Source organism: Methylobacterium crusticola, assembly GCF_003574465.1.
GTDB lineage: Bacteria > Pseudomonadota > Alphaproteobacteria > Rhizobiales > Beijerinckiaceae > Methylobacterium > Methylobacterium crusticola.
Map to the genome: position 1 here is coordinate 1 of NZ_QOWC01000013.1, position 56,197 is coordinate 56,197.

Below are 56,197 nucleotides of genomic sequence, written 5' to 3' on the forward strand. Positions count from 1 at the left end.
CCGGCGCGGGCGCGCCCGACGCCGCGCCGGCGCGCGCGGCGGAGCCGGGGCGGGGGAGCGGGACCCGGCCCGTGGCCGCGCCCGCGAGTCTCGCGGACGACGGCGAGGCGCTGGTCGCCGTGATGTGCGACGAGGAGCGGCTCGCCCGGCCCTGACGCGTCAGTAGGGCGTGCCGGCCCGGCGCTTCTCGCCCAGGGCCTCGGCGTACCAGGTCAGCTCGTCGAGGAAGCGGCCGGCCTGCCGGTCGAGCCAGGGCTGGGCCGGGCGGCCCTCCTCGTCGAGGGTCTCCTCGACCTCGGGGATCGGCAGGAGCGAGGGGATGCTCGGGGTGCCGAGCTCCGCCAGCATGGCGCGGAGCTGCATGGCGGCCCGCACGCCGCCGTAGCGGCCGGCCGAGTAGCAGACGATGGCCGATGGGCGCCAGAAATACTCCTCGAGGAAGTGGTCGAGGGTGTTCGACAGGGCCGGCGGGATGCTGTGGTTGTACTCGGCCGAGACGACCACGAAGGCGTCGGCCCGCCGCAGGAGCCCGGCCAGCTGCTCCAGCACCTCCGGCGCCTCGCCCGGCGGGTACTCCTTGTACATCCGCTCGAGGAGCGGCAGCCCGAGCCCGGCGGGATCGATGAGCGGCGCCTCGTGGCCGCGGGACCGGAGGGCCGCGACGACGTAGCGGGCGGCGCGCAGGCCGCTGCGCCCCTGCCGCACCGAGCCCAGGATGACGGGGATCACGAGCGCCATGGCGAAACCTCCGGCCGCGCGGGGACGCCGCCAGGATAGCCGAGACGGCCGGCCCCGTCAGCCGGAGCCGCCCGGACGGGGAGCCTCCGGCCCCGGCGGAGCGGACCGCGACGGCGCTCACATCATCCCGAGCATCCGCGGCAGCCAGAGCGAGATCGCCGGCACGTAGGTGACCACGACGAGGAAGATCAGCATGGTGAGGAGCCACGGCCAGACCGCGATGGTCAGCTCCGTGATGCCCATCCGGGTGATGCCCGAGGCGACGTAGAGGTTCAGCCCCACGGGCGGGTGGCACATGCCGACCTCCATGTTGACCACGATCAGGATGCCGAAATGCACCGGGTCGATGCCGAGCTTGGCGGCGATGGGGAACAGGATCGGCGCCATGATCAGCACGATGGAGGACGGCTCCATCACGTTGCCGGCGAGGAGGAGCAGCAGGTTGACGATGAGCAGGAACACCACCCAGTTGAGGCCGGCGCCGGTGATCCAGCTCGCCATCGTCTGCGGGATCTGCTCGCTCGTCATCAGGAACGAGAACAGCACCGCGTTGGTGATGATGTAGAGCAGCATCGCGCTCATGTTGGCGGAGTCGAGCAGGACCCGCGGCACGTCGCGCAAGGTCAGGTCCCGGTAGACGAACACCGCGATCACGAAGGCGTAGACGGCGCTCACCGCCGCCGCCTCGGTGGGCGTGAAGGCCCCGGAGTAGATGCCGCCCAGCACCAGCACGATCAGCAGCAGGCCCCAGACCGACTTGCGGAACGCGACCCAGCGCTCGCGCCAGCTCGCCCGGGGCATGCGCGGATAGTCGTTCCTGCGCGCCCGGTACCAGGTGGTGAGGCCGAGGAGCGTCGCCAGCATCAGGCCCGGCACCACGCCGGCGACGAACAGGGTCGAGATCGAGGCCGAGGAGACCCGCTGCCCCTGCGGCCCGAACACCACCGCGCCGCTCGTGGCGACCGAGTACATCACCATCACGATCGAGGGCGGGATCAGGATCCCGAGCGCCCCCGAGGTGGTGATGACGCCGGCGCCGAAGCGCTTGGGGAAGCCCTGCGCCACCATGGCGGGCAGGATGATCGAGCCGATCGCCACCACGGTGGCGGGGCTCGAGCCCGAGATCGCCGCGAACAGCGCGCAGGCCAGCACGCCGGCGAGCCCCAGCCCCCCGTGCCAGTGGCCGACCATGGAGGTGGCGAAGTTGATCATCCGGCGGGCGACGCCGCCATGGGTGAGGAAGTTGCCCGACAGGATGAAGAACGGGATCGCCATGATCTCGAAGTTCTCGATCCCGGTGAACAGCTTCAGGGCCACCGCCTCGATCGGCACGCTCGTCAGGGTGAACAGGAAGGTGAGGACCGACAGGCCGAGGGCGATCGAGATCGGCATGCCGGTGAGCATGAGGGCGATCAGGAGCCCGAAGATGATGGCGGCGTTCACGGCCGCGCTCCGTCGGCGCGCGCCTCGGCCGCGAGGTCGCGGGCCGCCTGGGGCGACTCGACGACGCCCTCGACGTGGCCCGGATCGTGGTGGGGCAGCACCCCGTCGCGCCAGAAGCCCCAGGCCACCTGGAGGAAGCGGAAGCACATCAGGTAGGAGCCGAGGGGGATCGCCAGGTAGACGATCCAGCTCGGGATCTCGAGGTCCGGCGAGGTCTGGTCGGTGTCGACGAGCCCGTAGACGAACCGCGCCCCCATGGTGCCGACGATCCCGGTGAACAGGGCGCCGCAGAGGAGCCCGAACAGCACGACCTTCCGGCGCAGGCCCGGCCGCAGCTGGTTGACCACGACGTCCACGCCGACGTGGATGCCGGTGCGCACGCCGTAGGCCGCGCCGAACTTCGCCATCCAGACGAACATGTAGATGCACAGCTCCTGGGCCCAGGAGAGGTGGATGGCCGCCGTGAGCGGATAGAGCGCCGGGATGCCCGAGGCGTAGCGGTGCACCACCGCGACGAAGATCAGGAGCGTCGCGGCCGCCATCAGGCTCGCGATCAGGATTTCCTCGAGCCGGTCGAGGATGCGGAGGGCAGGCATGGGGCCTCGTCGGAGCGGTGGCGAGGCGCGCGCGTCCCTCTCCCGTGCCGGGAGAGGGCGCGGCCGCCCGCCAGGGAAGCGTCGGCGTCGCGCGGCGACACCCTACTGCGTGGCGCCCTTCGCCTCGCGCTGGAACTCCTCGATCACGTCCTTGCCGACGCGCTTGCTCATCTCGGCCGTGACGGGCTCGAGGGCGGCCTTCCAGGCGGCCTTCTCGTCGGGCGTGAGCTCCAGGAAGGTGATGCGGCCCGACTTCCTCATCTCGTCGAGGGCCTCGGCGTTGTCCCGGCTCGCCGCCTCGTTGGCGAAGGCCGTCGCCTCCCGCATGGCCTTCTCGAGCTCGCCCCGGACCTCCGCCGGCAACCCGTCCCAGAACTTCTTGTTGGTGATCACCGCGTAGCCGATGTAGCCGTGATCCGAGAAGGTCAGGTACTTCTGAACCTCGTGGTGCTTCTGGGTGAACATGTTCGAGGGCGTGTTCTCCGAGCCGTCGACCACGCCGGTCTGCATGCCCTGGTAGACTTCCGAGAAGGCCATGACCTGCGGGATGGCGCCGAGGGCGCGGAACTGCGCCTCCAGCACCTTGGAGGACTGGATGCGCATCTTGAGGCCGCGGAACTCCGCCGGCATCCGCAGCGGCTTGTTGGCGCTCATCACCTTGAAGCCGTTGTCCCAGTAGGCGAGGCCGGTGATGCCCTTCGATTCGAGCTTGGCGAATAGGCGCCGGCCCAGTGCGCCCTCGGTCACCCGGCGCAGGGCCGCCTTGTCGGGCAGGATGTAGGGCAGGTCGAAGACCTCGAATTCCTTCGCGCCGAGCGGGCCGAACTTCGCGAGCGACGGCGCCAGCATCTGCACGGCGCCGAGCTGGAGCGCCTCGACCTCCTCCTTGTCCTTGAAGAGCTGTGAGTTCGGGTAGACCTCGATCTTGACGCGGCCTTTGGTGTACGTCTCGGCCAGCTCCTTGAATTTGTCGGCGCCGCGTCCCTTGGGCGTGTCGGGCGCGACCACGTGGCTGAACTTGATCAGGATCGGCGCCTGGGCGAGGGCTGCGCCGCCGAGGAGCAGGAGCGCGGCGCCCGCGCCGAGCGCGCGCCGGGTGAGTGCCCGGACGGCACGGGGGGGAGGGGTCATGGCGTCTCCTCGTCGTCGTTCTTCGTGTTCTCGCCCGGGACCCTGACAGCCCGGGCCGCGCGGGGCAATGCGACGATCGCTCAAGCCCCCGGGCCGGACTCGCTCTCGGATTCCATGCGGACGCTCCCGGCCGCCGCGGTCCAGCCGCGAACGCCCGCCCCCGCCCGCCGGCCGGCGACCGCGAAGGTCCCGCCGTCGACCATCGGCGCGACGCCGCGGTAGCGGAACCTCGCCGGCGCCCGCCCGAGGAGGCCGGCCGCGAGGTTGAGGAGCAGGCTCGCCTGAAGGGGGCCGTGCACCACGAGGCCCGCGTAGCCCTCGACCCCGGTGGCGTAGGGCCGGTCGTAGTGGAAGCGGTGGCCGTTGAAGGTCATGGCCGAGTAGCGGAAGAGCAGCACCGGGTCGGCCGCGACCTCCCATGCCGCGTCCGGGGCCTCGGCCGGCACCGGCGTGACGGCGCCGGCCGGAGCCCCGGCCCGGCTCGCCTCCCGGTAGACGATGTCCTGCCGCTCGCGGATGGCGACGCCGCGTCCCGTCTCGTAGGCGTGCCGGACCGCGACGAAGCAGAGCGCGCCGGTGCGCCCCTCCTTCACGCTCACGTCCGCGACGGTCTCGTGGCGCAGCACGCGGTCCCCGACCCGCAGGGGCTGGAGAATCTCGACCTCGCCGCCGGCCCACATCCGGCGTGGCAGGGGAACGGGGGGCAGGAAGCCGCCCTTCGCGGCGTGCCCGTCCGGCCCGAGGGTGTCGGCGCCCGGCGTCTCGGGCGCCAGGCACCAGTGCAGCGCCAGGGGCGCCTCGCCCTCCGGCACGGCGGCGAGGTGGGGCGCGAAGGTCGCCCGGTACTCCGCGACGAGGCGCGGCGTGACCGTGTCCTCGACGGTCCGGGTCCGGCCGATCCAGCCGCGCAGGTGCTCGACGTCGATGGCCGCCATGCTGTGCCCTCAGTACGAGCGCGGCAGCCCGAGCACGTGCTCGGACAGGTAGGACAGGATCAGGTTCGTGGAGATCGGCGCCACCTGGTAGAGCCGCGTCTCGCGGAACTTGCGCTCGACGTCGTACTCCTCGGCGAAGCCGAAGCCGCCGTGGGTCTGGATGCAGGCATTGGCCGCCTCGAACGACGCGTCGGCCGCCAGCATCTTGGCCATGTTGGCCTCCGGCCCCGGATTGGCGCCGCCCTCGTAGAGGCGCAGGGCCTCGCGCACCATGAGCTCGGCGGCCCGCATCGCCGCGTAGGCCTTGGCGATCGGGAACTGCACGCCCTGGTTCTGGCCGATGGGCCGGCCGAACACCCGGCGGTCGCGCGCGTAGGCGCTCGCCTTGCCGATGAACCACTTGGCGTCGCCGACGCACTCGGCGGCGATCAGGATCCGCTCGGCGTTCATGCCCGACAGGATGTAGCGGAAGCCCCGGCCCTCCTCGCCGATCAGGTTCTCGGCCGGCACCCGCAGGTCGTCGAAGAACACCTCCGTGGTGGCGTGGTTCATCATGGTGCGGATCGGCCGGACGGTCAGGCCGCGGCCCACCGCCTCCCGCATGTCGACGAGGAGCACCGAGAGCCCGTCGGTGCGCTTCATGCCCTCGGCCTGGGGCGTGGTGCGGGCGAGGAGCAGCATCAGGTCGGAATGCTCGGCCCGGCTCGTCCAGATCTTCTGGCCGTTGACGACGTAGTGGCCGCCGTCCCGGCGCGCCGTGGTCTTGAGAGCGGAGGTGTCCGTGCCGCTCGTCGGCTCGGTGACGCCGAAGGCCTGGAGCCGCAGGGCGCCCTCGGCGATGCCCGGCAGGTAGCGCCGCTTCTGCGCCTCCGAGCCGTGCCGCAGCACCGTGCCCATCGTGTACATCTGGGCGTGGCAGGCGCCGCCGTTGCAACCGGCGCGCTGCACCTCCTCCAGCACCGCCGCGGCGGCCGAGAGCGGCAGGCCGGAGCCGCCGTACTCCTCGGGGATCAGCACCGAGAGGTAGCCCGCCTCCGTGAGCGCCGTCACGAACTCGGTGGGGTAGGCCATCTGCCGGTCGAGGGCGCGCCAGTACTCGCCCGGGAAGCGGGCGCAGAGCCTCTGCACCGCCTCGCGGATCTCCGGGTAGCTCTCGGTCTGGGTGTCGTCGGTCATGGGTCTGCCTTCCTGCGGTGCCGTCCGGCCCGGGCGCGGCGGGGTGCCCCACCGCGCGCCCTTCGTGCCGCCCGCCTCCCGGTCCTCCGCGGGCCGGGCGCGCGGCACTCCGTCAGCCGCCGAACTCGGCGCGGATCGCGGCGTCGTGCTGGCCGATCGCCGGGACCGACCCGAGGGGGCGTGCCGTCCCGTCGATCAGCGCCGGCGGCGCGACGATGCGGGCCGGGCCGTTCGGGGTCTCGACCGTGACCCGTCGCAGGGCCGGATGGGTGACGAGGTCGGCGAGCGCGTTGACGAAGCCGTAGGCGGTGCGGGCGGCGGAGAGGCGCGCCGCCGCCTCGTCGCGGGTCAGGGCCGCGAAGGCCTCGGCCACCCGGGCGTCTACCACGGGGCGGTTGGCCACCCGGACCGTGTTCGACTCGTAGCCGGGCCGGGCGGCGAGGTCCGGCGCCTCCAGGACGCCGGCGCAGAACGCGGCCCACTCGCGCTCGTTCTGGATCGAGATCAGCACCAGGCTGTCGTCGGCGGTGCGGAACGCCCCGTAGGGGCAGATCGACGGGTGGGCGAGCCCGACCCGCTGCGGCGCCCGGCCGGTGCCCTCGAAGTAGAGGAGCGGCACGTTCATCCAGTCGGCCATGCCGTCGAACAGGCTGACCTCGAGCCGGCTGCCCTCGCCGGTGCGCTCGCGGGCGATCAGCGCCTCGAGCACCGCGGCGTGCGCCGCCATCCCGCAGGCGATGTCGCAGACCGAGACGCCGACCCGTCCGGGGCCGGCCGGGTGGCCGGTGATCTCGGCGAGCCCGCTCTCGGCCTGCACCAGGAGGTCGTAGGCCTTCATCTGCGCGTAGGCGTGGCCCGAGCCGTAGCCCGTCACGTCGACGGTGATCAGCCGCGGGTAGCGGGCGCGCAGGTTCGGCGCGCCGAAGCCGGCCCGGGCGGCGGCGCCGGGGGCGAGGTTCTGGATGAACACGTCCGCGTCGGACAGGATCGCGTGCAGCAGGCGGGCGTCGTCCGGATCCTTGATGTCGGCGACGAGGCTCTCCTTGCCGCGGTTGAGCCAGACGAAGTAGCTCGCGAGCCCGTTCACCGCCGCGTCGTAGCCCCGGGCGAAGTCGCCCTCCGGCCGCTCGATCTTGATCACGCGGGCGCCCGCGTCGGCGAGGCGCGAGGAGCAGTAGGGCGCCGCCACCGCCTGCTCGAGGGACAGCACGGTGATGCCGGCAAGCGGGCTCGCCTTCGGCGGCCGCGCCCCCGCGCTCCCGTGCTCGTCGGTCACCGGGCCGCGGCCCGCTTCCTGCACCATCCGGCACCCTCCCGTGCGCGGCCCCTCTTCTCGGGCGCACCCGGGCGCCGGGGGACCTCGGGCCGCCCGGGGGCGGCCGCCCTGCAAACTAGGCGGAACGGTGCGGCCGCGCCACTCCCTACCGCCGGCATCGCCTTGATGTCGCACCCTTTTTCACGTCGGACCGGAGCGTGGCCGGGCGCCCGATGCCGAGCCATGATGGCGGGCGCATGGCCCGGTGTCCAATATATCGTTGAGCCGTCTTCGATATGCGGGGCGTATTGCATATCGGCCCGGCACTCTCGGGAGCGGGCGCGGGCTCCCGCGCAGAAGACGCCTGGACCGAACCCGGGGCCGGTGCTTAACTCACGGCAACCACTAAGGGTGGAGACGTCACGTGGCTGCGCAGCATCGGTGCATCGCGATCGTCGGTCCGTTCCAGAGCGGCAAGACCGCGCTCTTCGAGGCCATCCTCCACCGTACCGGCGCGATCGACCGGGCCGGGCGCGCCGGCGCCGGGAACCGGGTCGGCGACACCTCCGCGGAGGCGAAGGCCCACGGCATGAGCGTCGAGCCCAACGTCGCCGGCACGACCTTCCTGGGCGACGCCTTCACGTTCATCGACTGCCCGGGCTCGATCGAGTTCGCGCACGACCTGCGCGCCGTGCTGCCGGTCTGCGACGCCGCGGTGGTGGTCTGCGAGGCGGACGAGCGCAAGCGCCCGGCCCTCGAGCTCACCCTGCGCGAGCTCGAGGCCGCCGGCATCCCGCGCCTCGTCTTCATCAACAAGGCCGACGCCGCCGCGGGCTCGCTGCGCGACGCGCTGGCCCTGCTCCAGCCCGCCTCCGCGGTGCCGCTGCTCCTGCGCCAGATCCCGATCTGGGAGGGCGAGGCGGCGGTCGGCTTCATCGACCTCGCCCTGGAGCGGGCCTTCATCTGGCGCGAGCAGGCGCCGAGCGAGGTGGTGGCCCTGCCGGCGGGCGAGCTGCCGCGGGAGAAATCCTCGCGCTTCACCATGCTGGAGCGCCTCGCCGACCACGACGACGCCCTGATGGAGGACCTGATCTCGGAGGTCGAGCCGGCCCGGGACCGGGTCTTCGCGGACCTCGCCCGGGAGTTGCGCGAGGGCCAGGTCGTCTCGGTGCTGTTCGGCTCGGCCGAGCACGGCCACGGCGTCACCCGCCTGCTCAAGGCCCTGCGCCACGAGGCGCCCGGCCTCGCCGCGACCCGGGCCCGGCTCGGGATCCCGGACGAGGGAGCGCCGCTCGCGCAGGTGGTCAAGACCCTGCACACGGGCTTCGGCGGCAAGCTGTCGGTGGCGCGGGTGCTGCGGGGCGGTTTTCGCGAGGGCGAGGCGGTCGCCGGCTCCGGGGGCGCCGGCAGCCGCATCGCCGCCATCACGGCCCTCGCGGGCGGTTCCGGCGGCCGGATGCCGGAGGCCCGGAGCGGCGAGGTGGCGGGCTTTGCCAAGCTGGAGCCGATCGCCACCGCCGAGGCGTTCGGCCCGGGCGGCGAGGCTCCCGCCCCGATCCTGACCCTCGCCCGCCCGGAGCCGGTCTACGCGGTGTCGCTGCGCGTGCGCGACCGCAAGGACGACGTCCGGCTGACTGCGGCCCTCGCCAAGGTGGTGGAGGAGGATCCCTCCCTCACCCTGGAGCACCGGGCCGAGCTCGGCGACATGCGCCTGACCGGGCAGGGCGAGATGCACCTGCGGGTGGCGGTGGAGCGCCTGAGCTCGCGCTTCGGCATCGGGGTCGAGACGGAGCGCTCGAAGGTCGCCTACCGGGAGACGCTGCGGGGCCCGGCGAGCGCCCGGGCCCGGCACAAGAAGCAGACCGGCGGGCACGGGCAGTTCGCCGACGTCGCCATCGACGTCCGGCCGCTCCCCCGCGGCGAGGGCTTCCGGTTCGAGGACGAGGTGGTGGGGGGCGCGGTGCCGCGCCAGTACATCTCCTCGGTCGAGGCCGGGGCCCGGGCCTTCACGATCCGGGGGCCCCTCGGCTTCCCGGTGGTCGACCTCGCGGTGACCTTGAAGGACGGCGCGGCGCACGCGGTCGATTCCTCGGACGCCGCCTTCCAGGCGGCGACGCGGCTCGCCATGGACGAGGCGCTGGCGAAGGCCGGGCCGGTGCTGCTCGAGCCGATTCTGGCGGTGTCGGTCGCGGTCCCGAGTGGCGCCACCGCCCGGGCGACCGGCCTCGTCACCGCCCGCCGCGGCCAGATCCTCGGCTTCGACGCCCGGCCGGGCTGGGCGGGCTGGGACCAGATCGACGCGCTGATCCCGGAATCCGAGATGGGTGACCTGATCGTCGAGCTGCGCTCGGTCACGGCCGGGGTCGGCACCTTCACGACCCGCTTCGACCACATGGCGGAGCTGACCGGACGGGCCGCGGACGCGGTCCTGGCCGGGCAGCCGGTGCGGCGGGCTGGGTAGGCGCGATCGCTCGAATGCCGCGCACCCCGGGGAGCGTCCGTTAAGTCCCTGGCGCCTAAGATCGCCCCGGTCTCAGGAGGAGCGGATGCGGACAGTTCTGGTCATCGGTTCGGTCATCCTCGCGCTCGCCGCCAGCGTGGTGCCGAGCGAGGCGCGGGGGCGGCGCGGCGGCATCGGACTCGTGCTCGTCGGGACGGGTGGCGCGCCGCGCCCGACGCCGGCCGCGGCGCAGGGCCAGCCGGATGCCGGGCCGGTGATCCGGACCGCGACCGCCGATCCGGCGAGCCCCGAGCCGATGACGACCGGGACGACGACGCGCGCCAAGCCCCGGGAGGCGCCGCCGGCCGAAGCCTGGTGCGCCCGCGGCCGCGTCTTCGGCACCGGGGCGGGCTTCTGCGCGATCAACTGACGGCGCCGTCGCGGCGGCGGCGCGTGCGGGCCCCGGCCGCGAGCGGCAGGGCGCTCAGGCGGCCCGCGGGGCTGCGAGCCTCAGCACGAGGGCGCGCTTGGCCGGAGCCGGGTCGCCCGGTCGTCACGGCAGCGACAGGCGCCGGACGTTGTCGCGCACGTGCTCCCGGTAGCGGTCGATCACGCGTTCGGGCGAGCCGCCCGCGAGCAGCGTGCCCGTCGCCTCAATCGCCGCGCCGATCTTCTCGTTCACCATGCGCTGGGCTTCCATCTGCCCATCGACGCCGCCCCAGGCGAGCCTGACGAGGCGCAACTCGACGACCTTCTGGGCCTCCAGGGCAAGCATTGCCGTCGCGTACCATGCCTCGAACATCCGCGTCTCCGTTGTGCGTGGTCACGCGCCCGGTCGGTCGGAGCAGGGAATCCGCTCCGCCGCCGGGGCGGTCGACAGATCGAGGCGGGAGGGCGGCCCCGGCGCCGCGCGAGGCGCGCGGCCGGGGCGTCCTCCCGGGCAGCGGCGCGCCCGCGGGCGTCGCGCCCGATCCGGAGATCCCGCGGCGACCCCCGCGGGCGCCCGTCCGGTCGGGACGGGCGTCAGGCCGCCCGGTAGGGCCGCCGCGCGAATCCGGTCATCAGGCTGGCGCGCCGGGTCAGGTCGCTCCAGCAGGAGAAGGCGGCATCGACCGCCCGGGCGATCTCCGCCGCGTGCAGGCTCACGAGGGCGGAGGGCGACCGCGCGCCGACCACGGCCTGCCAGAAGGCGAGCGCGGCCAGGCTCTCGCCCTGCACGAAGATGAGGAGGCGCGCATTCATCTCGATCACCCCCTGCATGGCCGCGAGCGGCAGTTCCTCGGGGGCGGGTGGGGGCGCCGGCTCGGGCCCGGGTGCATCGTCGGCAGCGGCGGGCTCCGGGATCACGGCGGCTTCGGGCGCGGTCGCCGGCGCCTCGGCGCACGCGGGGTCGGCCACGGGCGACGCCGCGGGAGCGACGGGCTCGGACGGGATCTCGGCGGTGTCGAGGGGAGGCGACGCGGGCGGCCCGGCCTCGACGGCCACGGCGGCCTGCGGCGCGAAGTCCTCGGCGTCCGCGACGGGTTCGTCCGCGACGGCCTGCGGCGCCGCGAGGGCCTCCGCTGCCGCGACCGGCTCGGCCGCGCCGTCGTCGTCCGTCCCGGCGCTCGGCGCTGCCGCGCGATCCTCGACCGGCTCGGGCGCGGGCGCGGCGACCGGTGCCACGTCGTCGTCGGTGGCGACCGCGACGGTGTCGTCGTCCCGCGTGGCCGCCATCGGGGCCGCCGGAACGGTGCGGTTCACGGGCTTGCGGGTGCTTCCTCTGCGCCGGGTCGTCATGGGTCGGCCTCCTCGAACGCGTTGCTTCCGGCTCGCGGCGCGGAAGCGATCGGGGCCCCGCGTGCCGGGACGAGAGGCCCCGGGGGCGGAGCATCACCCGCAGGGCGGGGGCACCCCGCCGGGCGTCGGCGCGCCCGTTCCGGGGCGCGAGCCGCCCGGGCCCGGTCGCGGAGCGCCGCGGAATATGCGGGCGCTCCGGCGGGATCAGGCCTTGGTGGCCGTCTCCTGCAGGCTGGCGAACTCCTTCGCCTGGGTCTGCAACGCCGAGATCTGGTTGCGCATGTACTCGCTCTGGAGCTGGAGCGCCTCCTGCACGTCGCGCGAGCGCACGAGCTTCTCGGCGAGGTCGAAGGTCGCCGCGACGTGCTGCTCGGTGTAGTCGAAGCCGCGGGCGACCGCGACGCCGGCCTGCGGGGTGCTGGTCGAGGACTGCACGGTCTCGGCCATCTTGCGCGCGGTGCTCAGGAAGGTGCCGAAGGCCGAGCGGGCGTTCTGCACGCCCTTCTCGGCGAAGTCGCGCATCTCGGTCGGAATCTCGAAGGGCTTCGCGGTGCTCATGGTCGTTCCCTCAGGCATGCGTGTTGTGCGCCGCCAGGGTGTATTGTGCGACGCAGCATGATCATGCTGCGTTGCAGCGCGAAAGTCAACCGATGCGCATTATACAGCCGGATCCAGGCCGTCTCCGCGCCCTGCCGCTACTGCGTGAGCCGGAACTGGGCGATGGAGCTGCCGATGCTCTGGAAGGCGGGCTTGAGGTCGTTGGCGGTGATCACGTTGTAGAAGAACCCGTCCTTGCTGGCGCACGACTTCAGCATGTCGGCGTTCCCGTCGATCACCCGCACCGTGTAGATCGTGATGCCGGCGTTCTTGGCGGCGGTGCAGGCCGACAGCGTCCGGGCGTTGAACGACGACGCGCTGAGGCAGTTCGTGAAGTAGTCGTACCAGGTGCCGGTGCAGACGTTCTGCCAGCGGTTCTCCGTGTTGTCCCCGTCCGTGAGGACGACCATGATCTTGGTGACGCGGTCGTTCGAGAGGTCGACCGCCGTGGCGAGCGGCCCGTAGGGGGTCAGCGCCTCCATGCCCCAGGCCACCCCGATGGTCACGTTGGTGTTGCCGCCGGCCGTCATGCTGTCGATGGCGGTGTTGAGGCTGGCGTAATCGGTGGTGAGCGGGCGGATGCTCGTCAGGGTGGGAGCGCCGTTCGAGGTCGTGTCGCAGGTGTCGGCCGGGTAGGCCGACGCGCCGGAGGGCTCGGGCACGGGAAGCTGCACGTCGTAGGACTGGTCGCGGTCGTCGATGCAGCCCTTCCAGGTGGTCTTGGAGACCGCGTTGACCTTGGTGTAGCTGAGCCATCCCGCCGTCGTGACGGCGGTGCCGAGGTTGACCTGCCGGGCGAACGGCACCAGGGCGACCTTGGCGTCGCTGCGGCTGACCACGGTCTTGTCGAGGTAGGCGAGGAAGTCCTTCGAGGCCTGCTTCAGGGCGGCGAGCTTGCCCGAATCGTTCATCGACCCGGTGTTGTCGAGGACGAGCGCCACCTCGACGGCCTTGCCGCCGGCCGTCGCCTGCGAGCTCCCGCTGACCACGAGGGGATCGGGATGCATGATCCGGCTGAACGAGGTGTCGACGGTGGCGGTCGCCGCGATCGTGACCTGCACGCCGACCCGGGTGGGCGTGAAGCTCGTGACCGTGACGCCGGTCTTCGCAGGGAAGCTCGCGGTGAAGAACGCCTGCGCGCGGTTCTTGAAATCCGTGTCGCTCGTCAGCGACGGCGATTCCCGGATCACCGCGAGGGCGGTCGCGTCGGTGGCGCTCTGGATCTCGGCCTTGACCTCGATCGTGCGCGCGTAGTCGATGCCGGCCCCGACGAGGAAGATCACCGGGATGAGGACGATCGCCAGGACGACCGCGATGACACCGTCCTCGGAATGCTGAAAGCGACGCACCAAGCGCTTCACCAGAGACTTGCCCCTCTCTGCGTGGACCCGCCCGATCACTCAACCTAAGAGATTAAAAAACAGTCCTGTACAACTCGTGCCCGTTCCATCAAAGCCGCAACATGCCGTTAACGCCCCCCGGACGCGCGGCGCGGCAAGGCGGCGTTAACGAACAATCGCTATGCTGAAGGATGTCCCCGATCCTGCGTTCGGGACCTTCATCGGCCCGCGTCCCCGCGGCCGTGGCACGTGCGTGACGAGGACCCGATGGCCCATCTGCGGTTCAGACCCAATCCTGCCGGCCTGCTCGCCGTGGCGCTGGGTGGCGTCGCGGCCTTCGGCTGGGGCGCCTTCGGCCTCGCCGCGTCCGGGCGAAGCGCCGCCCAGACGAGGCTGGTCGAGGTCGAGGGCGAGCGCGACGCCCTCGCGGCACGCCAGAAGCAGTTCCAGGAGACGGATGCCGAGCTCAAGGACCGCCAGGCCAGGATCGCGGCGGCCCGCGACGAGATCGCCCAGCTCGGCGCCGCCCGCGAGAAGGCGAAGGCCCAGGCCGCGCTGGCGCAGCGCGATCTCGCGACGATCACGAAGCGCCTCGACCAGGCCAGGGACCGGGTGAACCAGACCGGCAGCATCGCGCCGGCGCCGGCCGAGCCCGCCAAGAAGCCCGCCCGCTAGGGCGCTCCCCGCCGGAGCAGGCGACCGGTCCGGCGCGGTGGCGTGCCGGCGCGGCTCACTGGAGGCGCGTCCTGTAGGTGTCCCCGGCCTTCGCCTTCAGCTCGGCCCCGGCATCCCGGCCGATGGCGGCCGCCTCGGCGGCGAGGCCCTCGCGGTGCGTCGCCCAGTGCGCGCTGCCGTCGGGCAGGAACAGGAGGCCGTCGAGGGTGAGGCGGTCGCCGTCGATCGCGGCGAGCGCCGCGATCGGGGTGCGGCAGGAGCCGTCGAGCTCGGCGAGCAGCGCCCGCTCGGCCGCGATCGCCGTGGTGGTGCGCGGGCAGGCGACGGCCTGGAGGCGCGCGATCAGGTCCGTGTCCGCGGCCCGGCACTCGATGCCGAGCGCGCCCTGGGCCACCGCCGGCAGCATCTCGGACACGGGCAGGATCTCCTGGGCGCGGTCGGCGAGGCCGAGGCGCTCCAGGCCCGCGATGGCGAGCAGGGTCGCGTCGCAGGCACCCTCCTCGAGCCGGCGCATGCGGGTGTTGGCGTTGCCCCGCAGGGGCACGACCTTGAGGTCGGGGCGCCGCATCAGCACCTGGGCGCCCCGTCGCAGGGACGAGGTGCCGACCCGGCTCCCCGGCGCGAGGTCCGCGAGCCGTCCCGCCCGCGGCGACAGGAACGCGTCGCGCGGATCGTCCCGCTCCAGGATGCAGGCGATGACGAGGCCGTCCGGCAGCCAGGTCTCGACGTCCTTCATCGAGTGGACCGCGACGTCGATCTGATCGGCGAACAGCGCCTGCTCGAGCTCCTTCGTGAACAGCCCCTTGCCGCCGATCTCCGAGAGCGGCCGGTCGAGGATCTTGTCCGCCACGGTGGTGATGACGACGAGCTCCATCGCACCCGGCGCGGCGAGGTCGGGATGCGCCGCCGCGATGCGGTCGCGGACCATCCCGGTCTGGGCGAGCGCCATCGGGCTGCCGCGGGTGCCGATGCGCAGGGGACGGTGTGCCATGAGCGGGTGCCGTGCCGGAGAGGGGTCTCGCCCGATCGCGAGTAGCCGCAAGCGGCGCCCGTGTCACGCGCCCCGTCACGCGGCCCGTCACGCGCGCGGGCCCGCGACCGGCCGGGCGCCCCCCCCCCCGGGCGGCCGGCCGGGCCGGATCAGCCGTCCCCGGGCCCGAGGATGCGCTCCAGGCGCTCCGCGTAGCGCGCGCCCGCGCCGCGCAGGCGCCCCGCCTCCGCCGGATCGGCGGCGGCCTCCACCGCCATGCTGGCGGCGCCGAGCCGGAAGGCGAGGTAGCAGGGCGTGAGGAGCGCGAGCAGGTCGGGATCGACGGGGCATCCGCCCTCCCGCGCGACGGTCGCGGCGAGGCGCGCGCGCGCCGCCTCCGGCAGGTCGAGCTCGACCGCCGCGCCCGCCACGTCCCAGGCGACGTCCTGGCAGCCGACGAGGTCGTGGGTGGCGTGGTGGTCGAGGGCGTCGCACTTCAGGAGGCGCCCGTCGGGGCGGACGAGGAACTCCCAGGCCTGCATCCGGCCGTCGATCGCGATGGGGCGGGCCCGGCGCGCGAGGGCCTCGACCCGGTCCGGGCTCCAGCGGTCGAGGGCCCGCGCCGGGCCGGCCCCGAGGGCCTCGCCGACGTTGTGGCGGGCCATGGCGAGGAGGTCGGCGAGGCGCGCGCCTCGATCCGGCCCGGCCGGGAACGCCCGCGCCCGGAAGCCGAGGTAGCGGCCGACCTCCTCCGCGAGGCGGTCCGGGTCGACGGCGCAGAGGTCGAGGGGAGGGGCCGCGGCGATCCAGCGCTCGACCAGGAAGCCGTGCCGGACGCCCGCGACGGGCGGCGTGAACCCGGCGGCGCTCAGCGCCCGGGCGATGTCCGCCTTCGCCCGGGCGCCGGGCCCGAGCCCGGCGAACTTGAGGAGCCAGGTGCCGCCGCCGGCCGCGAGCAGGAACTTGCGGCGCTCCTGCTGGGCGTGCACCGGGGGCCAGGCGGCCTCGTCCCGGCCCTGCCGGAAACGCCAGCGCCCGCCCGAGACCTCCACGAGCGGCCCCTCGGCCGGGCCCACCAGGTCGGCCACCCAGCCCGCGAGCCCGCCGCCCGGCCCGTCCTGCCGCACCACGTCCTCGAACGGCGCGACGTGGCGGGCCATGCGGGCCCAGCGGGCGCGGGCGGGGGCGTCGGAGCGGGGCCCCGGCGGGCCGCCGTGGCTGGGCAGGAGCGCGACCCGGCGCTCCGGGATGCCGAGCCCCGCGAGCGCATCGATCACGGCCCCGAAGGAGCTGCCCGACAGGCCCGGGCCCTCGTCCGCCACGGCGACGCAGGGCGGAGCGTCCCGGGTGATGCGCCCGCGGAGCGCCTCGCCGAGGGCGAGGGTGCGCCGGAACGGGTGGCCGACCGGCCGCACCGTCACGACGGTCCCGGCGCCGAGCCCGGCCGCCGCCATGGCGCCGAGCGGCGCACCGATGCTGCGGATGCCCACGACCCGCGTCGCGGCCGGGAGGCCGGAGCGCGCCGCCGCGATGGCGTAGCTCTCCGGGTAGAGCGCGTAGAACGCGAAGCCCTCGGCCCAGCGCGTCGTGACGGCGTCGGGCAGCGGCGCCGCCGCGAGGCGCGCGAGGGCGGGCGCGAACGCCGCCGGCCCGGCCGCGAAGCCGCTCCGCCACGAGGCCCAGACGGCGCGGGCGATGTCCATGAGGAGCTCCGTCGCGGCGTCCTGCGCGGGCGAGGGCGCGTCGTCGCCCCGCGCCTCGAGCGCCGCGTCGGCGATCCCCTGCGCGATCTCCCCGGCCTCGATCAGGGCGCCGGCGAGGTCGGCGTGGCGGCCGATCCCCGGCGGCCGGGCCGCCGCCTCCCGGAGCAGCGCCGCGAGGCCGGCGAGCCGCTCGCGCGGATCGCATCGCCGGGTGGTCTCGCCGTAGACGAGCACGCGGCCACTCAGCCGGCGCTCACCCGCCCGGGCGCGTAGCGCCGCACCATGTCGGCGCAGAAGGCGGCGAACTCCTCGGGCACCTGCGGGGGGCTGGTGTGGTGGGGCACGATGCCCCGGTGCTCGGGGGTGAAGCAGAACGTCACCGTGACGTCGAAGTCGCTCAGCGCCGCCATCTGGCGGTCGAACCAGGCGAGGGCGCCGGGGCGGAAGCTGTCGGCCCAGGACAGCCCGGTGCGCAGGTAGGTGACCCCGAGGCGCTTCATCCAGGCGACGGCCTCGTCGAGGCGGTGGTCCTCGAAGTGGAACCACTGGCACAGGCCGAGGGCCGGCGCGTGCCTGGCGAAGGCCTCGAGGGCGAGCTTGGGCGTGCCGTCCTGGCGCAGCAGGCCCATGTGGAAGTGCCGGTAGTAGGAGGACCCCTCCGCCTCCCGGTGCCGGGTCGTCGCCTCCCACTCGCGGGGCAGGTCGTAGAGGCTGTACCAGTGGATGCGCGGCGCGCGCCCGACCAGGAGCTCGGCCGTGCGCTCGAGTCCCCAGAGCTGGACCTCCTCGGCCCCGAAGGTCGAGATGCCGACCTCGGAGACCCAGACCGGCAGGTCGGTGACGGCGCGGATCTCCTCGATCTTCTGCGGCCACTCGTGGACCTGCCAGAGGTTCCAGTCGAGGGGGAACCCGTGCACCGCGACGGCGTCGACGGCGTCGAGCACGCCCTGCCTCTCCATGCGGCGGATGAAGGAGGGATCGATCGGCGAGATGCCGCCGAGCACCCGGGTCAACCCCGGATTGACCGCCCGGATGGCCTCGCCCGCCCGCTTCGCCATGGCGCCGAAGCGCACCCAGTCCGGGTCGGTCTCGGGATCCCAGTGCGACTTGTTGTTGGGCTCGTTCCAGAGCATCACCGCTTCGATCACAGGCCTTCGTCCTCGGCTGTCGGGGCGTCGCGCCGCGGGTCGGCCGGGCGGACCGGATGGACCGCGCCGGCGCCGGGCGGGAGGGGAGCGCAGCGGCAGACATAGACCTCCTCCTCCGGGCGGGCCACGATGCCGAAGCCGCTCGCGCGCAGCATCGCCTCGGTGCAGGCGCGGTTGGGCACCCACCAGTTGGTCCAGTCGTCCGCGTAGCGGTGCTCGATGAAGTGCAGCTTCGGGTAGCCGGGCTCGGCGAAGTGGTCGGCCTTCCAGAAATCGTAGTCCTCGGCCACCGGCGCGACCTCCGGGGAGCCGCGCTGCATCGACTGGAACACGAGGAGGTCGCGGGCCGCGTGCGCGCGGATGAGGTCGAGCGCGAGGAGCGGGTGGCGCAGGTGGTAGAGCACGCCGAGGAACAGCACGACGTCGAAGCGCTCGCCGAGCGCCCCGACGTCGTAGACCGAGAGGTTGCGGAACTCGATGGCCTGCCCCGTCTGGGCCGCGGCGAAGCGGGCCTGCGCGAGGTAGCGCTCGTCGGAATCGACCGCCACCACCCGGTCGGCGCCCCGCCGCTTCATCTCGATGGCGTAGAAGCCGCCGTTGCAGCCGATGTCGAGTACGCTCTTGCCCGCGAGGTCGGCCGGGATCGCGTCCGCGAAGCAGCGCCACTTCACCCGCGGGTAGTCGCCCAGGAAGTGGTTCGGCGCGGTCGGCACGCCGTTGAGGTCGATGTTGTGGAACCATTCCCCGAGCGCGTCGATCTGCCGGCGCAGCGCGGAACTCTCCTCGGCCAAGCTCATGGGCGGGGTCCTCGGTCGTCGGGGCACGGGGCCGCGGTGAGGGGCGGGGCGGGGGCGGGGCCGGCGCGCATCGGCTCAGGGCCCGCAGGCCTGGGCCGCGGGCTCCCCGAGGGAGAGCCGCCCCGGCGCCCCGTTGCGGTCGGCCTCGCCGAGGAGCGCGATGGCCGAGCGGTAGCCGTCGAGGGAGCCCACGTCGACGTAGGACCGGCCCGCCCGGATCCCGACGGCGCGGCCGCCCTCGGCCAGGTAGGCGTTCACCAGCGTGCCGATGTACTCGTCGGAGCGGCCCCGGGCCCGCCAGAGGGCGTGGAGCTCGCCGAGGACGCGGCCCGGCATCTTGAAGGCCCCCCAGATCCAGGACGAGGCCGCATCGCTCCGCTTGACCTGGATCTCCGTCACCCGGTCCTCGGCGTCGAGGATGACGGCGTCGAAGTGCTCGGGCCGCTCCACCGGGAAGAGCAGGAAGGAGAGCGCGTCGTCCGGGAGGCTCCCGAGGGCGTCCTCGGGGAACCAGACCGTGTCGGGGAGCCCGACGATCACCGGCTCGTCGGGCGTGACGAGCGGCAGGGCGCGGAAGATCGCGTCGCACAGGCCGACGGGGCGCGGCTGCACCACGTAGGCGATCGGCACGTCGCCGTAGCCGGCGCCGTAATACTCGACGATGTCGGATTTCCCCGGCGAGATCACGAAGCAGATCCGCGTGGCGCCCCCGCGCAGCATGCGCTCGACGAGGTACTCGCTGACGGCGCACGGGCGCGCGGCGCCGTCGCGCAGCCGGCTCCCCACGGGCAGCAGCTCCTTCGAGAAGGCGAGGGGCTGGATCCGGCTGCCGCGGCCCGCCGCGGGCACGATTCCCCACATGTCACGCCTCCTCGGTGAGTTCGGGCACGCGGGATCCCGGAGGCGGCGGCACCTCCGAGAGGATGCGCTCGAGCGCGTCGAGGCGGCGCGCGGCGACGTGGTCCCGCAGGGTGCGCGCGCGGCCGGCCTCGGCGATGCGGCGGATCTCCCGGTCGCTGCGGTCCATGGCCGCGCAGACCTCGTCGGCATCGCGGGCGATCAGGATCTCCTCGCCGGGCTCGTAGAACGCGTCGAGCCCCTCCCAGGTGTCGCTCAGGACGGCGCTGCCGCAGGCGCTCGCCTCGAACAGGCGCCCGGACGGGCACCAGCCGCTCTCCGCCATGGCGCCCCGGGTGACGTTGAGCGTCAGGCGCGAGGAGGCGAAGAAGGCCGGATGCTCCTCCGGCACGACGTGGTGCACGAAGTGGATGTTGGGGGTCCAGGGAAAGTCCGCCGGGTACTGCGCGCCGCCGATGAGGAAGCGGCTTTCCGGACGGCGCCGGGCCGGCGCGATCAGGAGGGCGGACACGCCCGCCTGCCGGTCGGCCGCGTAGGTGCCGAGGTAGGACAGGTCGGCCCGGTAGCGCTCGAGGGGGCGGGCCGGCCGGTGCACGCCCGGGTCGACGTGCCCGTAGAGCGGCGCCACCCGGCGCGCGCCGAGCTCGTCGCGCAGCGCCGCGAGGGCGCGGCCCCCGGTGTAGCTCAGGACGAGGTCGAAGCCCGCGAGGCCGCCGGGACCGACGTAGTCGACGGCCTCGCCGCGGCGCAGGCGCGCGAGCGTGACGGGCGTGTCGAGGTCGTAGAAGACCCGCCGCGCCCGCGGGGCCGCGAGGACGAGCTCCGTCGCGGCCGCGGCGTCCGGGCAGTAGGACGTCACCATGGCGACGTCCGCCCCCGCGACCTCCCGGGCCGCGAGGGCGCGGATCCCGTCCCAGTCCTCGTACAGGACGAGGCGCCCGCCGGGCAGGGCGGTGAGGTCGCGGTGGGCGCGGTAGTAGGGCACGTCGCGCTCGAAGAAGACGACCTGGTGGCCGCGCTCCGCCATGGCGCGGCACAGGCCGCGCCAGAGGGTCGCGTGGCCGTTGCCCCAGGCCGAGCTGACGGTGAGACCGAATACGATCAGCTTCATCGCGGCCTCACGCGCCGGCCGCGGCCGGCCGGCCCGGGGGCGGGCCCGGCGGTCCGGGGGGCCGGGGGCGACGGCGGCCGGCTCACGTCGGCTCCGACGATCCGGCGGGAACGGGGTCGGGCAGGCCCGCGACGAAGCGCAGCGTGCGCTCCCGCGCCTCGTGGTCGGTGAACTGGTGCGGCGGCGCCTTCATGAAGTAGCTCGAGGGTCCGATCAGGGCGCCGCCGGTGCCCCGGTCGCGGGCGAGCTTGGCGCAGCGCACGGCGTCGATCACGATGCCGGCCGAGTTCGGCGAGTCCCAGACCTCGAGCTTCAGCTCGATGTTGAGCGGCACGCCGCCGAACGCCGTGCCCTCGAGCCGGATATGCGCCCACTTGCGGTCGGTGAGCCACGGCACGTGGTCGCTCGGCCCGACGTGGATGTCGTCGGGGGCGAGCGGCACGTCGAGCTGGCTCGTCACGGCCCGCGTCTTCGAGAGCTTCTTCGATTCGAGCCGCTCGCGTTCCAGCATGTTCTTGAAGTCGGAATTGCCGCCGAAATTGAGCTGGTAGGTCCGGTCGAGCCGCACGCCGCGCTCGCGCAGGAGGTTGGCGAGCATCCGGTGCACGATCGTGGCGCCGACCTGGCTCTTGATGTCGTCGCCGACGAGCGGCAGCCCCCGGGCGGCGAAGCGCGCCCGCCAGGCCGGGTCGGAGGCGATGAACACCGGGATGCAGTTCACGAAGGCGCAGCCGGCCCGCAGGGCGCAGTCCGCGTAGAACTCGGCGGCGCGCTGCGAGCCGACCGGCAGGTAGCAGACGAGGACGTCGGTCCGGCTGCGCTCGATCTCCGCCGCGACGTCGGCCTCGGGCACCTCCGATTCCGGCACGTCGGCCCGCAGGTAGGCCCCGAGCCCATCGAGCGTCGGCCCGCGCCGCACCACGACGCCGCTCGGCGGGACGGCGGCGAAGCGCTCCGTGTTGTTGGGCGCGACGAGGATCGCCTCGGCCACGTCGCGGCCGACCTTGCCGGCATGGATGTCGAAGGCGCACGCCACCTCGACGTCGGCGACGTGGTAGCCCCCGAGCACGACGTTCATCAGCCCCGGCACGGCCTCGTCGGGGCACGCCTCCCGGTAGTAGTGCAGGCCCTGCACGAACGAGGAGGCGCAGTTGCCGACGCCGACGATGCCGACGCGAACCTTGGGGCCAGCCATCACGGCCTCCTCACGCGCGCTGAACCGAGCGGGCGGCGGGACGCCCGCCCGCTCCCGGCGGCGCCGCGCTCACTCCGCCGCAAGGACGTCACCTTCGAGCCGCTCCATCCGGAGCACCGGCTCCGGGGCGATCTCGCGGGAGAACCACGCGATCGTCGCCTCGAGGCCTTCCTCCAGCGCCACGGCCGGGGCCCAGCCGAGCAGCTCGCGCGCCCGGGTGATGTCGGGCTTGCGCCGGCGCGGATCGTCCACGGGCAGGGGCCGCGCGACCACCCGCGAGGCGGTGCCGGTCAGGCGCACGACGCGCTCGGCGAGGTCGCCGATGGTGAGCTCGTTCGGGTTGCCGAGGTTGACGGGCCCTCCCGGCGAGGCGTCCCGCCCCATCAGGCGCATCAGGCCGTCGACGAGGTCGCTCGCGTAGCAGAACGAACGCGTCTGCGTGCCGTCGCCGTAGATCGTGATGTCGAGGCCGGCGAGCGCCTGGCAGATGACGTTCGAGACGACCCGCCCGTCGTCGGACCGCATGCGCGGGCCGTAGGTGTTGAAGATCCGCGCGACCCTGACATCCGTGCCGTGCACCCGCTCGAAGTCGAAGGCCAGGGCCTCGGCGGCGCGCTTGCCCTCGTCGTAGCAGGCGCGCGGCCCGGTCGGGTTCACGTTGCCCCAGTAGGATTCCCGCTGCGGGTGGACGTCGGGATCGCCGTAGACCTCGCTGGTCGAGGCCTGGAGGAAGCGGGCCCCGTCCGCCCGGGCGCGCTCGAGCAGCCGGTGGGTGCCGAGCACGCTCGTCATCATCGTGTGGACCGGGTTCGCCTGGTAGTGGGGCGGCGAGGCCGCGCAGGCGAGGTTGAAGATCCGGTCGAAGCGCGGCAGGCGCGGCAGCGGATCGACGAGGTCGGCCTCGACGAACGTGAAGCGCGCCTCGCGCCGGAGGTGGTCGAGGTTGGCCTGACGCCCGGTCAGGAGGCTGTCGAGGCAGGTGACGCGCGCGCCCTCGGCGAGCAGCGCGTCGACCAGGTGGGACCCGATGAACCCGGCCCCGCCTGCAACCAGTACGCGTAGGCCTCTCTCTCCGGTCATGGCACCTTCCTTCTTCGCTGCCATCAGTCGCTCATCGCTGCTCCGGCCGTCGTCCCGCCGCGCACGGGGTCGCGGGGGACGTGCCGGTTGTGGGTGATGGCCTCACGCAGGTGGGCCTCGAGCTCGGCCGCCCGATGCGCCGCGCTGTGGGCGGCGAGCACGCGGGCGCGGGCGCCCGCCGCCACCCGCAGGCGCTCGGCCTCGGGCTGCCCTTCCAGGAGGGCGAGCACGTCCCCGGCCGCGTCGACCGGCAGGATCTCGCGCCCCGGCACGAACACGGTCTCGAGACCCTCCCAGCGGTCGGTGAGGATCGGCGTGCCGCAGGCGGCGGCCTCGAACAGGCGCACGCTCGGGCTGTACCCGGCCCGGATCATGTCGGCCCGGGTGACGTTCAGGGTGTAGCGGCTCGCCGCGTAGAAGGCCGGGTGGTCCGCGGGCGCGACGTGCTCGATCCGCTCGACGTTGCGCGGCCAGTCGATGCCGGCGGGGTATTGCGGGCCCGCCACCGCGAAGCGCAGGTGCGGGGCCTGCCGGGCCGGCTCGAGCAGGAGCCGCGTCAGGGTCGGCTGGCGGTCGGGGCTGTGGGTGCCGAGATACGACAGGTCCCAGCGCACCGCCCGCGCCGGCGCCCGGTAGGCGTCCATGTCCACCGAGCAGTAGAGCTGGCGCGCGGCGGGCGAGCCGTGATGCTCCTCGATCCAGCGCAGCGTCGGGCCGCCCGTGAAGGACAGGTAGAGGTCGTAGGCCCGGATCAGGTCGGGCGTGAGGTACTCGTGGTCCCCCGCCTCCAGCTTCGCCAGGGTGACGGGGGTGTCGATGTCGTAGAACGCCCGCACCCCCCGGCCCCAGCTCTGCACGCGCCGGCCGACCGCCACGCCCTCGGGCACGTAGGAGCCGACCACGACCGCGTCGGCGGCGGCGATGCGGTCGCGGAAGCGCTCGAGGTCGGCGAGGTCGTCGTAGAAGGACAGCTCGCAGAAATCCGGGTCGGTGAGGTCCCGGTGGCCGGCGTACCAGGGCACGTCGCGCTCGAGGAACAGGATCGCGTGCCCGCGCTCCGCGAAGGCCCCGAGCAGGGCCCGGTACGTGGTGGCGTGGCCGTTGCCCCAGGACGAGGACAGGCTGAGCCCGAGGACGACGAGGCGGAGCGGCGGGCGCGTCATGCGACGCTCCGCTCGCGCTTGCGCGCCGCTTCCCCGCTCAGGATGGCGTCGACCTCGGCGCCCCGGTGCGCGTAGGTGTGCTCGCGGGCGATGCGGGCGCGGGCCGCCGCCCCGATGGCGCGGGCGCGCTCCGGGGTCAGCGCGGCCAGGTGCGCGGCGACGTCCCGGCCGTCGCGGGCGACCAGAACCTCCTCGCCCTCCCGCAGGAAGAGGTCGAGGCCGGTCCAGGAATCGGTGATGAGGCAGGCGCCGGCGCCCGTCGCCTCGAACACCCGGGTGGCGGGCGAGTAGCCGACGGCCGCCATGCTGTCGCGCGCGATGTTGAGCACCGCGAGCGGCGTCGTGTTGAAGGCGTTGTGCTCGCGCGTGTAGACGTGGCCGAGGTGGCGCACGTTGCCCGGCATGGCCTTGTCGCCCCAGCCGTTGCCGCCGATCAGGAAGGCGCGCGCGGGCAGCCGCGCCGCCGCGTCGAGGAAGAACGTCTCGACCCGCGCCTCGCGGTCCGGCAGCCGGTTGCCCAGGAAGGCGAGGTCGGCGGCGAAGCGCGGGTCGGGCGGGACCGGGTGGTGGGTGTCGGGATCCAGGGCGTTGTAGATCGGGATGCAGCGCGCGGCGCCGAACCCCTCGTAGGCGGCGACGACCGGCGGCCCGCCGCCGTATGTGAGCACCAGGTCGAGGGACGGCATCGCCCGGTGCAGGGCGTGGCCCGGGGTCGCGGCGAGCTCGGCCAGGGTCGCGGGCGCGTCGACGTCCCAGAAGATGCGGATCGCCTCGGGGCGCGAGGCCGCGACGACGCCCTCCAGCAGCGCATCGTCGAACACGCCGACGCCGCTCGCCTTCACGACCACGTCCGCCTGCGCGGCCTCCGCCACGACGGCGCGCACGGCCTCGGGCGTCGCCGGGTAGACCCGCACCTCGGCGTAGGGCGGCGGATCGATGTCGCGGTGCTGCTGCCGCTCGTAGGCGTCCGGCTCGTAGAAGGTGACGCGGTGGCCCCGCCCCGCGAGATCGCGCAGGAGGCCGCGGTAGTACGTGGCGGCGCCGTTCCAGTAGGACGACAGCAGGCTCGATCCGTAGAAGGCGATCCTCACGCGACGGTCTCCGGGAGCGCGGGCGCGCGCAGGCGTCGGGCGATGCCCAGAAGCTCGTCGGCGCGGTGGCGGCAGGTGTGGCGGGCCCGGATCGCCGCGAGGCCGGCGGCCGCGAGGCGCGCGCGCAGGCCGGCATCGGCGGCAAGCGCGCGCAGGTGGCGCTCCATCCCCGGGCCGTCCGCCGCCACGAGGTAGTCGGTCCCGGGCCGGAACAGCCCTTCGGCATCGTCCCAGGGGGCGCTCACCAGGGGGATGCCGCAGGCGAGCGCCTCGAACACCCGGATCGTCGGGATGCCGGGCAGCTGCGCGACGTAGAAGCGCCGGGGCACGTGCACGGTCGCGAGGTGGCGGGCGAACAGGCCGGGCGCGGCCGCGTTCGGGGCCCAGCCGTGGTAGCGCGCGCCGGACCGGGCGAGCGTCGCCAGCGCGGCCTCGGGGTAGCGCACCCCGTAGACGTCGAGGGGCAGCCCGGCGGCCCGGGCCGGGCCGAACAGGAAGGTCTCGAGTTCGGCGCTGCGCTCGTCGTCGCCCCAGTTGCCGATCCAGACGAGGCCCTCCCGCGGCCCCTCGGCGGCGGGAGGGCGGAACAGGCGCGTGTCGGCGGCCTCGTGCCAGACGAAGACGCGCTCCCCCCAGCCCCAGCCGCGGTAGACCGCCGCCAGCGCCTCGCCGAAGGCCAGCACGCCGTCGTAGCCCGAGAGGTCGAAGCGCCGCATCGCCTCGGGCTCGCTCACCGCCCGGTGGTGGGTGTCGTGGAACAGCAGGGTGTAGCCCGCACCGCGCCGGCGCGCCGCGCCGAGGGCCGCCACGAGGTCCGGGTCGCTCCACTCGTGGACGACCACGAGGTCGGATTCCGCGGCGCGCTCCACCGCCGGCGCGACGGCGTCGTAGACCTGCGGATCCAGCTCCGGATAGGCGGCGCGGAACGGCGCCAGCCCGGCCTCGCCGTGGTCGCGCAGGAGGTTCGCGAGGCTCCAGGCGCCCCGCGGCTCGAACGACGCCACCGCGTGGCCGTCCGCGGCGAGCTCCCGCAGGACGCCGCGCAGGAAGTGGGCGTTGCCGTGGTTCCAGCACGAGGCGAGGGAGTGCGTGAAGTAGGCGATCCTCACGGGGCGCCTCCCGTCCGCCGGGGACCCGGGGTCGTGCCAGGTCCTCCGACCGCGTTCGCCGCGGGCGCGGCCCCGTCGCGCGAGCCTACCCGCATGCGGCCTCCAGCTCCCGGAGCGGCAGCGGGCGCTCCTCCTGGATGTCGCTGAAATGGTCGAACTGGGCGAGGTAGTGGGCGTGCGCCCGCTCCCAGGCCGCGTCGTCCGGCTCGCCCCAGAGGCGCCGGTAGTCGGGCGAGCTCGGGTAGGGGTAGAGCGGCACAGGGTCGTTGGCCCAGACGCCCTGCCGGCGCAGGCGGTCGCGCCACTCGGCCACCAGGGCCGGATCGTCGCCCGCGACCTTGATCAGGTTCGCCTGCACGAACGGCACGGTGTTGCGGGCGTGGATCAGCCGCTCGGCGAGCTCGTCCGTCGTGGCGCGGCACTTCTTGTCGAGGGCAGCCCGGCCCTCGACCGTGAGGCTCTCGATGCCCGCCTCGATGGAGACGCAGCCCGCGGCCCCGAGGAGGTCCAGCATGTCGGGCTTCCAGAGGTCGATCCGGGTCTGGATGCCGAAGCGCACGTCGCGCGAGACCAGGGCCTCGAGGAGCGGCTTCTGGGGCAGGAAGATCTCGTCGATGAAGTAGACGTAGGTGACGCCCTCGGCGATCAGGCCGTCGATCTCGTCGAGCACGTGGGCGAGGTCGCGGCGCCGGTAGGCGTCGCGGAAGTCGATCTTCGCGCAGAAGCTGCAGGTGTAGGGGCAGCCGCGCGAGGCCTCGACCTCGGCGCCGGGGCCGTCGGGCGCGCGGTCGAAGCGGTGATGGTGGTGGGTGTGGCGCGCGAGCCACCCGGCGGGCCAGCGCAGGGCCGGCAGGTCGATGAAGCGGCCCGCGTGGGGAGGCCCCGCTACGATCGTCTCGCCGCCCTCCCGGTAGGCGAGGGCCGGGACGCCGCGAAAGCCGTCCTGCCCGGCGAGGCGCAGCACGACCTCCTCGCATTCCCCCCGCACCACCGCGTCGACGCCGAGCTTCTCGAGGGTCGGCCGGGGCGTCGCCGAGCCGTGCGGCCCGACCGCCACGGTCCGGCCGCCGCGCCCGCCGAGGGCGTCCAGGAACGCGCGCGGCACCCGCAATTCCGGGGGCGCGCAGCGCCAGAACAGGTAGGTCGGGGCGGTCGCCACCACGGTCATGTCGGGGGCGAACGCCGCCACGTCCGCGGCGGCCTCGGCGTGGGTCAGCCCGCAGAGATGCGCGTCGAGGAGCAGGACGTCGTGGCCCGCCGCCGCCAGGAGCGCCCGGCTGTAGCCGAGCTCCAGCGGCAGGTGCGGCTCCCGGCAGCCGAAATAGATGCTGTTGCGGTAATCCCAGGCGGGATTGACGAGGGCCACTCTCATTCGGCCGCTCCCATCAGGCGGACGGAAGGAGCATCGGGGGGCCGGGCGCCCGCCTCGGCGAGCCAGGCCGCGAGGTCGGCGACGCCCCGCTGCCAGGGCGTCGGGGCGGGCAGCCCGAGGGCGGCCGCGGCGCGGCGGGTGTCCGAGACGTAGTAGCGCTGGTCGCCCGCGCGCCAGTCCGAGAAGCGCAGGTCGACGGGGCGGCCGATCAGCGTCTCGACGTAGGCCAGGAGCTGGCGCAGGCTCACGGCGTTGCCGGGCCCGCCGCCGAGGTTGAAGGCCTGGCCGGCGACGGAGTCGATCCGCTCCCAGGCCGCCAGGTAGGCCGCGACGGCGTCCGAGACGTGCAGGATGTCGCGCACCTGCCGGCCGTCGCCGTAGATGCTGATCGGCCGGCCCGCGAGCGCGCTGATCACGAAATGCGCGACCCAGCCCTGGTCCTCGGTGCCCATCTGGCGCGGGCCGTAGATGCAGCTCATCCGCATCACCGCGGTCGGGATGCCGAAGCTGCGGGCGTAGTCCAGCACGTACTGGTCGGCGCCGCCCTTGGAGCAGCCGTAGGGGGTGTGGAAGTCGAGGGGCTGCTGCTCGCCGATGCCCCACCGCCGCAGGTCGGGATCGACCGGCACGTAGGCGTCGTTCGTGGCGCTGAGCGCGAGATCCGGCAGGTTGCCGTAGACCTTGTTGGTCGACGCGAAGACGAGCGGCACCGGCGCGCCGCGCCGCCGCAGGGCCTCCAGCACCGCGAGGGTGCCCCCGAGGTTGACGGCGAAGTCCTCGTGCGGGGAGACGAGGCTCGTCGTCACGGCGACCTGCGCGGCGAGATGGAACACCGCGTCGGCGCCCGCCACGCACTCGGCGACCCGGCCGGCGTCGCGGACGTCGCCGACGACGGCCGTGACCCGCTCGGGGTGCCGCTCCCGGAGCCAGGCGAGGTTCGCCTCGACGCCCGGGCGCAGCAGGGCGTCGTAGACCACGACGCGGTGTCCGTCGGCGGCGAGGCGGTCCGCGAGGTTTGCCCCGATGAAGCCGGCGCCCCCCGTGACGAGCACGGTCCGGCCGGTGGCCGGCCGAGCCGCGTCGTCCGCCCGGCTGGTCGCGGGCCGGGTCACGCGACGAGGCCTCGGGCTTCGAGCTCGCTGCGCGCCTCCTTCACCCGGTCGACCGCCTGCTGCTCGGCGACCCAGGCCGCCAGTTCCGCGACGCCCTCGGCGAAGTCCCGCCGGGGCCGGAAGCCGAGCTCGCGCTGGATCTTGCCGATGTCGGCGATGCAGTGGCGGATGTCGCCCGTCCGCGCCTGACCGGTGATCTCGGGCTCGAGCCCGGGCTTGCCCATCGCGCGCGCGAGGATCTGGGCCACCTCCCGCACCGACCAGTCCTGGCCGCTGCCGACGTTGTAGACCTGGCCGGGCGCGCTCGGGTGCTCGAGCGCCAGCACGAAGGCCTCGGCGACGTCCTCGACGTGCACGAAGTCGCGGCGCTGCTCGCCGTCCTCGAAGATCATCGGCGGCTGGCCGTTGTGGAGCCGCGACGCGAAGATCGCCAGCACGCCCGTGTAGGGGTTCGAGAGCGCCTGGCCCGGCCCGTAGACGTTCCAGAGCCGGAGCGCGACGCCCTCCATGCCGTAGACCGGGCTCAGGGTCAGGGTCAGGCGCTCCTGGACGTACTTCGTCAGCGCGTAGACGGAGGCCAGGGTCGGGGCCTTCCACTCGGGCGTCGGCACGGGCACCATCGGGTGCCCGCCCGCGTCCACGGGATCCCAGGGCTCGCCCGGCCGGCGCGGCTTGCGCACCGCGTCCTGCACGATGCCGCCGTCGGCCGCCCGGTAGAGGCCCTCGCCGTAGACGCTCATGGAGGAGGCCACCACGACCCGGCGCACCGGCCGGTCGATGAGCTGCTGGAACAGCGCGGCGGTGCCGCCGTCGTTGACCGAGACGTAGCGCTCGACCGCGTACATGCTCTGGCCGACGCCGACCTCCGCGGCGAGGTGGACCACGGAATCGACGCCTTCGAGCGCGCGGGCGAGCGCCGCCGCGTCGCGGATGTCGCCCCGGACGAGGTCGACATCCGGGCTCAGCCCTTCCGGCCGAGACCCGGTCCCGTGCACCTGCTCGATCAGATTGTCGAGAACGCGGACTCTATAGCCCCGCGACAGTAAAGACTGAGAAAGATGAACACCAATAAATCCTGCGCCACCACTAATCAGGACAGTCTCACCCAACTCGAAAAATCCTCCACACGGCGAGCCTATGACGGCTCGACTCTCGCGCGCGCTTGGCAAAGGCGGCAACAGATACGCACCATCGTCTCCGCTGCCGCATCAACATTGGAAAACTAGGACGGTTCCGGTGTGATCGCCGGTGCGCGCAGGATCGCGGAGCCGCGTGGCCGGTGCGCCGGCCGCCGACCGGCCGCGTTCCGGCCGGTGCGGGCGGTCCCGGCGCCCGGGCCGGGCGGCCACGCGGACCGATGAGCCGCACCCGAAGAGTATCATCTTCTCCCCAGCGCAGTAGATCTAGCGGGAGATGCTCTCCGGATCCGGCATTTTGCAAAGTCTTTCTCGTTGACGACCGCGAGACTGAGGATAACATCTCTCCGACTTCGCCGGGATCGTGCGGTCTGCTTCAGTCTTCCATCGCGGGATGGCAGGCGGAGCGCCGCGCGACGCCCGGTCCCGCCGCGCCGGGCGCCCGCGACGCAACGCCGCCGCGTCCGTCACGATGCCGGCGCGGCCGACAGAAGGATCTCACGCCGTGAATGCCTCATCCTCGTCCCGCCGCGCCGGGAGCCCGCGGGGACGGTCCGCGTGACGGCACGCCTGCGCGCGATCCCGGGAGACCCGGCTCCCGCCACCGATCCCCTCGCGACGGCGCGGGCCCTCGTTCCGGCGCTGGCGCAAGCCGCCGCCGACGACGACCGCGCGGGCCGCTTCGCGGCGCGGAGCATCGCCGCCTGCCGCGCCGCCGGCCTCGCGGCGCTGACGGTTCCGCGGGCGCGGGGCGGGCAGGGGGCGGGCCTTTCCGCGACGAGCGCGGTGATCGGCACCCTGGCGCAGGGCGATCCCGCCGCCGCCCTCGTCCTCGCGATGCAGGCCCTCCACCACGCGACCCTCGCCCGCGCGACGGGCTGGCCCGCCGGCCCGGTGGCGCGCCTCCAGCGGGCCGCGGTCGAGGAGGGCGCGCTCCTCAACGCGCTGCGCGTCGAGCCCGAACTCGGGTCGCCGGCGCGCGGCGGGCTGCCGGCGACGATCGCCCGCCGGGCGCCCGAGGGCTGGCGGGTGAGCGGCCGCAAGATCTACTCGACCGGCGCGCCGGCGCTCGCGTTCGGCCTCGTCTTCGTCCGGACCGACGAGGCGGCGCCCCGCGTCGGCTTCGTCCTCGTGCCGATGTCCGCCCCCGGGATCCGGATCGAGGCGTCCTGGGACCACCTCGGCATGCGGGCGAGCGGCAGCCACGACGTGGTCCTCGATGACGTCCCGGTCCCGGGCGACCACGCCCTCGACCTGCGCCCGCCCGCGGCCCCGGGCGGACCCGAGGCGGTCGCCCTGGCCTGGAACACGACCCTGATCGCCGCCCTCTACGACGGCATCGCGCGGGCCGCGCAGGACTGGCTCGCGCGCTACCTCGGGACGCGTGCGCCCGCCAACCTCGGCGCGCCGCTCGCGAGCCTGCCCCGGTTCCAGGAGGCGATGGGGGAGAGCGAGCGCCTGCTCGCGGTCAACCGGCGCCTCCTCGCCGGCGTTGCCGCCGAGACCGACGCGGGGGCGCCCCCGCCGGCCACCGAGAGCGGGCTCGTCAAGCTCACGGTGACCGAGAACGCGATCGAGGTGGTGCAGCGCGCGGTCGAGCTCACCGGCAATCCCGGCCTGTCGCGCGCCAACCCGCTCGAGCGCCACCTGCGCGACGTCCTGTGCGCGCGCATCCACACGCCGCAGGGCGACACGATCCGGCTCGCCGCCGGGCGCGCCGCGCTCGGGCTCTGAGACCGAGGGGCCGGGCGCACCGGATCCGGCCCGGATCCCCCTGCCGACGCCGGCCGCCGTGCCACGCCGACACCCGAGACCTGAGGACATCCACCATGACGCAGAGCGCCGACGTCCACTTCATCGGCTTCGTCGCGGCCCAGCACGGGTCGGAGATCCACCCGAGCGCGGGGCCGGTCATCGACCGCGACTACGTGCGGGCGGTGGCCCAGGCGCACGAGTACGGCGGCTTCGACCGCGTGCTCGTCGCCTTCCACTCGACCGCGCCGGACAGCTTCGCGCTCGCCCAGTACGCGGCGTCGGTGACCGAGCGCATCAACCTGATGATCGCCCACCGCCCGGGGTTCCAGGCGCCCACGGTGGCGGCCCGCCAGCTCGCCACCCTGGACCACCTCACGGGGGGCCGCGCGGGCGTCTACATCATCACCGGCGGCAACGACGCCGAGCTCGCGCAGGACGGCGACTTCCTCACCAAGGACGAGCGCTACGCCCGCACCAGCGAGTACCTCGACGTCGTCAAGTCCGCCTGGACCTCCGCCGAGCCCTTCGACTACGAGGGGCGCTACTACCGCGCGGCGCGCGCCTTCTCGGCCGTGAAGCCGGTGCAGCAGCCCCACCTGCCGGTGTATTTCGGCGGCTCGTCCGAGGCGGCCATCGCGGTCGCCGGCCGGCACGCCGACACCTACGCGCTCTGGGGCGAGACGCACGCCCAGGTGCGCGACACCATCGCGCGCGTGCGGGCGGCGGCGGCCCGGCACGGGCGCGAGGACCGCGTCGGATTCAGCCTGTCGTTCCGCCCGATCCTGGCCGAGACCGAGGAGGCCGCCTGGGCGCGGGCGGAATCGATCCTCGCGCGCACGAAGGCCTTGCGGGCCGCGCGGGGCCTCGGGCCCGCGGCAACGCCGCCCAACGAGGGCTCGCGCCGCCTCCTCGCGGCGGCCGCCCAGGGCAGCCGCCTCGACAAGCGCCTCTACACGGCGATCGCCGCCGAGACCGGCGCGCAGGGCAACTCGACCGCCCTCGTCGGCACGCCCGACCAGGTCGCGGAGGCGCTCCTCGACTATCACGCCCTCGGGGTGACGACCTTCCTGATCCGCGGCTTCGATCCCCTGGAGGACGCGGTGCAGTACGGGCGCGCGCTGATCCCGGCCTTCCGCCGCCTCAGCGGCGCGGCGTCCCGCGCCCGGGCGGCCGCGTGAGGGGGGCCGGCAGCGTGCGTCTGATCCTCGCCCTCGCGGCCCTCGCCCTCGCCCTCGGGCCGGCCTCGGCCCAGACGATCCTGCGCGTCGGCGACCAGAAGGGCGGCTCCCGCGCCCTGATGGAGGCGGCCGGCGTCCTCGGCGACCTGCCCTACCGCCTCGAGTGGAAGGAGTTCCCGGCCGCCGCCCCGCTCCTCGAGGCCCTGAACGCGGGCGCCATCGACACCGGCATCGCCGGCGACGCGCCCTTCACCTTCGCGGCCGCCGCGGGGGCGCCGATCAAGGCGATCTTCGCCATCCGCCAGAACCAGGCCGGGCTCGCCGTCCTGGTGCGGCCGGACTCGCCCGTGCGGACCTTCGCCGACCTCAAGGGCAAGCGCATCGCCACGGGGCGGGGCTCCATTGGGCACCAGCTCGTGCTGGCGAGCCTGGAGCAGGCCCAGTGGACGCCCGAGGATGTCGGCCTCACCTTCCTGCTGCCCTCCGACGCGCAGACCGCCCTCCTGTCGAGGTCCGTCGACGCCTGGGCGACCTGGGAGCCCTACACCTCGCAGCTCGAGAGCACCGGCCGCGCCCGCGTCGTCGCGGACGGGCGCGGGCTCACGCCGGGCCTGAGCTTCCAAGCCGCCCGCGACGACGCCATCGCGACGAAGCGGCCGGCGCTGGAGGATTTCGTGCGCCGTCTCGCCAAGGCGCGGGTCTGGGGCACGGCGCACCCGGAGGCCTTCGCGCGGAGCTGGTCGGCGCTGGTCGGCCTGCCCGAGAGCGTGCCGCTCTGGTGGTTCAAGCGGGCGGACATCCGGCCGGCCCCGATCGATCCCGCGATCGTCGCCGACGCCCAGAAGGTCGCCGACCTCTACCAGCGCCACGGCCTGATCCCGCGGCGGGTCGAGGCGTCGAGCGTGTTCGACACCTCCTTCAACGACGCCGCCCGCTCCGGCGCCGGCGCCGCCACCCAGTGACGGCAGGGCGCCCCGCCCGGGCCCGGGGCGCTCGAGACGAGGGCCTTCTTCGATCTCGACGAAAAAGAGCATGGGACCACTCGTATCAGCGAAAACAAAAGCAAATCTGTCTTGTTGACGCAATGGTGAGTTCCGTTACAACATCAGAGCCTTGAGAGATCACTGGCGCAATTGTTGGAAAGCCGGGCGCGCCGGCATCTTGAGAGGACGATCGATGGCTTCGCTCAACGATTACTTGACCGAGAAGCGCGAAGCCCTGGCGGCGCGCGGCGCGCGCATCGAGAGCGGCGAGCTCGCGGTCACGCCCCTGCGGGCGCAGGTGAGCGCGGAGGGCCGCAGCGGGGTGCGGCGCATCCGCATCCGCGACCACCAGGTCGTCACCGACTCGCCCCCCGATTTCGCCGGCTACGACCTCGGCCCGACCTCGCCCGAGCTGCAGCTCGGCATCCTCGGCAGCTGCCTCGCGCATTCCTACCTGATCCAGGCGGCGCTCCTCGGCGTCGACGTCTCGGCGCTCGACGTCGAGGTCACGGGCGAGCTCGACGCGCGGGCCGGGCGGCCGGGCTTCGAGGCGGTGCCGGTGAGCCCGCACGCGCTCGCCTACACGGTCCACATCGTCTCGGCGGCGCCGCGGGAGGCGGTCCTGCGGCTCGAAGCCGAGGTCGAGCGCGCCTGCCCGATCCTGAACCTCCTGAGGAACGCCCAGACGATCCGCGGCGCCGTCGAGCACCGGGCGCCGCCCGCGAGCGCGGCCCCGGTGCGGCCTCGGGCCGCCTGAGCCCGCCGCGCCGGCTCCCCGCGCGCCCCTCCGGGCGGTCCCCCCTCCCAGGAATGAACCCGGACCATGACGGACGAACCTGACCCGATGCCGCCCACGCGGCGCCACTTCCTCGCGCGGGCCGGCCTCCTCGGCGCGGCGGCCCCCCTCGGCCTCCTGGCCTCGCCCTCCGCAGCCGGGCTCCTGCCCTCCGCCCGACCCGGCTGGGACGCCCCGCCGATCTGCCGGGCGGCGGTCGGCGAGGCGGCCGGCGCGGGCGGCCCCCTGCGCCCGATCCGGCTCGCCTGGAACGCCTCGGCGATCTGCACCGCCGCCGCGCCGCTCGCCAAGGAGCGCGGCCACTTCGCCCGGCACGGGCTCGACGTCGAGTTCGTCAATTTCGGCGGCTCGACCGAGCAGCTCCTCGAGGCGATCGCCACCGGCAAGGCCGATGCCGGCATCGGCATGGCGCTGCGCTGGCTCAAGCCCCTGGAACAGGGCTTCGACGTCAAGATCACGGCCGGCATCCACGGGGGCTGCCTGCGGCTCCTCGGGGCCCGCTCGGCCGGCGCGACGACGCTCGAGGCGCTCAAGGGCCGGGTGATCGCCGTGAGCGACCAGGCCTCGCCGGCCAAGAACTTCTTCGGCCTGCTCCTCGCCAAGCGCGGCATCGACCCGGAGCGGGACGTCGAGTGGCGCACCTACCCGCTCGATCTCCTCGCCCTCGCGGTCGAGAAGGGCGAGGCGCAGGCGCTCGCCGACGGCGACCCCCGCACCTACCTGTGGGCGAAGGACGAGCGCCTGGCCGAGGTCGCCAACAACCTCTCGGCCGAGTACCGGGACCGGACCTGCTGCGTGCTGGCCCTGCGCGGCGCGCTCGTGCGCGACGAGCGGCCGGTGGCGACGGCGCTCACCCGCGCGCTCCTCGAAGCCGGCACCCGGGTTGCCGAGGACCCGGCGGACGCCGCGCGGATCTTCGCGGGCTACGGCGGCAAGGGTTCGGTCGAGGACCTCGCCGCGATGCTGCGCAGCCACACCCACCATCACCATCCCCTCGGCGCCGAGCTGAAGCAGCAGATCGCCGCCTACGTCGACGAGCTGAAGATCGTGAAGGTGATCCGGGCGCGCACCGACGCGGGCCAGTTCGCCGAGCGCGTCTACGCCGACGTGCTGAGCTGAGGAGGGCGAGCCGATGCGTGACATCGCCCTCCGGTCCGGCGCCGCGGCCCTGCCCGGGCGCGGGGAGGCCCGGCGCGCGGGCGTCCCGCTCGCCCCCTCGCTCGTCGCCGCGGGCCTCGCCTGGATCGGCCTCGCGGCCGCCACGGCGGCGTGGCCGGACGCGGGGGATTTCGGCTGCACGCCCGAGTTCGCCGGCGCGCTCGCGGCCCTCGGCACCGGCTTCCTGGCGGCGGGATTGCTGCCGCGGCCCCTCGGCGCGGCCGGCCGGCGCCTGCGCGACTGGTCGCACTGGCTCGTCGCGCTCGCGGCGCTGCTCGGGCTCTGGGAGGTCGCGACCGCGAAGCTCGCCTGGCTGCCGATGCCGTTCTTCCCGCCGCCGCAGGCGATCGTGGAGGTCTTCGTCGACGACTACGCGCGCCTCGCCGACAGCGTCTGGCACTCGCTGCGGCTGCTCGCCGGCGGCTACGTCCTCGGCGCCATCGCCGGCTTCACGCTCGGGGTCGCGGTCGGCTGGTCGCGGGCGGTCGGCTACTGGGTCCACCCGGTCCTGCGCTTCGTCGGTCCGCTGCCCGCGACCGCGTGGCTGCCGCTCGCCTTCTTCGTCTTCCCGTCGAGCGGGTCGGCCTCGACCTTCCTGGTCGCCCTCGCGACCGGGTTCCCCGTGACGGTGCTGACCTGGTCGGGCATCGCCGGGGTCAACAAGGCCTATTACGACGTGGCCCGCACGCTCGGCGCGCGCGAATCCTTCCTGATCCTCAGGGTCGCGATCCCGGCCGCCCTGCCGCACGTCTTCGTTGGCCTGTTCATGGGGCTCGGCGGCTCGTTCGCCGTGCTGGTCGTGGCCGAGATGCTCGGGGTGAAGGCCGGCCTCGGCTGGTACCTGCAATGGGCGCAAGGCTGGGCGGCCTACGCCAACATGTACGCGGCGCTCGCCGTGATGGCGCTCGCCTGCTCGGGCCTGATCACGCTCCTGTTCCGGGTGCGCGACCGGCTGCTCTCCTGGCAGAAGGGACTGGTCCAATGGTAGCCGGCCTGCTCCCCCGGGCGCGTCGCGCCGCCCGGGGCCGCGACGGCGCGCCGGCCGCGGCGGCGCCCGGGCGCGGTGCCGCCGTGTCGCTGCGCGGCGTCGGCCACGCCTTCGCGCTGAACGGGGCGCCGCTGCCGGTCCTCGACGACGTCGGCTTCGACGTCGCGCCGGGCGCCTTCGTGGCGCTGCTCGGCCCCTCCGGCTGCGGGAAGTCGACGCTCCTGCGCCTCGTGGCCGGCCTGGAGCCGCCGGGCCGCGGCGAGATCGCGGTCGACGGCGTGCCCCTGCGGGGCCCGGACCCCTCCCGCGGCCTCGTCTTCCAGGACCCGACGCTCTACCCCTGGCGCAGCGTGTTCGGGAACGTCGCGGTCGGGCCGGAGGCCCGCGGCGTCCTCGGGCGCGAGCGCGGGCGCGTCGATGCGGCGCTCGCCCTCGTCGGCCTGTCGGGCTTCGCCGAGGCCTTCCCGCACCAGCTCTCGGGCGGCATGGCGCAGCGCGTCGCCCTCGCCCGCGCCCTCGTGAACGAGCCGCCGCTGCTCCTCCTCGACGAGCCCCTCGGCAAGCTCGACTCCCTCACCCGCCTGGCGATGCAGGGCGAGCTCGTGCGGCTGTGGCGCGAGAAGGGCTTCTCGGCGCTCCTCGTGACCCACGACGTCGAGGAGGCCCTGGTGCTCGCCCAGCGCATCATCGTGTTCTCCGACCGCCCGGCCCGCATCAAGGCGGACATCGCCAACGACCGGCCCTATCCCCGGCACCGGGAGGATCCGGAGCTCGTGGAGGCGCGCCGCGGGATCCTCGACCTGCTGGGAACGCCGTGACGGCCACGCCCGCGGCGCTCAGCCGGTGCCGTCCACGATCCGGATGGAGAGGTCGGGCAGGCCCGCGATCCGGCCGAGGAGCACGTCGCCCCGGACGACCGGCCCGACGTTCTCGGGTGTGCCGGAGTAGACGAGGTCGCCGGCCTTCAGCTCGAAGGCCTCCGACAGGTTGGCGATCTGCTCGGCCACGGACCAGATCATCTGCGACAAATCGGCATCCTGCCTCACCTCCCCGTTCACCGCGAGGCGGATCGCGCCGCGGGTGAGATGCCCGGTCGCCGCCGCCGGCTGGATCGGCCCGATCGGCGCCGAGCGGTCGAAGCTCTTGCCGATCTCCCACGGCTTCTTCTGGTCGCCCATGCCGCGCTGGAGGTCGCGCCGCGTCATGTCGAGCCCCACGGCGTAGCCGTAGACGTGTTCGAGCGCCCGGTCCCGGGCGATGTCGCGCCCGCCCGATTTCAGGGCCGCCACCAGCTCGAGCTCGTAATGGTAGTTCCTGGTGAGCGTGGGGTAGGGATGCTCGCCGACGCTCCCGGCCTCCACGTACTGCACGGCGTCGGCCGGCTTCTGGAAGAAGAACGGCGGCTCCCGGTTGGTGTCGGAGCCCATCTCGCGGGCATGGGCCGCGTAGTTGCGCCCGATGCAGTAGATCCGGCGCACCGGGAACACCGCGTCGGTCCCCGCGATGGGCACGACGGCCTGCGGTACGGCAAACAGCGTCCGCGGGGCGGCGGCCTGCGCGGCCGCGGCGCCGGGCAGGGACGCGGTGCCGAGCGCCGCCCCGGCCGCGGCTCTGAGGGCATCCCGCCGGCTGGTCGTGATCATGCGAAACCTCCCCGTGAAGGGCCCGTAGCGATCGGGCCGGACCGACGCCGCGCGGACGCTCCTTGCCGCGCGAACGCCCCTTACCGCGCAAACGCCCCTTGCCGCGCGGACGCCCTTTGCCGCGCCGGCCCCGTCCGCCCGCGACCGGCCTGCACCTGGACCTTGAACGCCCGGGGCGCGGCCTCGGTCCCGCCCGCACCGTGGACGTTGGCGCGGGTTCCGGACGTGGTCCTGAGCCCGCCGCCGTTCCGGCCGGCCGCGGCGTCGGCGCTGCCGCCGGTGCCGGGCCCGGCCAGAGCGCGGCGAGCAGGGTCGGGCGACCCGGGCTGACGGGTGCCGTCGCGTCCAGCGTCTCCCTCCGCACGGTCCCGGACCGCTCCCCGGCGGGGTCGCGTGCGGGACGGCCGCGATGGTCCCGGGTGCACGACGCGCGAGCGGCACGTTCGACCCTGCGCCGGCCATCGGAACGAGCGGCCCTTGGGGGACCGGCGCCCGGCCGGCGCGAGGCGCCGGGGCTCAGCTCCGGGTCACGGCGATCAGGACGCAGGCCGTCCTCGCGGTGCGGCGCACCTGATGCGGCAGGCGTCCCGGGAATTGCAGGGCGTCGCCGGCGCGCAGGGCCACGACCCGGTCGGCGAACTTCACCTCCACGGAGCCCCCGACGACGAAGAGGAGTTCCTCGCCGTCGTGCTCGGCCCGGAACTCGTCGGTGAAATCCGGCGGCGGGTAGACCAGGAAGCCCTCGAGCCCGGCGCTGCCCTTGCCGGCGGTCAGCGCCTCGAGGCGGTACCCGGTGCCCTCCTGCCGGTCCGCCGGCGTCGCCCGCTCCTCGGCGCGGGAGAGGTGGATGGCCGAGGCGTCCACGGTCTTGCCGAACAGCTGCGCGACCTGCACGTCGAGCGCGCGGGCGAGGTTCAGCACCGTCGCGACCGAGGGCACCTTGAGGCCGCGCTCGACCTTGGACAGGTAGCCCTTGTCGAGGCGGACCGCGGCCGAGAGCTCCGCGAGGGTCCAGCCGCGCGCCTTGCGGGCGGCCTTCACCTCGCGGGCGAGGCTCAGGCCCGCATCCGCACGCAGCCATTCCGGCAACTCGTCGAGCATCGGGCGTCCCGCCAGGCCTCGTCTCGCCAGCGGCGCAGGGCCCGCCGGTTTAGCATGGCGGCGCCGCTCCGCGTCAACCGGCGGGAGGCTGCGCCGCGCCCCCGGAGCGCGCCGGTCCGATCCGCCGCCGCGGCACGTCGCGCGCCGAGCCGGGGCGGCCGACAGCGCAAGTCGATTCGCTGATGCCGAAATAGGCAACTTGTTGCCCAGACGAGGAGCTTGAATGCAGGCGCGATCGGTGTAGCATTCGAGAAGCACGGCACACGGTGACGTTTGCCCGCGTGCCGGCCTTGAACGATGCGAGAGCGATTTTAGGCGACGTGGAAACACGCTCGTCGCGGAGAACGCCTGGGTTAACGAGTGATGGTTCGGCCCGGTCGCGACCGGGGCGGGCGCTCCCGGGCCTGGACCTCCGGCAACGCGGATGGACGATGACGATGACCTGGTCCGGACACTTGCTCCACATCCACATCGCGCCCTCGGCCTCCGTCGAGATGGAGGAGCTCGCGCAGGCGCGCCTGATCGCCGGCCGGGGCATCGAGGGCGACCGCTACCTCCTGGGGACCGGCACCTACTCGGCGAAGCCCGACATCCGCGAGGTCACCCTGATCGAGGTGGAGGTCCTGGAGGCCCTGGAGCAGGGCGAGCCCAAGGTCCCGGGCCTCGCGACGCGGCTGGAACCCATCGACCATCGCCGCAACCTGACCACCCGCGGCGTCCCGCTGAACCACCTGGTCGGGCGCCGCTTCAGGGTCGGGGAGGTCGTTCTGAAGGGCGGCCGGATGAATTTTCCCTGCAAGTACCTCGAGGAGTTGCTCGGCGTGCCGGGCCTCTACGAGGGGCTGCTCAACCGCTCGGGCCTGAACTGCTCCATTGAGGTCGGCGGCGTGATCCGGCCGGGCGACCCCATCGTGCCGCTCGCCGACTGACGGCCGCCGCGATGTCGCCGCGCCTGATCATGAAGCTCGAGGTGGCGCAGGTGCGGCCAGAGGCCGGCGACGTCCTGCTCGTCGCGCTGCGGCATCCGCGCAGGCCCCTCCTGCCGGCGGCGACGGCGGGCGCCCACGTCGACGTCCACCTGCCGGACGGCCGGGTGCGGCAATACTCGCTCCTCGGCGATCCGGCCGACCGGCGGACCTACCGCATCGCCGTCAAGCGCGAGGCGGGCGGGCGCGGCGGGTCGCGCTGGCTGCACGACAACCTCGCGGCCGGCGCCACCCTCATGGTGTCGGCGCCGCGCAACCACTTCGAGCTCTCCGCCGCCGCCGGACGCTGCCTGCTGCTCGCGGGCGGGATCGGCATCACCCCGCTCCTCGCCATGGCGCACGCGCTCGCGGCAGCCGGCCGGGATTTCCGCCTGCACGTCTTCGCGCGCGGGCGCGCCGGCGCGCCCCTGCTCGGGGAGGCGGAGGCGTTCGGCCCGGACCGGGTGGTCGCCCATTTCGACGACCCGCCCGGGACCCGGCTCGCCCTCGAGGCCCTCCTGCGCGAGCCCGAGCCCGGCACCGAGATCTATTGCTGCGGCCCCGCCGGCTTCATGGACGCCGTGCGCGAGGCCGCCTCCGGCTGGCCGGACGAGGCGGTGCGGTTCGAGGCGTTCCAGCCCCTGCACGCGGACGGCTTCGTGCCCGAGCCGTTCGACATCGTGCTGCGCTCCACCGGCGCCACCCTCCGGGTGCCGGCCGGGCGGGCCGCCATCGACCTCCTGCGGGAGGCCGGCATCGACGTCCCGTCGTCCTGCGAGATCGGCGTCTGCGGCGCCTGCGTGTGCGGCTACCTCGCGGGCAGCCCGATCCACCGCGACGTCGTGCTGTCGCCGCGGGCGCGGCGGGACAGGTTCATCCCCTGCGTGTCGCGGGCGGTCGGCGCGCTGCGGCTCGACCTCTGAGCGGGACGCGGCGGGCGGTTCGATCGAGAGCGCCGGGAAACGGCCGCGACCTTCGGGCGGGAGCGACCAGGCGGGCCAACGAGCGAGGGGTTCCCGGCCATGACGATCCAAGTGACATCCCCACCATTGCCCGCGATCGGCCCGGCCCAGATGCGGCGCATCGTGACCTCGAGCGTCGTCGGCACGGCGGTCGAGTGGTACGACTTCCTGATCTACGGGACGGCGAGCGCGCTCGTCTTCAACAAGCTGTTCTTCCCCTCGTCGGACCCGGCGGTCGGGACGATCGCGGCCTTCGCGACCTACGCGGTCGGCTTCCTGGCCCGGCCGCTCGGGGCGGCGATCTTCGGGCATTTCGGCGACAAGGTCGGCCGCAAGCGGATGCTGGCCGCCACCATCATCATCATGGGCGTCGGCACCTTCCTGATCGGCTGCCTGCCGACCTATTCGCAGATCGGGATCTGGGCCCCGATCCTGCTCGTGCTCCTGCGGCTCCTGCAGGGCGTCGGCCTCGGGGGCGAGTGGGGCGGCGCGGTGCTGATGGTCGTGGAGAACGCGCCCGCGCGCCGGCGCGGCTTCTTCGGCAGCCTCGTCCAGGTCGGGAACCCGCTCGGCAACCTCGCGGCGGTCGGCATCTTCACGGCGATGTCCGGGCTGCCGGAGAGCGAGTTCCTGGGCTGGGCCTGGCGGGTGCCGTTCCTGATCAGCATCCTGCTCGTCGGCGTCGGCCTTTTCATCCGGCTGCGGCTCGAGGAGACGCCGGCCTTCCGCGTCGTCGAGGCGCGCAAGGACGTGGCGCGCCTGCCCGTCGTGGAGGTGATCACCCAGCACCCGCGGGCGTTCCTGACCGCCGTCGGGCTGAAGCTCTCGGAGATCGCCTGGGCGAGCATCGCGAGCGTGTTCGTCATCAGCTACGTCACCGGCACCCTCGCGCTGCCGCGCAGCGTCGTCCTCAACGGCATCTTCGCGTCGTCGTTCGTCGCCCTGTTCTCGATCCCGCTGTTCGGCTGGCTGTCCGACCGGGTCGGGCGCAAGACGATGTTCTACGCGAGCTGCCTGTTCTGCATCGCCTTCGCGTTCCCGTTCTTCTGGCTCGTCGACACGAAGGACCCGACGATCATCGCCCTCGCCATCGTGGCGGCGATCTCGTTCGGGCAGATGGTCGGGTTCGGGGTCGGGGCGCCGTTCTACTCGGAGTTGTTCGCGGCGCGCCTGCGCTACAGCGGCGCCTCGCTGGGCTTCCAGATCGGGGCGGCGATCTCCGGCGGCCTCACGCCCTTCGCGGCCGCCTCGCTGATGGTCTGGAGCGGGGGCGCGACCTGGCCGATCTCGATCTACCTGATCGCCGCCGCCCTGATCACGATCGTGGCCACCGCCATGGCCCCCGAGACGGCCCGGACGGAGCTGCGCTGAGCGCGCCGCACCGGCCCCCGGAGTGGCGGCTCGAGGAGCGCCGGCCCCAGGAGCGCCGGCCCTTGCAACTCCGGCGCCCGGGGCGCCGGCTCACCGGTCCGCAGCGGCGTCCCCGTGGGAGCGGGCCTCCGCCGGGCGAGACCGCCCGCAACCCTCGCCGCGGCGGCGCGCCACGGCGTCGCCGAAGGCCCGGAACAGCGCCCGGTTCACCGCGCTGACCTGCGGGTCGTGCTCCGCGTGCCACTGCACGCCGAGCGCGAAGCCGGGCGCCCCGGCGATGCGGATCGCCTCGAAGGTCCCGTCCTCCGCCACGCCCTCCACGACGACCCGCCCGCCCGGCTCCAGGATGCCCTGGCCGTGCAAGGAATTCACCCGGATCGTCTCGCGGCCGAGGAGCCGCGCGAAGGCGCCGCCCGGGACGAGCCGGACGTCGTGGCGCTCGGCGAAGACCACCTCGGGATCGGGGTGGATCTCGCCGGTGTCGAGGCGCGGCATGCGATGGTTCATGCGCCCCGGCAGCTCGCGGATCTCGGGGTGCAGCGACCCGCCGAAGGCGACGTTCATCTCCTGGAAGCCGCGGCAGATGCCGAACAGCGGGATGCCGCGGGCCACGCAGGCCTCGATCAGCGGCAGCGCCAGGGCGTCCCGCTCCTCGTCGTAGGGCTCGTGGCGCGGATGCGCCTCCGCCCGGAAGCGCGCCGGGTGGACGTTGGCGCGCGCCCCCGTCAGCAGCACGCCGTCGACGGCGTCGAGGAGCTCCGCGAGGTCGGTGATGCGCGGCGTCCCGGCAAACATCAGCGGCAGCGCGCCGGCGAACTCCGCCACGGCCCGCAGGTTGTTCTCGCCCACGCGCTGGGCGGGGAAACGGCCCTCGACCACGTGCGTGTTCCCGATCACGCCGACCACGGGTCTCGCCATCGTGCCAAGCCTCGTTCCGGGGCCCCCCGCCGGCGGGGGCCACGCGCCGCGTGCGGTTCTCGCACGCCGTCGCGGCAGCGGCCAAGATCCTTCCGGCACGCGCAGCCCGGGCGCGGCGCGCCGCGCCTGCACGACCCTCTCGGTCATCGCCCGCGGCACCGGCCTCGTGTCGCGGCAGGAGGCCCCCCCGGGCCGTGAGGCGGCGGTGCTGGCTCCCGCGAGGAGCCATCCGGCCAGCCTACGCCGAGGCACGCGAGCCTCGAGGCATCCCAGGACGTCGTGCGATCCGCAGGCGGCGCTGCCGCCGCCCAGGATCAGGACCGGCAGCGTCTCGGGGGGGTGTCGTGCGGCGTCGCGGTCGCGGCGTGGCGCCCCCGTCCGCAACGCGAACGCCAGGCCCGTCCTCGGCGATCGCGATCGCCCCCGCGCGACCCGTCCGGGGGCGGGCGCGTCACCGGTCCTGCGCGAGGGCGGCGTCGTGCCGGGCGAGCCAGGCCTTCAGGACGGCCATCCGGCGGTCCGGCGCGTCGTCGAGCCGCGGCGGCGCGCCGTCGACGAATGCCCGCACGGCGCGGGCCAGCGCGGGCAGGAACGGCGCGCCGGAGGCCTGCGCCGGGGCCGGCGCGGCGTCCGCGGCGGGCACCCGGCCGTCCTGGGCAGCGGCCGGCCCCGCCGTCGCGGCGAGGAGGGCGAGGGCGATCGCGAGACGTCTCGACATGCGGGCATGCTCCCTGCGAATGCGGCGCGGATCGTGCGCGACATCGCCGGGATCAGGTGTACCGGGCGGCCGGGCGGCCGGCATTCAGGCCTGCGTCTGCTTCGATCAGACCTCGCGGCAGGCCGGCTCATACCGAGGGATGAGGGAGAGCGCCCCTCCGGCGCGTCACGCCCGCGCCGGACGGGCGAGGCCGAGATGGTCGCGCAGCGTCGTACCGGCGTAGTCGCGGCGAAACAGGCCCCGCGCCTGGAGGATCGGCACGACGAGGTCGACGAAGGCCGTGAAGCCCGCGTGGAAGAACGGCGGCATGATGTTGAAACCGTCGGCCGCCCCCGCCTCGAACCAGTGCTGGAGCGTGTCGGCGACGGTCTCGGCAGAGCCGCACAGGACCCAGTGGCCGCGCGCCGCCGCGGTCAGGTTGTAGAGGTCGCGCAGGGTCATGCGCTCGCGCCGCGCCTTGGCGAGCATCACCCGGGCGAAGGCGTGGTAGCTGTCGGAGGGCGCGATCTCCGGCACCGGGCCGTCGAGGTCGTAGGCGGCCATGTCGCGCCCGAGCCGGTCCGACAGCAGCGCGAGGGCGTTGTCGTCGCTCACGAAGCCCTGGAGCACCGCCAGCGTGTCGAAGGCCTCGCGGGTGGTGCGCCCGACGACCGGCATCACGCCGGGGAGCACGCTCACCGCGTCGGGCGGGCGGCCGTGGGCCGGCAGGCGCCCCTTGAGGGCGGCGTACGCGGCCTTCGCCTCGTCGAGGTCCTGCACGACCGAGAACACCACGTCGGCGGTGCGGGCGGCGAGATCGAGGCCGGCCTCCGAGCCGCCGGCCTGGAGCACCACCGGGTGCCCCTGGGGGCTGCGGCCGATGTTGAGCGGGCCCTTCACGCGGAAGAAGGGCCCGGCGTGGTCGAGGGCGCGGACCTTGGCCGGGTCGATGTAGAGGCCGCTCTCCCGGTCGGCCACCACGGCGTCGTCGGCCCAGCCGTCCCAGAGGCCGCGCACCACCTCCAGGAACTCCCCGGCGCGCTCGTAGCGGCGGGCGTGCTCGGGATGAACGGTGCCGAAATTCGCCGCGCTGGCGGGGTTGGCGGTCGTGACGGCGTTCCAGGCGGCGCGCCCGCCGCTGATGTGGTCGAGGGACGCGAAGGCGCGGGCGACCGTGAACGGGTCGCTGTAGGTGGTCGAGGCCGTGGCGCCGAGGCCGATCCGCTCGGTGGCGCCGGCGAGCGCCGCCAGCATCGTCAGCGGTTCGAGGCGCAGGGTGTAGGACGGGTGGGCCTTGGGGTCGGCGTAGAGGTTGTCGCCCATGAAGATCATGTCGAACCGGCCGCGCTCGGCGGTGCGGGCGATCTCCCGGATGGCGCCGATGTCCTGGAAGCTCGCGACCGCGCCCGGGTGGCGCCAGCCCGCGACGTGGCTGCCGGTGCCGAGCAGGAACAGCCCGAGATGCATCTGGCGGGTCACGGCGTCCTCCAGAACAGCAGCCGGCGCTCGGCGAGGCCCACGAGGCCGAAGAACAGGAGGCTCGCCCCCGAGGCGACGAAGATCGCCGACCAGACCTGCACGAAGTCGATCTGGAGCACCGCCTGGTAGATCACCCAGCCGAGCCCCCCGTAGGCGCCGAGCATCTCGGTGACGAGGGCCACGATGATGCTGCGCACGGTCGAGACCCGCAGGCCCGCGAGCATCAGGGGAAGCGCCGTCGGCAGGCGCAGGCGCCAGAGCACGGCGAGGCGCCCGGCGCCGAAGCTGCGCAGGAGGTCGACGGCGCGGCGGTCGACCCGGTCGAGGCCCGCGAGGGTCGACAGGAACAGCGTGAAGCTGACCGCGAGCGCCACCATGACGATCTTCGAGCCCATGCCGATGCCGCACCACAGCAGGATCAGCGGCGAGTAGGCGACGACCGGCACCGAGTTGACCGCGGTCGCCGCCGGCAGCACGGCGCCCCGCGCCGCCGGCACCAGGGCGACCGCGACGGCGAGGCCGATGCCCGCGAGAGCGCCGAGCCCGTAGCCGAGCACGGCCTCCGCGAGCGTGGTGCCGGCCGCGTCCGCGAGGAGCGCGCGCTGGCGCCAGATCCCCGCCAGGATGTCGCTCATCGCCGGCAGCACGTAGGCCGGGAGGGCGAGGCCGCGGGCGAGGCCCTCCCAGGCCAGCACGAGGACGACGGCGCCGAGGACGCCGCGCTGGACGGCGCGCGAGGCGGGGCTCACTGCTCGGCCCTCCAGAACACCAGGCGGCGCTCGAGGGCCGCGACGGCGGCGTAGAAGCCGGTGCCGAGGAGCGCGCAGGCGAGCAGGGCGGCCCAGAGCCCGACGACGTTCTCGTTGTACATCGCCTGGAGCAGCAGCACGCCGAGGCCCGTGGTGTCGCCGAACCACTCGCCCACGATCGCCCCGACGAGGCTCAGGGAGGCGGCGAGCCGGAGCGCGACGAAGATCTGCGGCAGGGCCGCGGGCAGGTGCAGGCGCAGCAGGATCTGTCGCGGCGAGGCGCCGAAGCTGCGCAGGAGCGCGACCTGGCGCGGGTCGACCGCCTCGAAGCCCAGGAGCGCGTTCACCGCGACGGGGAAGAACGTGAGGTAGAAGGCGATCGTCGCCTTGGCGAGCAGCGTGTTGCCGAACCACAGCACCACGAGCGCCCCGAAGGCGATCACCGGGATCGTCTGCGACACCACGAAGATCGGGAAGACGAGTTCCCGCAGGGCCCGCAGGCGGAAGAACGCGACGGCGATGAGGACGCCGAAGGCGGCGCCCGCCGAGAAGCCGATCAGCGTCTCGGCGAGGGTACGCAGGAAGCCGTCGCGGTAGGCGGCCGGCGTCGCCAGCACGGCCGAGGCGACGGCCGAGAGGCGGGGCAGGATGTGGGGCCGGATTCCCAGGAGCGGCACCGCCGCCTCCCAGGCGAGCGCGACGGCGCACACGCCGAGGACGAGGCGGAGCACGCCCCCCGGCCGGAGAGCGGCCCTGACGAGCCGCCCGGCCGCGCCCCCGCGCGCCGCCGTCGCGCCGGGGAGCGCCCGCGCCAGGGAGGCCGCCGTCACAGCTGGCGGTCCGCGCTCGCGAGCGCGTCGATGAAGGCGGGCGCGTAGGCCGCGTCGATGTCCACCGGCTTGGCGATGACCTTGGCCTGGAGCAGGAGGTCGTGGACCTTGGCCAGAGCCGCCCGGTCGATGGCGAACAGGCCGTGGTCCCGGGCCGCCCCGGCGGTCATCAGGCGCTTCACCTCCGCCAGCATGAAGTCCTGCTGGGCCCGGTCGAGGGTGGGGGCGACCGCCATCACGGCATCGACGGCGGCCTTCGGGTCCGCGAAGGCGTCCTTCCAGCCCTTGACCGAGGCGCGCAGGAAGCCCTTGACGAGGTCGGGCTTCTCCCGGGCCGTCGCCTCGGAGACGATCAGGGTGTCGCGCGGGAAGGTGACGCCGTGATCCTCGGCCACGAAGGTGCGCAGCGCCTCCCGGCCCATGCGGCTCTGGATCGTGTAGAGCTCGTTGTAGTAGGTCGCCGTCGCGACGTCGACGCTGCCGTCGACGAAGGGCGTCACGCTGACCTGCTGGGGCTGGAGCTTCACCTCGTCGGGCCGGATGCCCTCCTTGGTCAGCATCGCGTTGAGCACGTGGTTCGCCCCCGTGAACCAGGCCGTGACGTTGCGGCCCTTGAAGTCCTGGAGCGTCCGCACGGGGCCGTCCTTGCGGGCGACGAACACGAAGGGCGTCAGCTGGTGCGAGATGCCGATGCAGACGACCGGCAGCCCCTTGTCGCGGGCCGCGAAGACGCTGTCGGTGCCGCCCGACAGACCGAACGTGTCGGAGCCCGTGGCCACCAGGTTCTCGGTCAGGAGGTTGGGCCCGCCGGGATTGATGGTGAGGTCGATGCCCTCGGCGCGGTAGTAGCCCTTCTGGAGCGCGACGTAGAAGCCGGCGAACTGGGCCTGGGGCAGCCATTTCAGGCGCAGGGACGCCTTGGCGGCGCCCTCGGCGGCGGCGGGGGCTCCCGCCCCGGCGAGGCCGGCGCCGAGGGCGAGGCCCGCGAGGGCGGCGAGGAGATGGCGGCGGACGGGCATGGGGCCTCCGGTTCGGGCGCTGCGGTCAGGTGCGGTAGGACGGATCGGTGCGGTCGAGCTGGCGCATCAGCGCCGGCCACTCGCGCTCGCCCGGGACCAGGATGTCGCCCTGGAGCTCCCAGAACTGGCGCGCGGCCTTCTCGCAGACCGCCGCGGGCGGGATCACCAGGGCGGCGCCCGCCGCGGCGGCGGCCTGCATGGAGAGCTGGATGCGGGCGGCGCGCTCGAAGTAGTAGAGCAGCATGAACGCCTCGCCGGGCGTGCGGCCGACGGTCAGGATGCCGTGGTTGCGCATCAGCATGACCTTGTGGGGCCCGAGGTCCCGCACCAGCCGCTCCTGCTCGTCGCAGTCGATCGCCACGCCCTCGTAGTCGTGGAAGGCCTGGCGCTCGTAGAACCGCATGGCGAACTGGCTCAGGGGCAGGAGGCCCCCCGCCTGGCCGGAGACCGCCACGCTCGCGTCGGAGTGGGTGTGGAGCACGCAGGCCGCGTCGTGGCGGCTCGCGTGGATCGCCCCGTGGATCACGAAGGCCGCGCGGTTGACGGTGTGGGGCGTCGCCTCGACGGCCCGCCCCTCGACGTCGATCTTGACGAGGCTCGAGGCGGTGACCTCGTCGAAGAGCAGCCCGTAGGGGTTGATCAGGAACTGGTCGTCGCGGCCCGGGACCCGCGCCGAGATGTGGTTGTAGATCAGGTCGTCGAGCCCGAGGCGCGCGACCATGCGGTAGCAGGCCGCCAGGGCGATGCGGGCCTCCCACTCCGCCTGCGGCATGGGGCGGGGCGCCCCGGATGGCTGCGTCACGGTCACGTCTCCTCGGCGGCGAACTGGAACGACTTGAGGCTCTCCTCCTCGATCGCCGCGAGGAGCGTGCGCTTGAGGCGGATAAAGTCCGGCTCCGTCACGAGCTCGGGCCGGCGCGGGCGGGGGAGGTCGATCCGCTGCTCGAGCTTCACCGAGCCCGGCCGGGCGGTCATCACCAGGACCCGGTCGCCGAGGAAGATCGCCTCGTCGACGTCGTGGGTGATGAACAGGACGGTGCGCCGGTGCCGCTGCCAGAGGTCGAGCAGCCAGCGCTGCATCATCGTGCGGGTGAGCGCGTCGAGGGCCCCGAACGGCTCGTCGAGCAGCAGGAGGTCGCGCCGGAACAGGAAGGTGCGCATCAGGGCGACGCGCTGGCGCATGCCGCCGGAGAGCTGGTGCGGGTACTGGTCGGCGAAGCCCGCGAGGCCGAATTCCGGCAGGAGGCCCAGGGCCTCGGCCCGGGCGGCCCTGCGCGGCACGCCCTCGATCTCGAGGGCCAGGATGGCGTTGTCGACCACCGTCCGCCAGGGCAGCAGCAGGTCGCGCTGGGGCATGAACGAGACCCGGCCGAGGAGGTCGCGGGCGTGGCAGGAGCGGCCCTCGAAGCGCAGGACGCCGCCGGGATCGGGCTCCTCGAGCCCGGCCACGATGTTGAACAGGGTGCTCTTGCCGCAGCCGCTCGGGCCCACCACGGTGACGAACTCGCCGGGCGCCACGGCGGCCTGGAGGCCCGCGAGCGCCTTCACGGTGCCGAAGGTCTTGTCGATGCCCCGCAGCTCGATCAACCCGGGCGCGACGGGCCGCGGCGCCGGGTCCGGCTCACGCTCTCGCTTCGATGACAGCACCAGGCCGCGTCCTTGTATAAGGGAGGCCCTGTCGCGTATGCGCCCCGGGCCGCGTCGTGAACACGGTCCTGCAACGGCTGTGCCAGCCGGCCGCCGGCCGCGGCCCGGCCGAGGGCGGGAGGCCGCGGGGGACGCGGCGGGCGGATGGTGCCGGGTGGGTGGCGCGGGGCAGTTGCGCGGCGGTCCGCGCCTTGCTTGAATGCAGGAATGACCGGACGAGATGCATAGAGATGGCACGGAGTGCACAAAAAAGCGCTGAGGCGGCCGCGGCCCTGCCCAACGTGACGCCTCTGCGCCCGGGCGTGACCCTGACCGAGAGCCTGCGCCGGCGCCTCGAGGCCGACATCGCGGCCGGGCACCTGGAGCCGGGCTGCCGCCTCGACGAGCAGGAGATCGCCCAGCGCTTCGGCGTGTCGCGCACGCCGGTCCGGGAGGCCTTCCGGCTGCTCGCGGCCGGCGATCTCGTCACCCTGCGCGGGCGCCAGGGCGCGACCGTGCGCACGATCAGCGCGCAGGCCCTGATCGAGATGTTCCAGGTGATGGCCGAGCTCGAGGGCCTGTGCGCGCGCCTCGCCGCCCGGCGCGCGCCCCCGGGCTGGCGGGCGCGGATCGACGCGATCCACCAGCGGCTGGTGGACCGCGCCGACGGCCCGGACGCCGACGGGTTCTACGACGTCAACCAGGAGTTCCACGAGGCGATCTACGAGGCCTCGCGCAACGCTTTCCTGGCCGAGCAGACCCGGCGCCTGCGCAACCAGGTGGCGGCCTACCGCCGCCGGGTGACGCGGATGCCGAACCGGATGACCGACACCGTGCGCGAGCACGAGGCGATCATGCGGGCGATCCTGGCGCACGACCCCGAGCGCGCCCACCAGGCGATGCGCGACCACGTCAACCTGCTCGGCGACAACCTCCTCGACTTCCTGGCGGCCTTCGAGTGACGCGCCGGGGCGCCTCTTGGTATGCAAATTGCTGGCTCGTGCATACCTGATCCCGCAGCACCGCCGCCCAGGAGCCGTCCCGTGCATCTCGACCTCACCGGCAAGACCGCCCTCGTCACCGGCGCCTCGAAGGGCATCGGCCTCGCCATCGCGCAGGTGCTGGCGGCCGAGGGCTGCCACCTGCACCTCGCGGCCCGCAACGGCGAGGCGATGGAGCAGGCGCGGACCCGGCTCGAGGCCGAGCACGGCGTCCGGGTCGCGGTCCACGCCCTCGACCTCTCGCGCACGGACGCGATGGAGCGGCTCGCCCGCGACGTCGGCGACGTCGACATCCTGATCAACAACGCCGGCGACATCCCGGCCGGCTCGATCGAGATCCTCGACGAGGAGGCTTGGCGGCGCGGCTTCGACCTCAAGGTGTTCGGCTACATCACGCTCGCGCGCCTGTACTATCCGCGCCTGAAGGGCCGCGGCGGCGTGATCCTCAACGTGATCGGCAACTCGGGCGAGAACTGGGACGCGAGCTACATCGCGGGCAGCACCGGCAACGCCGCGCTGATGTCCTTCACCAAGGCGCTCGGCGGCCGCAGCCTCGACCACGGCGTGCGGGTCGTCGCCGTCAACCCGGGCCCGGTCGCCACGGACCGCATGCTCAAGATCATGAAGCGCAAGGCCATCGACATGCTGGGCGACGAGGCGCGCTGGGAGGAGCTGTTCGACAAGTACCCGGGCAAGCGCCCGGCGACCTCCGAGGAGGTGGCCGACCTCTGCGCCTTCCTGGCCTCGCCCCGGGCCGGCTACATCACCGGCACCGTCGTGACGATCGACGGCGGCATCGCCGCCCGCGGCTCGGTGATCTGAGGCGCGGCATGGCTTCCGCCGCATCCCCCGCCCTGATCCGCAACCGCTACTTCGACGACCTCGCGGCGACGCCGGGGCTGTACTGGCTCGGCCAGAACACCAACCACATCGAGAGCCACCCGGCCGTCCGGGAGGCGATGATCCGGGCGATCGAGGACGGCGCGTTCAACGCCTACGCGCCGCCCCTCGGCGTCGAGGCGCTGCGGGCCGCCATCGTGGCCGACCTCGGCACGCCGGGGGCCGAGGCCGTGGTCACGGAGGGCGGCGTCAGCGCCCTCGCGCTCGTCTGCCGCGCCCGCTGCCGGCCCGGCACCACCTTCGTCACCACCGACCCGACCTGGAAGTGGCCCTGCCAGTTCGCGCGCCAGCAGGGCGCCGAGGTGATCGAGATCCCGATCTACGACCCGGCCTGCGGCTACCGCCTGACCGCGGAGGCCCTGCGGGCCCACGTCGACGAGCGCACCGCCATCATCTACCTCGTCGACCCCAACAACCCCCTCGGCATCCGCTACACCCGGGACGAGATCGAGAGCTTCGCGGCCATCGCCCGAGGGTGCGGCGCGCTCCTCGTCCACGACTGCACCTACCGGGACTTCGCCGAGGGCCACGTGCCGGCGCTGCAGGTCGCGCCCGAGGGGGCGGTCGTGTCCGTGAGCTTCTCGAAGTGGCTCGGGCTCGCGGGCCTCAGGATCGGCGCCCTCGTGACCCCGGCCGGCCTCCTCGACGAGATGACGAGCCGCACCACGAGCGTGCTCGGCGCCAGCGTGGTGGCCCAGGCCGCCGCCCGGGCCGGGCTCTCCGTCAAGGGCGAGTGGATGGCGCGGGTGCGGGCGGTCGACGGGGCCAACAAGGCGATGATCCAGGAGGCGGCGGCCGGCGTCGAGGGCCTCGCCCTGCCGGTCCTGCCCTCTCACGGCAACTTCCTGGTGCTCGAGACGATCGGGGCCGGCATCCGGCCCGAGGCGCTCGTCGAGTGCTACCGCCGGCGCGGGATCATGATCCGCCAGGGCACCTACCACACCGCGCGCTTCGGCGACCGCTTCGTGAAGGTGAGCACCTCGGTGCCGGGCCCCTGGGTCGAGGCGTTCTGCGAACTCCTGCCGGCGCTCGTGGCCGAGGCCCGCACCCTCAACGACGTGCCGGCGCAATTCTGAGACGGAGGAGGCCCATGGCGATCAGGACCGACGACGGCGTGACCCTGCACGTGGAGGAGGCCGGGGAGGGCACCCCGATCCTGTTCATCCACGAGTTCGGCGGCAACCACCTCGCCTGGGAGCCGCAGCTGCGCCACTTCAGCCGGCGCCACCGCTGCGTCACCTACGCGGCCCGGGGCTATCCCCCGTCCGACGTGCCGGATTCCCTCGAGGCCTACGGCCAGGCCCGGGCGGCCGCCGACGCCGTCGCGGTGCTGGACGGGCTCGGGATCGAGAAGGCCCACATCGTCGGGCTCTCGATGGGCGGCTTCTGCACCGTGCACGTGGGCCTGCGCACGCCGGAGCGGGCGCTGTCGCTCACGGTGGCGGGCGCGGGCTACGGCTGCGAGAAGGCGTTCGAGGCGTATTTCCGCGGCGTCTCCCTGGAGGTCGCCGACCAGTTCGAGCGCCAGGGCGCGCGGGAGTTCGCGAAGGTCTACGCCCTCGGCGCCAGCCGGGTGCAGTTCCAGAACAAGGACCCGCGCGGCTGGCAGGACTTCGCGGACCGGCTCGCGACGCATTCGGACCGGGGCGCCGCCCTGACCATGCGGGGCGTCCAGGCAAGGCGGCCCTCGTTCTACGACCTCGAGGAGGAGCTCGCCCGCATGGCGGTGCCGACCCTCGTGGTGGTGGGCGACGAGGACGACCACTGCCTCCAGCCCGGCCTGTTCCTGAAGCGGACCATCCCGGCCTGCGGCCTCTCGGTGTTCCCCAAGACCGGCCACACGCTGAACCTCGAGGAGCCGGACGCCTTCAACGCGCTCCTCGCCGGCTTCATCGCGCAGGTCGAGGCCGGGCGCTGGCTGCCCCGGGACCCGCGGGCCCTGCCGGGCCAGATCATGCGCACCCGCTAGGACCAGCGCCTTGACCGCCGCCCTGATCGACCCCGACCGGCTCTGGCGGCGCCTGATGGCGCTCGCCGAGATCGGCGCCACGCCGGCGGGCGGCGTCGACCGCCAGGCCCTGAGCGAGGGCGAGATCGCGGCCCTCGCCCGGATCGTCGCCTGGGCGCGGGAGGCGGGCCTCGCGCCCGCCCTCGACGCCGCCGGCAACCTCTTCCTGACCCGGCCCGGCCGGGACCCGGCGGCGGCACCGATCCTCCTCGGCAGCCACATCGACACCCAGCCGACCGGCGGGCGCTTCGACGGGGCGGCCGGGGTGCTCGCGGCCCTGGAGGCGGTGGCGTCGTTCGACGGGCTTCCCCCCGGCGACCTCGCGGTGGTCGCCTGGATGAACGAGGAGGGCAGCCGCTTCGCGCCCGGCATGATGGGCTCGGAGGCCTTCGCGGGTCTGCGCGACCTCGCCGCCATCCGCGCCGTGCGGGACGCGGGAGGGATCTCCGTCGGCCACGCCCTCGACCGCCTGCACGCCGCCTTCCCGGACCTGCCCCGGCGCCCCCTTGGCACCCCGGTGGCGGCCTACCTGGAGCTGCACATCGAGCAGGGGCCGGTGCTTGAGGCCGCCGGCCGGGTGATCGGGATCGTCACCGGGATCCAGGGCAAGAAGACCTTCCGGGTCCGCCTCGAGGGCCGGGAGGGCCACGCCGGCACCCTGCCGATGGACCGGCGCCGCGACGCCGTCGCGGCCTTCGCGCGCCTCGCGGGCGCCCTCCACGCCGAGGTCGGCGGGCTCGACCCGGACGTCCGCTTCACGATCGGGCGGGTCGCGGTGGCGCCGAACGCGCCCTCGGTCGTGCCGGCGGAGGTCACCTTCAGCATCGACCTGCGCCACCCCGACAACGCCGTGCTCGAGGCGGCCGGCCGGCGGATCGCCGCCCTGTGCGCGGGCCACGCGGCCCCCTGCGGGGTGAGCCTGACGCCCCTCGTCGACGCGGCCTCGAACACCTTCGACCCGCGGCTGCGGGCGCTGATCGCCCGCGCGGCCGCGGCGCACGGGCATCCGGCGATGCCGGTCCTGTCGGCCGCCGGGCACGACGCCCGCAACCTCTCACGGGTCTGCCCGAGCGCGATGATCTTCATCCCCTGCCGCGACGGCGCGAGCCACGTCGAGACCGAGTGGGCCGAGCCCGCCCACGTGGCGGCCGGGGCCGGCGTGCTGGCGCAGGTCCTGCACGACCTCGCGGCCGCACCCGATCTTCTCGCAACCCCGGAGCCCCGATGAGCGCCGATCCCGCCCCGATCGACAGCCCCGATCCCGTCGACATGGCGGACCTGCCGGTGCAGCTCCCGTCCGGGCCCGCCGATGCGGCGGCGGCCCGCGCCCGCTTCTTCAATTCCGGCAACGCCTTCAACATCAAGCTGCCGGCGGTGCCGCCCCACACCTTCGCGCGGGAGAGCGGGCGGGCGCGGGACGCGGCGGCGCCGACGGGCTTCACGGCCTGCGACCTGTCGGAGGCGCTCGCCTGCCCGTTTCCCGCCACCACGCCCCTGATGCTCGCCCGCTACGCCGCCATCGCGCCCGGCGAGACCCTCGCCGCCGACTTCGCGGCCACGGGCTCGATCTGGTACGTCATCGCCGGCACCGGCACGACGCGGGCCGGCCCCGAGACGCTGCGCTGGGGGGCGGGCGACGTCCTGCTGCTGCCGGGCGGCCCCGCCAGCCACCGGGCGGAGGGCGGGCGGGCCGTGCTCTGGAGCGTCACGAACGAGCCGCAGCTCGCCCTCGACGGCGCGCTCCCGCCCCGCGTGCCCGTCGCCCCGGTGCACTACCCGGCCGCCGAGATCGGCCGCCAGATGGCCCTCCTGGCGGGCACCCGGGCGAACGCGCAGACGTCCGGCCACGCCCTGATCTTCTCCTCGGAGACGCTCGAGGCCGGCCGCAACATCCTGCCGACCCTGACGCTGTCGCTGAACACGCTGCCGCCGCGCTCCCACCAGCGGGCCCACCGCCACAACTCCGCCGCGGTGACGCTCGTCCTCGAGGGGGAGGGCTGCCACTCCGCCATCGACGGGCTGCGCTGCGACTGGGCGCCGTTCGCCACCATGGTGACGCCCCCGGGCTCGCGCCACTCGCACCACAATCCCGGCCCGTCGCGGGCCCGGTTCCTGATCGT

54 protein-coding genes (1 of these 54 cut by a window edge) are annotated in these 56,197 nt (G+C 74.1%); 19 read left to right on the forward strand and 35 right to left on the reverse strand.

Annotation, left to right across the window (positions count from 1 at the left end):
* Positions 1-159: 159 nt before the first annotated feature.
* The 7 genes from DT057_RS10335 to DT057_RS10365 all read right to left on the reverse strand — a co-directional run bounded on the left by DT057_RS10335 (position 160) and on the right by DT057_RS10365 (position 7,322).
* Positions 160-738, reverse strand: a complete 579-nt coding sequence (locus DT057_RS10335) for an NADPH-dependent FMN reductase (protein ID WP_128562013.1) — start codon at positions 736-738, stop codon at positions 160-162.
* Positions 739-855: 117 nt separating this feature from the next.
* A complete protein-coding gene (locus tag DT057_RS10340; RefSeq protein ID WP_128562014.1) occupies positions 856-2,181 on the reverse strand; it encodes a TRAP transporter large permease in 1,326 nt (441 codons plus the stop codon).
* A complete protein-coding gene (locus DT057_RS10345; protein ID WP_128562015.1) occupies positions 2,178-2,777 on the reverse strand; it encodes a TRAP transporter small permease in 600 nt (199 codons plus the stop codon). Before DT057_RS10345 ends, DT057_RS10340 begins: the two co-directional genes overlap by 4 nt.
* 102 nt (positions 2,778-2,879) lie before the next feature.
* Entirely contained in the window at positions 2,880-3,908 is a 1,029-nt protein-coding gene (locus tag DT057_RS10350; RefSeq protein WP_128562016.1) for a TRAP transporter substrate-binding protein, read from the reverse strand.
* A gap of 80 nt (positions 3,909-3,988) precedes the next feature.
* Complete coding sequence (locus DT057_RS10355) at positions 3,989-4,843, reverse strand: HTD2 family dehydratase (protein ID WP_128562017.1); 855 nt, start codon at positions 4,841-4,843, stop codon at positions 3,989-3,991.
* Between the two features lie 9 nt (positions 4,844-4,852).
* Positions 4,853-6,019, reverse strand: coding sequence for an acyl-CoA dehydrogenase family protein (locus DT057_RS10360; protein ID WP_128562018.1), 1,167 nt, complete (start codon positions 6,017-6,019; stop codon positions 4,853-4,855).
* Between the two features lie 112 nt (positions 6,020-6,131).
* The gene (locus DT057_RS10365; RefSeq protein WP_128562019.1) at positions 6,132-7,322 is read right to left on the reverse strand and encodes a CaiB/BaiF CoA transferase family protein; all 1,191 of its coding nucleotides are present in this window, start codon (positions 7,320-7,322) and stop codon (positions 6,132-6,134) included.
* A gap of 376 nt (positions 7,323-7,698) precedes the next feature.
* Between DT057_RS10365 and DT057_RS10370 the strand changes: the two genes are divergently transcribed.
* A complete protein-coding gene (locus DT057_RS10370; protein ID WP_128562020.1) occupies positions 7,699-9,735 on the forward strand; it encodes an elongation factor G in 2,037 nt (678 codons plus the stop codon).
* Positions 9,736-9,820: 85 nt separating this feature from the next.
* Positions 9,821-10,144 (forward strand): hypothetical protein, encoded by a 324-nt coding sequence (locus DT057_RS10375; protein ID WP_128562021.1) that lies wholly within the window; start codon positions 9,821-9,823, stop codon positions 10,142-10,144.
* A 123-nt stretch (positions 10,145-10,267) separates the two neighbouring features.
* Here DT057_RS10375 and DT057_RS10380 read toward each other — a convergent pair whose 3' ends face one another.
* The 4 genes from DT057_RS10380 to DT057_RS10395 form a co-directional block, all read right to left on the reverse strand.
* The gene (locus DT057_RS10380; RefSeq protein ID WP_128562022.1) at positions 10,268-10,516 is read right to left on the reverse strand and encodes a hypothetical protein; all 249 of its coding nucleotides are present in this window, start codon (positions 10,514-10,516) and stop codon (positions 10,268-10,270) included.
* Positions 10,517-10,737: 221 nt separating this feature from the next.
* Complete coding sequence (locus DT057_RS10385) at positions 10,738-11,493, reverse strand: hypothetical protein (RefSeq protein ID WP_128562023.1); 756 nt, start codon at positions 11,491-11,493, stop codon at positions 10,738-10,740.
* Positions 11,494-11,697: 204 nt separating this feature from the next.
* Positions 11,698-12,051, reverse strand: a complete 354-nt coding sequence (locus DT057_RS10390) for a phasin (protein WP_128562024.1) — start codon at positions 12,049-12,051, stop codon at positions 11,698-11,700.
* A gap of 137 nt (positions 12,052-12,188) precedes the next feature.
* Positions 12,189-13,439, reverse strand: a complete 1,251-nt coding sequence (locus DT057_RS10395; RefSeq protein WP_162501371.1) for a vWA domain-containing protein — start codon at positions 13,437-13,439, stop codon at positions 12,189-12,191.
* A gap of 258 nt (positions 13,440-13,697) precedes the next feature.
* Between DT057_RS10395 and DT057_RS10400 the strand changes: the two genes are divergently transcribed.
* Positions 13,698-14,105, forward strand: coding sequence for a hypothetical protein (locus DT057_RS10400; protein ID WP_128562026.1), 408 nt, complete (start codon positions 13,698-13,700; stop codon positions 14,103-14,105).
* A gap of 55 nt (positions 14,106-14,160) precedes the next feature.
* Here the strand turns inward: DT057_RS10400 and hemC are convergent, their stop codons facing one another.
* The 14 genes from hemC to DT057_RS10470 form a co-directional block, all read right to left on the reverse strand.
* Positions 14,161-15,096: a hydroxymethylbilane synthase gene (gene hemC / locus DT057_RS10405; protein WP_128562027.1), complete on the reverse strand. Its 936-nt coding sequence runs from the start codon at positions 15,094-15,096 to the stop codon at positions 14,161-14,163.
* 149 nt (positions 15,097-15,245) lie between these two features.
* On the reverse strand, positions 15,246-17,012 hold the full coding sequence (locus DT057_RS10410) for a hypothetical protein (protein ID WP_128562028.1): 1,767 nt from the start codon (positions 17,010-17,012) through the stop codon (positions 15,246-15,248).
* Between the two features lie 8 nt (positions 17,013-17,020).
* A complete protein-coding gene (locus DT057_RS10415; protein ID WP_128562029.1) occupies positions 17,021-17,926 on the reverse strand; it encodes a glycoside hydrolase 5 family protein in 906 nt (301 codons plus the stop codon).
* Positions 17,923-18,723 (reverse strand): TIGR04290 family methyltransferase, encoded by an 801-nt coding sequence (locus DT057_RS10420; protein ID WP_128562030.1) that lies wholly within the window; start codon positions 18,721-18,723, stop codon positions 17,923-17,925. The genes DT057_RS10415 and DT057_RS10420 overlap by 4 nt, the downstream gene beginning before the upstream one ends.
* Positions 18,724-18,798: 75 nt before the next feature.
* Positions 18,799-19,584 (reverse strand): nucleotidyltransferase family protein, encoded by a 786-nt coding sequence (locus tag DT057_RS10425; RefSeq protein WP_128562031.1) that lies wholly within the window; start codon positions 19,582-19,584, stop codon positions 18,799-18,801.
* A 1-nt stretch (position 19,585) separates the two neighbouring features.
* Positions 19,586-20,692 carry a CgeB family protein gene (locus DT057_RS10430; RefSeq protein WP_128562032.1) on the reverse strand — a complete coding sequence of 369 codons (1,107 nt, stop codon included), beginning with the start codon at positions 20,690-20,692 and terminating at the stop codon, positions 19,586-19,588.
* Positions 20,693-20,774: 82 nt separating this feature from the next.
* The gene (locus DT057_RS10435; protein ID WP_128562033.1) at positions 20,775-21,887 is read right to left on the reverse strand and encodes an inositol-3-phosphate synthase; all 1,113 of its coding nucleotides are present in this window, start codon (positions 21,885-21,887) and stop codon (positions 20,775-20,777) included.
* A 69-nt stretch (positions 21,888-21,956) separates the two neighbouring features.
* Entirely contained in the window at positions 21,957-22,967 is a 1,011-nt protein-coding gene (locus DT057_RS10440; protein WP_128562034.1) for a UDP-glucuronic acid decarboxylase family protein, read from the reverse strand.
* Between the two features lie 23 nt (positions 22,968-22,990).
* Positions 22,991-24,130 (reverse strand): CgeB family protein, encoded by a 1,140-nt coding sequence (locus DT057_RS10445; RefSeq protein ID WP_128562035.1) that lies wholly within the window; start codon positions 24,128-24,130, stop codon positions 22,991-22,993.
* On the reverse strand, positions 24,127-25,221 hold the full coding sequence (locus DT057_RS10450) for a CgeB family protein (protein ID WP_128562036.1): 1,095 nt from the start codon (positions 25,219-25,221) through the stop codon (positions 24,127-24,129). The genes DT057_RS10445 and DT057_RS10450 overlap by 4 nt, the downstream gene beginning before the upstream one ends.
* Positions 25,218-26,330 (reverse strand): CgeB family protein, encoded by a 1,113-nt coding sequence (locus DT057_RS10455; RefSeq protein ID WP_128562037.1) that lies wholly within the window; start codon positions 26,328-26,330, stop codon positions 25,218-25,220. Before DT057_RS10455 ends, DT057_RS10450 begins: the two co-directional genes overlap by 4 nt.
* Positions 26,331-26,415: 85 nt before the next feature.
* Complete coding sequence (locus tag DT057_RS10460) at positions 26,416-27,702, reverse strand: TIGR04295 family B12-binding domain-containing radical SAM protein (RefSeq protein ID WP_128562038.1); 1,287 nt, start codon at positions 27,700-27,702, stop codon at positions 26,416-26,418.
* Positions 27,699-28,814, reverse strand: coding sequence for an SDR family NAD(P)-dependent oxidoreductase (locus DT057_RS10465; RefSeq protein ID WP_128562039.1), 1,116 nt, complete (start codon positions 28,812-28,814; stop codon positions 27,699-27,701). Before DT057_RS10465 ends, DT057_RS10460 begins: the two co-directional genes overlap by 4 nt.
* Positions 28,811-29,923, reverse strand: a complete 1,113-nt coding sequence (locus DT057_RS10470; protein ID WP_128562040.1) for an NAD-dependent epimerase/dehydratase family protein — start codon at positions 29,921-29,923, stop codon at positions 28,811-28,813. Before DT057_RS10470 ends, DT057_RS10465 begins: the two co-directional genes overlap by 4 nt.
* 585 nt (positions 29,924-30,508) lie before the next feature.
* Here DT057_RS10470 and DT057_RS10475 point away from each other — a divergent pair.
* From DT057_RS10475 to DT057_RS10505, 7 genes are all read left to right on the forward strand, one after another.
* Complete coding sequence (locus DT057_RS10475; protein WP_407068104.1) at positions 30,509-31,684, forward strand: acyl-CoA dehydrogenase family protein; 1,176 nt, start codon at positions 30,509-30,511, stop codon at positions 31,682-31,684.
* A 95-nt stretch (positions 31,685-31,779) separates the two neighbouring features.
* A complete protein-coding gene (locus DT057_RS10480) occupies positions 31,780-32,883 on the forward strand; it encodes an LLM class flavin-dependent oxidoreductase (RefSeq protein WP_128562041.1) in 1,104 nt (367 codons plus the stop codon).
* 14 nt (positions 32,884-32,897) lie between these two features.
* Positions 32,898-33,845, forward strand: coding sequence for an ABC transporter substrate-binding protein (locus tag DT057_RS10485; RefSeq protein WP_128562042.1), 948 nt, complete (start codon positions 32,898-32,900; stop codon positions 33,843-33,845).
* A gap of 214 nt (positions 33,846-34,059) precedes the next feature.
* Positions 34,060-34,623 carry an OsmC family protein gene (locus tag DT057_RS10490; RefSeq protein ID WP_128562043.1) on the forward strand — a complete coding sequence of 188 codons (564 nt, stop codon included), beginning with the start codon at positions 34,060-34,062 and terminating at the stop codon, positions 34,621-34,623.
* Between the two features lie 66 nt (positions 34,624-34,689).
* Entirely contained in the window at positions 34,690-35,781 is a 1,092-nt protein-coding gene (locus DT057_RS10495; protein ID WP_128562044.1) for an ABC transporter substrate-binding protein, read from the forward strand.
* Between the two features lie 13 nt (positions 35,782-35,794).
* A complete protein-coding gene (locus DT057_RS10500) occupies positions 35,795-36,808 on the forward strand; it encodes an ABC transporter permease (RefSeq protein ID WP_128562045.1) in 1,014 nt (337 codons plus the stop codon).
* Positions 36,802-37,626: an ABC transporter ATP-binding protein gene (locus DT057_RS10505; protein ID WP_128562046.1), complete on the forward strand. Its 825-nt coding sequence runs from the start codon at positions 36,802-36,804 to the stop codon at positions 37,624-37,626. Before DT057_RS10500 ends, DT057_RS10505 begins: the two co-directional genes overlap by 7 nt.
* Positions 37,627-37,644: 18 nt before the next feature.
* Here DT057_RS10505 and DT057_RS10510 read toward each other — a convergent pair whose 3' ends face one another.
* Both DT057_RS10510 and DT057_RS10515 read right to left on the reverse strand, forming a co-directional pair.
* The gene (locus DT057_RS10510; protein ID WP_162501372.1) at positions 37,645-38,451 is read right to left on the reverse strand and encodes a fumarylacetoacetate hydrolase family protein; all 807 of its coding nucleotides are present in this window, start codon (positions 38,449-38,451) and stop codon (positions 37,645-37,647) included.
* 516 nt (positions 38,452-38,967) lie between these two features.
* Entirely contained in the window at positions 38,968-39,552 is a 585-nt protein-coding gene (locus tag DT057_RS10515; RefSeq protein ID WP_128562047.1) for a helix-turn-helix domain-containing protein, read from the reverse strand.
* A 437-nt stretch (positions 39,553-39,989) separates the two neighbouring features.
* Here DT057_RS10515 and DT057_RS10520 point away from each other — a divergent pair, with 437 nt between their 5' ends.
* The 3 genes from DT057_RS10520 to DT057_RS10530 all read left to right on the forward strand — a co-directional run bounded on the left by DT057_RS10520 (position 39,990) and on the right by DT057_RS10530 (position 42,850).
* Positions 39,990-40,481 (forward strand): MOSC domain-containing protein, encoded by a 492-nt coding sequence (locus DT057_RS10520; protein ID WP_128562048.1) that lies wholly within the window; start codon positions 39,990-39,992, stop codon positions 40,479-40,481.
* An 11-nt stretch (positions 40,482-40,492) separates the two neighbouring features.
* Entirely contained in the window at positions 40,493-41,440 is a 948-nt protein-coding gene (locus tag DT057_RS10525; protein ID WP_128562049.1) for a PDR/VanB family oxidoreductase, read from the forward strand.
* A 99-nt stretch (positions 41,441-41,539) separates the two neighbouring features.
* Positions 41,540-42,850 (forward strand): MFS transporter, encoded by a 1,311-nt coding sequence (locus tag DT057_RS10530; protein WP_128562050.1) that lies wholly within the window; start codon positions 41,540-41,542, stop codon positions 42,848-42,850.
* Between the two features lie 90 nt (positions 42,851-42,940).
* Here the strand turns inward: DT057_RS10530 and DT057_RS10535 are convergent, their stop codons facing one another.
* The 8 genes from DT057_RS10535 to DT057_RS10570 all read right to left on the reverse strand — a co-directional run bounded on the left by DT057_RS10535 (position 42,941) and on the right by DT057_RS10570 (position 50,189).
* Positions 42,941-43,768, reverse strand: coding sequence for a gamma-glutamyl-gamma-aminobutyrate hydrolase family protein (locus DT057_RS10535; protein WP_128562051.1), 828 nt, complete (start codon positions 43,766-43,768; stop codon positions 42,941-42,943).
* Positions 43,769-44,219: 451 nt separating this feature from the next.
* On the reverse strand, positions 44,220-44,486 hold the full coding sequence (locus tag DT057_RS10540) for a hypothetical protein (RefSeq protein ID WP_128562052.1): 267 nt from the start codon (positions 44,484-44,486) through the stop codon (positions 44,220-44,222).
* A 165-nt stretch (positions 44,487-44,651) separates the two neighbouring features.
* Entirely contained in the window at positions 44,652-45,944 is a 1,293-nt protein-coding gene (locus DT057_RS10545) for an LLM class flavin-dependent oxidoreductase (RefSeq protein ID WP_128562053.1), read from the reverse strand.
* Complete coding sequence (locus DT057_RS10550; protein ID WP_238313534.1) at positions 45,941-46,693, reverse strand: ABC transporter permease; 753 nt, start codon at positions 46,691-46,693, stop codon at positions 45,941-45,943. The genes DT057_RS10545 and DT057_RS10550 overlap by 4 nt, the downstream gene beginning before the upstream one ends.
* Entirely contained in the window at positions 46,690-47,424 is a 735-nt protein-coding gene (locus DT057_RS10555; RefSeq protein WP_244937371.1) for an ABC transporter permease, read from the reverse strand. Before DT057_RS10555 ends, DT057_RS10550 begins: the two co-directional genes overlap by 4 nt.
* 95 nt (positions 47,425-47,519) lie before the next feature.
* A complete protein-coding gene (locus DT057_RS10560) occupies positions 47,520-48,542 on the reverse strand; it encodes an ABC transporter substrate-binding protein (RefSeq protein ID WP_128562055.1) in 1,023 nt (340 codons plus the stop codon).
* 25 nt (positions 48,543-48,567) lie between these two features.
* Positions 48,568-49,344 carry a class II aldolase/adducin family protein gene (locus DT057_RS10565; RefSeq protein WP_269153033.1) on the reverse strand — a complete coding sequence of 259 codons (777 nt, stop codon included), beginning with the start codon at positions 49,342-49,344 and terminating at the stop codon, positions 48,568-48,570.
* A 2-nt stretch (positions 49,345-49,346) separates the two neighbouring features.
* Positions 49,347-50,189: an ABC transporter ATP-binding protein gene (locus DT057_RS10570; RefSeq protein WP_162501373.1), complete on the reverse strand. Its 843-nt coding sequence runs from the start codon at positions 50,187-50,189 to the stop codon at positions 49,347-49,349.
* A 230-nt stretch (positions 50,190-50,419) separates the two neighbouring features.
* On the opposite strand from DT057_RS10570, the gene DT057_RS10575 reads away from it, so the two are divergent.
* The 6 genes from DT057_RS10575 to DT057_RS10600 form a co-directional block, all read left to right on the forward strand.
* Positions 50,420-51,130 carry a GntR family transcriptional regulator gene (locus DT057_RS10575; RefSeq protein ID WP_128562056.1) on the forward strand — a complete coding sequence of 237 codons (711 nt, stop codon included), beginning with the start codon at positions 50,420-50,422 and terminating at the stop codon, positions 51,128-51,130.
* Between the two features lie 81 nt (positions 51,131-51,211).
* Positions 51,212-51,991 (forward strand): SDR family oxidoreductase, encoded by a 780-nt coding sequence (locus DT057_RS10580; RefSeq protein WP_128562057.1) that lies wholly within the window; start codon positions 51,212-51,214, stop codon positions 51,989-51,991.
* Positions 51,992-51,999: 8 nt separating this feature from the next.
* Complete coding sequence (locus DT057_RS10585; RefSeq protein ID WP_128562058.1) at positions 52,000-53,145, forward strand: pyridoxal phosphate-dependent aminotransferase; 1,146 nt, start codon at positions 52,000-52,002, stop codon at positions 53,143-53,145.
* 14 nt (positions 53,146-53,159) lie between these two features.
* Entirely contained in the window at positions 53,160-54,038 is an 879-nt protein-coding gene (locus DT057_RS10590) for an alpha/beta fold hydrolase (RefSeq protein ID WP_128562059.1), read from the forward strand.
* 10 nt (positions 54,039-54,048) lie between these two features.
* Complete coding sequence (locus tag DT057_RS10595; protein WP_238313532.1) at positions 54,049-55,305, forward strand: Zn-dependent hydrolase; 1,257 nt, start codon at positions 54,049-54,051, stop codon at positions 55,303-55,305.
* Positions 55,302-56,197, forward strand: the 5' portion of a protein-coding gene (locus DT057_RS10600; RefSeq protein WP_128562060.1) for a cupin domain-containing protein. 64 nt of this gene lie beyond the right edge of the window; only the first 896 of its 960 coding nucleotides appear in the window; its start codon is at positions 55,302-55,304; the stop codon falls past the right edge of the window. Before DT057_RS10595 ends, DT057_RS10600 begins: the two co-directional genes overlap by 4 nt.

What these genes read in the sequence shown, in the direction of transcription:
- DT057_RS10335 (WP_128562013.1), bottom strand. Translation starts at nt 738, where the DNA reads ATGGCGCTCGTGATCCCCGTCATCCTGGGCTCGGTGCGGCAGGGGCGC.
- DT057_RS10345 (WP_128562015.1), bottom strand. Translation starts at nt 2,777, where the DNA reads ATGCCTGCCCTCCGCATCCTCGACCGGCTCGAGGAAATCCTGATCGCG.
- DT057_RS10350 (WP_128562016.1), bottom strand. Translation starts at nt 3,908, where the DNA reads ATGACCCCTCCCCCCCGTGCCGTCCGGGCACTCACCCGGCGCGCGCTC.
- DT057_RS10355 (WP_128562017.1), bottom strand. Translation starts at nt 4,843, where the DNA reads ATGGCGGCCATCGACGTCGAGCACCTGCGCGGCTGGATCGGCCGGACC.
- DT057_RS10360 (WP_128562018.1), bottom strand. Translation starts at nt 6,019, where the DNA reads ATGACCGACGACACCCAGACCGAGAGCTACCCGGAGATCCGCGAGGCG.
- DT057_RS10365 (WP_128562019.1), bottom strand. Translation starts at nt 7,322, where the DNA reads ATGGTGCAGGAAGCGGGCCGCGGCCCGGTGACCGACGAGCACGGGAGC.
- DT057_RS10375 (WP_128562021.1), top strand. Translation starts at nt 9,821, where the DNA reads ATGCGGACAGTTCTGGTCATCGGTTCGGTCATCCTCGCGCTCGCCGCC.
- DT057_RS10380 (WP_128562022.1), bottom strand. Translation starts at nt 10,516, where the DNA reads ATGTTCGAGGCATGGTACGCGACGGCAATGCTTGCCCTGGAGGCCCAG.
- DT057_RS10385 (WP_128562023.1), bottom strand. Translation starts at nt 11,493, where the DNA reads ATGACGACCCGGCGCAGAGGAAGCACCCGCAAGCCCGTGAACCGCACC.
- DT057_RS10390 (WP_128562024.1), bottom strand. Translation starts at nt 12,051, where the DNA reads ATGAGCACCGCGAAGCCCTTCGAGATTCCGACCGAGATGCGCGACTTC.
- DT057_RS10400 (WP_128562026.1), top strand. Translation starts at nt 13,698, where the DNA reads ATGGCCCATCTGCGGTTCAGACCCAATCCTGCCGGCCTGCTCGCCGTG.
- hemC (WP_128562027.1), bottom strand. Translation starts at nt 15,096, where the DNA reads ATGGCACACCGTCCCCTGCGCATCGGCACCCGCGGCAGCCCGATGGCG.
- DT057_RS10420 (WP_128562030.1), bottom strand. Translation starts at nt 18,723, where the DNA reads ATGAGCTTGGCCGAGGAGAGTTCCGCGCTGCGCCGGCAGATCGACGCG.
- DT057_RS10425 (WP_128562031.1), bottom strand. Translation starts at nt 19,584, where the DNA reads ATGTGGGGAATCGTGCCCGCGGCGGGCCGCGGCAGCCGGATCCAGCCC.
- DT057_RS10430 (WP_128562032.1), bottom strand. Translation starts at nt 20,692, where the DNA reads ATGAAGCTGATCGTATTCGGTCTCACCGTCAGCTCGGCCTGGGGCAAC.
- DT057_RS10435 (WP_128562033.1), bottom strand. Translation starts at nt 21,887, where the DNA reads ATGGCTGGCCCCAAGGTTCGCGTCGGCATCGTCGGCGTCGGCAACTGC.
- DT057_RS10440 (WP_128562034.1), bottom strand. Translation starts at nt 22,967, where the DNA reads ATGACCGGAGAGAGAGGCCTACGCGTACTGGTTGCAGGCGGGGCCGGG.
- DT057_RS10445 (WP_128562035.1), bottom strand. Translation starts at nt 24,130, where the DNA reads ATGACGCGCCCGCCGCTCCGCCTCGTCGTCCTCGGGCTCAGCCTGTCC.
- DT057_RS10460 (WP_128562038.1), bottom strand. Translation starts at nt 27,702, where the DNA reads ATGAGAGTGGCCCTCGTCAATCCCGCCTGGGATTACCGCAACAGCATC.
- DT057_RS10480 (WP_128562041.1), top strand. Translation starts at nt 31,780, where the DNA reads ATGACGCAGAGCGCCGACGTCCACTTCATCGGCTTCGTCGCGGCCCAG.
- DT057_RS10490 (WP_128562043.1), top strand. Translation starts at nt 34,060, where the DNA reads ATGGCTTCGCTCAACGATTACTTGACCGAGAAGCGCGAAGCCCTGGCG.
- DT057_RS10495 (WP_128562044.1), top strand. Translation starts at nt 34,690, where the DNA reads ATGACGGACGAACCTGACCCGATGCCGCCCACGCGGCGCCACTTCCTC.
- DT057_RS10500 (WP_128562045.1), top strand. Translation starts at nt 35,795, where the DNA reads ATGCGTGACATCGCCCTCCGGTCCGGCGCCGCGGCCCTGCCCGGGCGC.
- DT057_RS10505 (WP_128562046.1), top strand. Translation starts at nt 36,802, where the DNA reads ATGGTAGCCGGCCTGCTCCCCCGGGCGCGTCGCGCCGCCCGGGGCCGC.
- DT057_RS10510 (WP_162501372.1), bottom strand. Translation starts at nt 38,451, where the DNA reads ATGATCACGACCAGCCGGCGGGATGCCCTCAGAGCCGCGGCCGGGGCG.
- DT057_RS10515 (WP_128562047.1), bottom strand. Translation starts at nt 39,552, where the DNA reads ATGCTCGACGAGTTGCCGGAATGGCTGCGTGCGGATGCGGGCCTGAGC.
- DT057_RS10520 (WP_128562048.1), top strand. Translation starts at nt 39,990, where the DNA reads ATGACCTGGTCCGGACACTTGCTCCACATCCACATCGCGCCCTCGGCC.
- DT057_RS10525 (WP_128562049.1), top strand. Translation starts at nt 40,493, where the DNA reads ATGTCGCCGCGCCTGATCATGAAGCTCGAGGTGGCGCAGGTGCGGCCA.
- DT057_RS10530 (WP_128562050.1), top strand. Translation starts at nt 41,540, where the DNA reads ATGACGATCCAAGTGACATCCCCACCATTGCCCGCGATCGGCCCGGCC.
- DT057_RS10535 (WP_128562051.1), bottom strand. Translation starts at nt 43,768, where the DNA reads ATGGCGAGACCCGTGGTCGGCGTGATCGGGAACACGCACGTGGTCGAG.
- DT057_RS10540 (WP_128562052.1), bottom strand. Translation starts at nt 44,486, where the DNA reads ATGTCGAGACGTCTCGCGATCGCCCTCGCCCTCCTCGCCGCGACGGCG.
- DT057_RS10560 (WP_128562055.1), bottom strand. Translation starts at nt 48,542, where the DNA reads ATGCCCGTCCGCCGCCATCTCCTCGCCGCCCTCGCGGGCCTCGCCCTC.
- DT057_RS10575 (WP_128562056.1), top strand. Translation starts at nt 50,420, where the DNA reads ATGGCACGGAGTGCACAAAAAAGCGCTGAGGCGGCCGCGGCCCTGCCC.
- DT057_RS10585 (WP_128562058.1), top strand. Translation starts at nt 52,000, where the DNA reads ATGGCTTCCGCCGCATCCCCCGCCCTGATCCGCAACCGCTACTTCGAC.
- DT057_RS10590 (WP_128562059.1), top strand. Translation starts at nt 53,160, where the DNA reads ATGGCGATCAGGACCGACGACGGCGTGACCCTGCACGTGGAGGAGGCC.